Genomic DNA, 57171 nt, shown 5'->3' on the forward strand with positions numbered 1-57171 from the left:
GCGTTCTCGGCCGTCGAGCTGTTCCAGGAGCGGCGCCAGCGTGTGGAGGTCCTCCACCGTCTCGATGGCAGGATCGGGCTCGCCGAGTACGTCGGCGAACGTCCTCGAGGCGTCGGTCTGGCGCTCGCCGGGATCGCTCGGCATGTCGATGGACCCCGCGGTGTAACCGTTCGAGGCGACCATGCCCTCGATGACCTCGTCCTCGCTGAGCTCCAGGTGCTCGGCGAGCTCCTTGGGCGACGGCTCGTGGTCCAGGACCGTGGACAGCTCGTCCTTGCCCTTGGCCAGGTCGACGCGCAACTCCTGGAGGCGGCGCGGCACATGGACGGCCCAGCTGGTGTCACGGAAGAAGCGCTTGATCTCGCCGACGATGTAGGGGACGGCGAAGGAGGTGAACTGGACCTCGCGCGACAGGTCGAACCGGTCGATCGCCTTGATCAGGCCGATGGTCCCGACCTGCACGATGTCCTCCATCTCGCCACTGCCACGGTGGCGGAAGCGGGACGCCGCGAACTGGACCAGGGACAGGTTCATCTCGATGAGCGTGTTCCGGGCGTACTGGTAGTCCGCCGTCCCCTCTTCGAGTACCTGGAGCTGTTCGAAGAACACCATGGAGAGTTCACGCGCGTCCTTGGGCGCGACCTTGCCGGCGTCTTCGACCCACGGAAGCTCACCCGTGCCGATGGTCGCGTCGGCGATGTGCGCCGTCGTGGCCTGCGCCCGCGCCTCTTCATGAGTGTGCACCGAAGTTGCCGTCATGTCCCTGCCTTTCGTGTCGGCCCCGTCCAGAGCATGTGCCCCCGTCCGCTCCGGTCATGCCTCCCGCCGCGGGAAGCGGCAGGGACCTGCCGGGACTTGGCCTATCCCTGCCCCAGACAGGCGTGGGTCATCTGCTCGGTGAAGTAGTCGCCGTCCTTGGGTCGCCCAGGGGCCCTTCGATTCGGCTGGTGCGCGGGTTCCAGGTGGGGAATGTGCTTGGAGCAGTGGACGTAGGCCTCCTGGACGGTGATGTATATCCACATCTCGGCCTGCCGCCCCGGGGCCGAATCCCTCGGCAGTGTGGGGCAGATGGCCCGTAGCTCACGATCGCCCATCAGTTGGGCCGATCCGTTCACATGCAGCCCTATGTGGTCATGGGTGAAGTCGATGAAGAGCAGGCCCATATGGGGGTTTTCGGTGATGTTGCCCGCGCTGGCCATGACCCCGTTGCCCCGGTACTCCGGGTAGGCCAGGTGGAGGTCGTCCAGAACGGCGACGAACCCTGGTGGACCCGCCCGGAAGCTGGCATCGCAGTGGCCACGTGCGTCCGCCGTGGACAGGAACACCATGGTCTGCCGGGCGATGAACTCATTCATGGCCGGTGTCAGACGCGGCCGGACCTGACGGTCGTAGAAGTCATCGGCGCGCTCACTCGTACCCATGTGGGCTTGCAAGGCGCGTTCACCCTGGGAAGGCGCGGGGTGGGGGGTGCTGGGGCGGAGGTGCATGGAGTGATCACGTCGCAATCGCCGGGGGTGGGCAACGAGCGAGCGTGGCGCCCACTCGAACTGTGGGGCCACGCTAGGCCATTGACGATTCCCGGACGCGACGGTTCCGCCAGGAACAGGCGACGGCCGGGCTATGCGGCGATCACGGCGGCGCCGACCCGGCCTCCATCGACGTCCACGACCGTGCCGTGGACGAACGCCGACTCGTCCGAGGCCAGCCAGACCGCGGCGTGCGCGATGGCATCGGGCGTTCCGACCGCGCCGAACGGTGTGCCCTTCATCATGATTTCGCCCGGATGCGGCTCGCCGCCCTCGGTCGCTCGGGGGACGATCACGCCGGGCGAGATCGCGTTCACCCGCACCCCCTGCGGACCGAACTCCGCCGCCCACGCGCGCGTGAGCGTCTCCACGGCTCCCTTTGTGGAGCTGTACAGCGACCCCACAGGAATACCCAGGCGCGCGATCCACGAGCCGAGATTGATGATGGCTCCGCCACCGTCGCGCGCCATGTCGGGGGCGACCGTCGCGGTCAGGAAGAACGGCGCCTTCACGTTCACCGCGTAGACCTGGTCGAAGGTCTTCTCGTCCGTCGTGGTGGTGGTCCCGGGCGGGTAGATGCCCGCGTTGTTGACCAGGATGTCGAGGCGCCCGCCCAGCACCGCACGGGCCTGTTCGGCGAGGCGGCGGGAGGCATCCGCGCTGCCGTCGAGGTCGGCCTCGACGAAGTCGGCCCGTCCGCCGGCTGCACGAATGTCCTCGACCACGTGCCGGCCGCGCTCCCGATTGCGCCCCGATACGACGACGTGGGCCCCCTCGGCGGCGAACGCCTCGGCGATCGCCTTTCCGATGTTGCTGGTTGACCCAGTGACGAGTGCGGTCTTGTCCTGCAGTCGTCCACTCATGGCCGGCTCTCCTCAGTCTCGGTACTCCCGCTCACCGAGCCGGTCGGGAACACCGCCGCGACCCGGCCCGGCGGTCCGTTGATCCGGACCGCAAGACCGACTGTGCGCCGATGAAATTGGACCTGCAAGTCCAGTTTTCGCAGGGGCCCGGCCTACGCCTTGACCTCCGCGGGGGCGGCAGCCGGTTCCGTGCCCGCATCGACGGGCGTGGCGCGTACGGCCGGGATGACCGCCGCGATCAGCGCGGCCACGAGGGCGACGCCTCCACCGACCATCAGCGCCGTACGGAAACCGGCCTCGGAGCTGAAGCTGTAGCCGCCCATGGTGGTCGTCATCTGGGAAAGGATCACGCCGATCACCGCGGCGCCGACCGAGGTGCCTAGGGAGCGCATGAGCGTGTTGAAACCGTTGGCGGCAGCCGTCTCCGCGAGCGGCACCGAGCTCATGATGAGCGCGGGCATGGAACCGTAGGCGAGACCGACGCCGCTGTTGATGACCATGCACACCACCATGAGCCCCAGGCCGGACCCCATCAGTGCGAGCGACAGACCGTATCCGGCAGCGATCACCAGGACACCGCAGATGAGCGTGAACTTCGGGCCGCGGGCATCGGTGAGCTTCCCGCCGAGCGGGGAGACGATCATCATCATGATGCCGCCGGGCGCCATCCACAGGCCCGCCGCGAGCATCGACTGCCCCAGGCCGTAGCCGGTGGCCTCGGGGAACTGCAGCAGCTGCGGGATCACGAGCATGCTCGCGTACATACCGAAGCCGACGAAGACCGAGGCGACGTTCGTGAACAGCACGCGAGGCCGGGCGGTGGTGCGCAGGTCGATCAGCGGGTCCCGGGTGCGCGTCTCCCACCAGCCCCAGCCCAGCAGTACGAGGACGGCCGTGGCGAAGAGTACGAGCGTCGTCGCCGAGCCCCAGCCCCACTCCGCGCCCTTGGACACCGCGAGGAGGAGGCAGACCAGGCCGACGCCGAGGCCGAGCGCGCCGAGTGCGTCGAAGCGCTGACCCTTGGCGCTCGCCGGGACGTCGGGGATGAGGAACCAGATCAGCGCGGCGATCAGTACGGCAAGCACGGCCGAACCCCAGAACAGGACACGCCAGTTGGCGTACTGGGCCACCGCGGCGGCGATGGGCAGGCCGAGGCCGCCGCCGATGCCCATGGACGCGCTGACCAGGGCGATCGAGGAGCTGAGCTTCTCCTTCGCCACCACGTCCCGCAGGAGGGCGATACCCAGCGGCACCATCCCCATCCCCATGCCCTGCAGGCCGCGGCCGACGATCATCGGCACCACGGACGACGACAGCGCACAGACCACAGACCCCGCCATGAGCGGGACCGAGCATGCGAGCAGCATGCGGCGCTTGCCGACCAGGTCGCCGAGACGGCCGGTGACCGGCACGCATACGGCTCCCACCAGCAGCGTCACGGTGATGACCCAGGCGGCGTTCGACGAGGTGGTGTGAAGGATCTTGGGCAGCTCCGCGATGAGCGGCGTGACCAGGGTCTGCATGATCGCGGCGGTGGTGCCGGCGAAAGCCAGAGTGGCGACCACGCCGCCGGCGCGGGCCGTCGGCTGGGGGGCGTCCATCAGGGGACTCCTTGTGTGTCTGCGGGGTTCGGGAATCTGCGGGGCTTCGGCCGGGATACGGAGGGGATCGATGTGCATCGTACACATCGAATGTATGACGCACATTGTGTGGTGGCTACATCTGGCTGTGCGACGATTGGCGCGGGGGTGTGCACGGACGCGCGGTGCGACGCCGCGGGGAACGACAGCAGGAGGCGGCAGACGCATGGCCAGGCCCACGTACGAGCTCGAGTACGAGCAGATGCTCCTCAGTCGGCACGGACTCGTGCACCACAAAGGCGGGCGCCCCGAGAACGGCACTCTTGAGCGCAGCGCCTACATTCTGCTGAGCCGCATTCGCGTGCAGGGGCCCATGTCCATCGGTGAGCTCAGCGACGCCTTCGGGCTCGACGCCTCCACCCTGAACCGGCAGACCGCCGCCGCGATGCGCTCCGGGCTGGTGGAGCGCATCCCTGATCCCGACGGCGGCATGGCCCGCAAGTTCCGCATCACGGACAAGGGTGCGGCCGTCCTCGACGAGGAGCGCGATCACATCGTGGGCAGCCTGGACCGCGTCATGACCGACTGGGCGGACGAGGACATCGCGGCCTTCACCACCTACCTGAGGCGCTTCAACATGGACATCGAGCGACTGGGTGGCCGACCGTGGCCTCGGCCGTGAGATGTGCGCCGGCGATCCGGAGAAGCTGAGCCGGCGCGCGTGAGGCCGGGCGGGTGAGCTCGAGCCGCCGAGTTCGGCCGCTGAGTTCGGGCTCCCTGGGAAAGTGGGGCGTCGGGGGCGTCCCGGGAGACGTCTGCCGTTAGAATCCGCTCTCATGTCGAACCCTGACGAACTGCTCGTCGACATCGCCGTCATGGTGGAGTCCGGGCAGAGCAATCAGATGTCCCTGACTGTGGTCACCAGCGGCGCTGTGATCACCGGACGCCTCGCCCCCGAGGCCGTGTGGAGGCAACGCGTCTCGGAGGTCCTGACGGACTCGGACCACCTCGGCTCCTTCTCGGAGATCTTCACCTCCGACGGGAAGCCCGATGTGCGTAAGCGGGGCGAGACCGATGACGGCCCCGCACCCACTCATCTGCACTTCCATGTGGCCCGGATCCTCCAGGGCAGCGTCGGCATCCCCGAGACGGGCGGCATGTACCGCGTCGCGATCCAGGACGTGAGTGCCTGGACGGTGGGCGACTTCAGCTACTCCGACCACTGACGTTCAGCTGCCCGCAGCGCCGAGAACGCCCCGCACGCACCGTTCCACCTACCCCAAGAAGCCCGCTGTGGCCGTGACGAACCGGTACGCGTCGTCGAGCCACGGGTAGTGCCCGGCTCCGGGCTGGACGACGAGCTCGGCGTCCGGGAACAGGCGGGCGAACTCGGCCATGGTGCGCGGAGGCGCCCCGAGGTCGACCTCGCCGGCAAGCAGGAACACCGCAGACGTGAACCGCGCCAGCGCGGCGCGCGTCACATCCGGGTCGAATGCGCCGGGCGCGCCGTAGGCGGCCACGACCTCCACGTTCATCCGCTCGTCCCCGGCGGCCTGATGCGTCTGCGCCGTCTCGTCCCAACGGCCGTACGAGAAGGGGGCGATGGCCTTCCAGTGCTCGTCGGTCGCGTTGCCGGTGGCGACCCTCTCCAAGGCCTGGAACGCCGACAAGAACCACGGTTCGCCCCGGCGCAGTTGCGCGGTCTCGGTCCGCAGGTCGCCCGTGATCGTGAGGCCCACCGCCCGGACGCTCGGCGTGATCAGCGCGAGCTTGCCGACCCGTTCCGGATGGCGCCCCGCGTACAGGACGGCAAGATTCGCGCCACCGCAGTGCGCGAGCAGGTCCATCCGCTCCAGGCCGAGATGCTCGCGCAGGGCCTCGACGTCGTCGACGAGGCGGTCGCAGCGGTACGACGTCGGGTCCTCCGGTACGGCCGACAGGCCTGTGCCCCGAAGGTCGAGCCTGATCAACTGCCGGTGCGCGCTCAGGCCCCCGAGGTCGCCGAGGTATTCGGAGTCCGTCGGCCCACCTGGCAGGCAGATCAAGGGAGTTCCGTCACCGAGAGCACGGTACGCGAGCCGGGTGCCGTCGTGCGCGGTGAAGGTGGTGACGTCGTCGAGGTGGGGGAGTCGCATGGGTTCATAGCCTTTCGGGATGCCTGCGGGCACTCCCGGAGCCACCTGTGTCAGGTGAACCGCATCACCGCGCGGGAGGAGAGCACCCAGTCTGAAACAGCGTTGACGGGACTCACCTCCTCGATCGAAAACGTGCGTGCGACGCTATCAGTGGGCAGCTGCCTGCGGCGACCCATAAGGGCGACCCACAGAGACCCATAAGGCAGCCTTATGGGTCCATAGGTCCAACCCGACTACTAACTAAGGTTTGCCTTAGTTTAGGCTTCCCGTCGAGTGCCCATGCCACGAAGGGAACCTGATCATGCCTCGCCCTCTGCGGGTAGCCGTTGTGGGAGCCGGTCCTGCCGGTATCTACGCCGCTGACGCGCTGCTGAAATCCGCGGTGGCCGAAGACCCCGGTGTGTCCATCGACCTCTTCGAGCGGATGCCTGCGCCGTTCGGTCTGATCCGGTACGGCGTCGCACCGGACCACCCGCGGATCAAGGGCATCATCACGGCCCTGCACCAGGTCCTCGACAAGCCGCAGATCCGCCTGTTCGGCAACGTCGACTACCCGGGCGACATCAGCCTCGACGACCTGCGCTCGTTCTACGACGCGGTGATCTTCTCCACGGGCGCGACGGCCGACCGCGCGCTCGACATACCGGGCATCGACCTCGACGGCTCGTACGGCGCTGCCGACTTCGTCTCCTGGTACGACGGTCACCCGGACGTCCCGCGGACCTGGCCGCTCGAGGCGGAGAAGGTCGCGGTCCTGGGTGTCGGCAACGTCGCGCTCGACGTGGCCCGCATCCTGGCCAAGACGGCGGACGAGCTGCTGCCGACCGAGATCCCGCCGAACGTCTACGACGGCCTGAAGGCGAACAAGGCGCTGGAGGTCCACGTCTTCGGCCGCCGTGGTCCGGCGCAGGCGAAGTTCAGCCCGATGGAGCTGCGGGAGCTCGACCACTCCCCGAACATCGAGGTCATCGTCGACCCCGAGGACATCGACTACGACGACGGCTCGATCGCGACCCGGCGCGGCAACAAGCAGGCCGACATGGTGGCCAAGACGCTCGAGAACTGGGCCATCCGCGACGTCGGCACCCGGCCGCACAAGCTGTTCCTGCACTTCTTCGAGTCCCCGACCGAGATCCTCGGCGAGAACGGCGAGGTCACCGGCCTGCGCACCGAGCGGACCGCGCTCGACGGCACCGGCAACGTCAAGGGAACCGGCGAGTTCAAGGACTGGGACGTCAGGTCCGTGTACCGTGCTGTGGGCTACCTGTCCGACGAACTCCCCAAGCTGCCTTGGGACTTGGCTTCGGGCACCGTACCGGACAAGGGCGGCCGGGTGATCGAGGAGTCCGGCGAGCACCTTCAGTCGACGTACGTCACGGGCTGGATCCGGCGTGGTCCCGTGGGCCTGATCGGCCACACCAAGGGCGACGCCAACGAGACGGTCGCCAGCCTCCTGGACGACCGCGAGAACGGCCGTCTGAGCACGCCCTCCTCGCCCGACCCGGAGGCCGTGGACGCGTTCCTCGACGAGCGGAACGTGCGCTACACGACGTGGGACGGGTGGTACCGCCTTGACGCCGCGGAGAAGGCGCTGGGCGAGCCGGAAGGCCGTGAGCGCGTGAAGATCGTCGAGCGTGAGGACATGCTCAAGGCGAGCGGCGCGTAGCCCCTGGCGGCAGCGGTGCCTGCCGTCCTGGCAGGTGGTGGTCAGGAGTAGCTGCTCCAATGGCGTAGGGTGGTGTCTACCGACGCGGGGTGGAGCAGCTCGGTAGCTCGCTGGGCTCATAACCCAGAGGTCGCAGGTTCAAATCCTGTCCCCGCTACTGCCGACCAGGGCCCGGATCCAATGGATCCGGGCCCTGGTTCGTATCTGCGGCTCCTTGCGGCGCCGCCGCGGCGAGCGGGGGTCAGGGGTTCGAGGGCGCCGCCGCCGGGACGGGCTCCCCGATGATGCGGCTCGCCAGTTCGGCGGCCAGTTCGGGGACGCTGAGGCGCAGTTCGGCCTCCGCCGCGGCCCGTTCGGCCTCGATCACGGCCTGGCCGTCGGCGAGGAGCGCCTCGCGTTCGCGCAGTCCGTCCTCGCGGGCGGCGGCTATCAGCGCCGCACCCTCCTCGCGCGCCGCCTGCGTGACCCTGGCGGCGTCGCGACGGGCCTCGGCGAGCAGGGCCTGGGCGCCGACGTGCTCGGCGGAGGCTTCCGCATGGATCGCCTCGGCGCGCTCGAGGGCGCCTTCCGTACGGTCGGCGCGCTCGGCCAGCACCTGGTTGATGCGGGGAAGGAAGCGCTTGAACCAGAGGAAGACGACGGCGAAGAGGACGAGGGCCACTGCTAGGACTTCGATTTTTGCGTTGAGTGGTCCAAATTTCATCGGCAGAAGGTACATGTCCCCTGCCTACCTGCTCATGCGTGCCGGCCCAACGCTCATTTGCGTCAGATTTGGCGGGATGCCGTCTCTGGGACTCCGTGCGACACCGAATCGATGGCGTACCCGGTTCGTCAGCCGTGCCCGGTGCCGCGCGAACGGTCCGCTCCGGCCCGCGGACGCTGTGGTTCGCCCCGGCGCACGGAGCCGGGCGCCCGACGGGCCGGATGGTTGGCGTGCGCGGACGAGGTGAGCTGCCAGGGCACGCTCGTCACCATCACCCCGGGCGTGAACAGAAGGCGGCTTTTGAGCCAGAGCGCGGACTGATTGTGGAGCAGGTTCTCCCACCAGTGGCCGACCACGTACTCGGGGATGAAGACGGCGACGATGTCGCGAGGGCTGTCCCGGCGGATGGCGCGCACGTACTCGACGACGGGCCGCGTCACCTCGCGGTACGGGGAGTCGATGACCTTCAGCGGTACGTCGATGTCGTACTCGTCCCAGCTCTCGCGCAGGGCGGCGACTTCGTCGCGGTCGACCGACACGGTCAACGCCTCCAACTGGTCGGGGTGGGAGGCTCGCGCGTAGGCCAGGGCGCGCATCGTGGGTTTGTGCAGCCTGGAGACCAGGACGATCGCCAACACCCTTGAGGGGGAGGCGAGTTCTGCGTGCGGGTCCTCGACGGCCAGCTCGGCCGACGTCGCGTCGTAGTGACGGCGGATGCCGCGCATCATCAGCCACAGCACCGTAGCGGCGAGTACGGCCAGCCAGGCGCCCTCGGTGAACTTCGTGACGAGCACGATCACCAGGACGAGGCCGGTGACGCACGCGCCGACGGCGTTGATGGCCCGGGTCGAATGGTGGCGGCGGCGCACCACGGGGTCGTGCTCGGTGGCCAGCTCCTGGTTCCAGTGCCGGACCATGCCCAGCTGGGAAAGGGTGAACGAGGTGAACACACCCAGGATGTAGAGGTGGATGAGGCTGGTGACGCTGGCCTTGAAGCCCCAGAGCAGCGCTGCGGCGACGACGGCCAGCGCGAGGATGCCGTTGGAGAAGGCCAGCCGATCGCCCCGGTTGTGCAACTGGTGCGGCAGGTAACGGTCCTTGGCGAGGATCGAGGCCAGCATCGGGAAGCCGTTGAACGCGGTGTTCGCGGCCAGGATCAGGACCAGAGCGGTGGCGGCCTGGATGAAGAAGAAGCCGACGCTGTGCTCACCGCCGAACACGGCTGCCGCCACCTGCGCGATGACCGTGCGCTGCGTGTAGCTCCCGCAGTCCCCGTCGAGTCCCGTCAGCCGGCATGCGTCGTCCGTGACGTGCACCTTGGAGATCAGCGCGAGCGTCGTGACACCGACGAACATGGCGATGGCGATGCCCCCCATGGCCACCAACGTGGCGGCGGCGTTCTTCGACTTGGGTTTGCGGAAGGCCGGTACGCCGTTGGAGATCGCCTCCACACCGGTCAGTGCCGTACACCCCGAGGAGAAGGCGCGCAGGACGAGCATCACCAGGGCCAGGCCCGCGAGATGTGCGTCGGACTTCTGGGGAGCGATGCCGTACGCGGCGGTCTCGGCGACCGGCGCGTCCCCCAGGGCGTACCGGATCAGCCCGGTGATCACCATGATCAGTACGCCGCCGATGAAGAGGTACGTGGGTGCGGCGAAGGCGTGGCCGGACTCGCGGACGCCGCGCAGATTCATCGCGGTGAGAAGGGCGACGAAGCCGACGGCCAGCAGGACGCGGTAGTCGTTCAGCGCCGGGAGCGCCGAGATGATGTTGTCCACGCCGGAGGCGACGGACACCGCCACCGTCATCACGTAGTCGACGAGCAGCGAGGCGGCGACCACAAGGCCGGCCGACGGCCCGAGGTTGGTGGACGCGACCTCGTAGGAGCCGCCGCCGCTCGGATACGCGTACACGACCTGGCGGTACGAGAGCACGACCACCGTCATCAGCGCCACCACCGCCCCGGCGATCCAAGGCGTGAAATGCAGATAGGCGAGTCCGCCCAGGGTGAGGACGAGCAGGATCTCCTGGGTCGCGTACGCCACCGACGAGAGCGGGTCGGAGGCGAAGATCGGCAGGGCGAGGCGCTTGGGGAGCAGAGTCCCGCCCAGCTCCTCGCTGCGCATGGCGCGGCCGATCACCAGGCGTTTGACCAGAGCGGGCACGTTGAACACTGCGTGAGCGTATGGCGGACCGTGCCGCCGTTCGAGCCTGCGGACGTGTCGGCGGGCCGGGGTACACAAATGGTCCTACGGTCCGGGGGAGACCAGCCGGTCTCTTGGGCGTGGGTCTTCACCGTCGCCTCGCTGAGCGTCAGCACTTCGCGCTCGCGCGGTCTGAGGACGGCAAGGTCGCGGTGGACGGCGGGGGTTGAGGGGGAGGAATCCTCCGGCGGCGAGCGCCGCGTAGCCGTAGGGGCCGAGGTCGACGGTCCTCCTGCACATCCGCGAGCGGCGCCGCGGCGCGCCTGACCATCGCCAAGGTGCCGCACGACGAGTGGTTCGCCACGGGCGGCAAGGCGCTGTCAGGGGCTGGCGTGCCCCTGGAGCGCGTGTGCGAGGCCGTGCTCGGCGTCGTCGGTCAGGGCGCGGTGGTACGCGGTGTCGTACGCGCTGTCGCCGGCCGCCTTGCGGGCCTGCTGCTCCCACTGGTCGCGGATCTCGGACAGCTCCGGGGTGCCGCGATTCGGGTGGCCGAGCATGCGCCAGTAGGCGTGGCCTGTGCCGGAGGTGCGGGCGGCTTCGACTCCGTTGCCCTGGGCCGCGTTCGCGCCGGTGAGCAGGTCGAGGCCGAGGGCGATCCCGAGGTTGTCGTTGAGGTTGTGCTTGCTGGTGAGCATGGCTCGGGCGTGGATCTCGGCCTCGTGCGGGCGGCCCTGGAGGAGGTTGATGAAGGCGAGTTGGTGGTCCGCGTAGGACCGCGCCCAGTGTTCGCCGTACTCGTGGCTGAGCCGGCGCAGGCTGGTGGCCTTCTCGTGCGCCTCGTCGAGCCGGCCGAGCGCGGAGAGGGCGAAGGCCCTGATCACCAGGCAGCAGAGCTGCGGGGCGCCGGTCGGCGGGGTGCTGGCGTGGGTGTTCAGGGCGTGCTCACTCACGTCGTACGCGTCCTGCGGGTGCCCCGTCATGAGATGCGTGAGGCCGAGGGTGTGGGCGGCGAAGAGTACGGACTCAGGCGTGTCGTCCTCCTGCGCGGCGAGGGCGCACCGCTCGCCGACCCGCAGGGCGGTCTGGTGGTCGCCCTGCAGGGTGAGGGTGATGCCGAGCGCCCACAGGGCGCGGGTGCGGGACGGACCCCGGGGCGTGTCCAGCCTCAGGGCGCGTTCCAGATAGTCACGCGACTCGTGCAGGTGTCCGCAGCAGGGCCAGAACAGGCCCGTGCGCCCCGCCATTTCGACGGCCGTGTCGGCGTTCGTGGTGAACAGGTGGTCGAGCGCGGCGCGTACGTCGGCGTGACTGTCGGAGATCCGGGTGTACCAGGCGACCTGCCGGTCACTGAGCCAGCCGGCCTCGGCCTGCTCGACGATCCCGGCGAAATGCGCGGCGTGGCGCCCGGCCAGGGTGCGCTGCTCGCCGAGTTCGTCGAGCCACAGGGCGCCGTACTCGCGCACCGTGTCGAGCATCCGGAACCGGGTGCCGTCCCGTTGCAGGACCGACTGGTCGGCGAGCCGTTCAAGGATCTTGGGGATCTCGTCCGTGCCGAGGGGCCCGCCGGCGCAGACGGACCGGGCGTCCGCCTCGTCGACGGGGCCGTGGAAGACGGAGAGCCTGGCCCACACGAGGCGTTCGAGAGGGGCGCACAGCTCGTGGCTCCAGCCGATCGCGGTGCGCAGGGCGCGGTGGCGCTTGGGCCAGATCGTGTCGTCGACGAGGGTGTCCAGGCGTGAGGTCAGCCGCCCGGCGATCTCGTCGAGACTGTTCTCGCGCAGCCGCGCGCAGGCCAGCTCGACGGCCAGGGGGATGCCTTCGAGGCGGCGGCAGATACGGGCGATCGTCTCGGCGGCGCCGGGGGAGTCGAGCGGGACGTCGGGCGCGGCCGTGGCGCACCGATCGCGGAACAGGAGCTCCGCCTCGTCGCAGCCGCCCTCGTCGTCGCCCGTGGAGAGGGGGGCCACCTCGATGCAGTGCTCTTCCCGGACGGCGAGAGGCTTCCTGCTCGTGGCGAGGACAGTCAGGTTCGGGGCGGCGGTGAGGAGTTCGGTCACCAGCTCCCAGCAGGCGTCGAGGACGCGCTCGCAGCAGTCGAGGACGAGGAGGACGCGCCGCCCGGCCAGCCATTCGCTCAGCGCGTCGATGGGTGCGCGCGGATTGTGGTCCAGGAGACCGACGGCGTCGCAGACCGTGGCGGTGAACAGACGGTCGTCGTAGAGATGGGAGACGTCGGCCCACCAGGCCCCGTCCGCGTACGCGCCCCGTACCTCCTCGGCGGCGCGCAGCGCGAGGCGGCTCTTTCCGACACCGCCGCTGCCGGTGAGGGTGACCAGCCGGTGTTCTTTCAATGCCCGTCCGACAGCGGCCAGTTCGCTGTCGCGGCCGACGAAACTGGTCGTCATGACGGGAAGGTTGCCTACCACGCGCCCATCCTCCCGTGCGGCTGCTCCCGGCCGTACCCCCTCGCGAGAAACGGTCAAGAACGATCAGTTTCAGTCGCTGACCGGTCGGCCGGAGCCCGGGCCGGGCCCCGGGCCTGTGGGGCCGCGCCTGGCGCTCCAGGCCGACCGGTCGCCGCGGGCGCGGCCGGGGATCAGCCGCTGACGGACGCCGAGCCGGTCTCGATGTGGCCTGTGTAGCGGCGGGACCACGTCGTGTCCGTGCTGGACGTGATCGTGAAGTCGTACCAGCCCTTCTGGTTCGCCACGGCGTTGAAGAAGTCCTCCGTCGAGCCACCGGCGGGGACCGTGTAGTTCCACGGGCCGTCCGAGCGGTAGTTGTTCGACGTGATGGTGAACTGTGCCGACGCGGAGCCCGAGTTGGTCATCTTGAACCAGATGGCCGTCTTGCCGGTGCCGGACTCGACGGCGTACCGGGCGGCGACCTCGATCGCCTTGCCCGCCTTCGTGGCGTCGCCCTTGAAGCGGCGCAGGAAGCGGTTCGGCCCGGCCATCGTGATGTCGTACGCGCCCGACCCGGAGCCCGCGCCGATGTTGAAGAAGTCCGTGGCCGTGCCGCCCGCGTCGACCGTGTACTGCCACGGCGTCGTGTCGCGGTAGGCGTTCGGGTGGATGGAGAGGTGGGCGGCGCTGCGTGCCGGGGAGCCCTGGTTCGCCATGGAGAACCAGGCGAGGATCTTGCCGCCGGCGCCGAACTCGAAGTGGTTGAGGTTTCCGTTCGGCTGGTAGGGCAGGGCGCGCGCGGGGCGGGTGCCGGCCTCCTGCGTGGGCAGGGCGTTCGTCTGCGGCGCGGGGTTGGGCAGCGGGCCACAGGTGTTGTACCCGATGACCTTGGTGGCGGGCAGGCCGGACGGCATGCCGTACACGGGACTGGCGAAGTCGAACACACCGGTCAGGTCACCGGTGACCTTGCGGCGCCACGCGCTGATGTTGGGGCAGGTCGCCGGGGTGCCGAGGGCGGTCGTCCAGGTCTCCATGAACCGCAGCACGGAGGTGTGGTCGAAAACCTCCGACGAGACCCAACCACCCCTGGTCCAGGGAGACATGACCACCATCGGCACGCGGAAGCCGAGACCGAAGGGGGTTCCGTCGAGGAACTCGCCGGCCGTACCGGCGGGCGGCGACGGCGGCGGTACGTGGTCGAAGAAGCCGTCGTTCTCGTCGTAGTTGAGGAAGAGGACGGTCGAGTCGAAGACCTCGGGGGAGGCCGCCAGGGCGCGGTAGACCAGGTCCACGAAGTGGGCTCCGTCGCCGGGCGGGGCATACGGGTGCTCGGAGAACGCCTGGTTGGCGACGACCCAGGAGACCTGGGGAAGCTTGCCGGCCAGCGCGTCCGCCTTGATCGCGGCGGCGATGTCGTCGGGCGTGGAACCGGTCACGGCCGGGACGGAGCCCATGCCGCGGTCGTGCAGTGGGTCGCCAGGCTTGGCGGCGGCGAACTTCGAGAAGTACGCGAGACCGTTGTCGCCGTAGTTGTCATTGGCATTCTGGTAGACTTTCCAGCTCACGCCGGCCCGCTGGAGGGCCTCGGCGTACGTCTCCCAGCTCAGCCCCGACTCGTCGCCGCCGTCGTGGCTGGAGTCGTCGACCTTGCCGCTCCACAGGTAGGTGCGGTTGGGCCCGGTGGCGCTGAGAGTGGAGCTGAAGTAGGCGTCACAGACGGTGTAGTTGTCGGCCAGCGCGTAGTGGAACGGTATGTCGTCGCGGTCCAGGTAGCCGAGGCTGCGGACGTTGCCGACACCGGCGACCCAATGGTCGAGCCGGCCCTTGTTCCACGCGGAGTGCTGCGAGGACCAGCTGTGCGGCAGGTCGCCGTTGCACTGGGCGAGCGTCTCGCCGTCCACGCCGCCCGCGGCCGGGGTGGAGCTGAGTTTCCACGGGTACTGGCGGCCCAGCCCGCTCGGCTGGTTGAACACGGGCTGCCCGCCGGAGAGCGTGATGCCGCTGCGGTCGCCGAACCCGCGGACGCCCTTGAGGCGGCCGAAGTAGTGGTCGAAGCTGCGGTTCTCCTGCATGAGGATCACCACGTGCTTGACGTCCTTGACGGTGCCCGTGGCGGCTGCGTCCGCTCTGGTGGCGGGCAGCGCGGCGCCGGCCGCGATCCCGGCGCCCAGTGCGACAAAGCCTCTGCGGCTGATCGGTGTCATCGGTTCACCCTTGTCTCACGCGTACGTCCGAACACAACGGGCGCAAGAGTGCCGACATTTAATGGTCTGGGGCTAGACCTCTACATGGTCGAGTTTTTGAAACCTCCCCCAGCTAAGGGGGATTCCTAGCTCACGTCGCCTGATCCCCGGCGGGGATACAGGTCTTACACGATCAGCACTAGCCGGGACAGAGACCAGCCCGGACGAGCATCACACGAGCTGAGTTTTTATCCCGAGGTCGGGACACCCCGCACGTGGTGCACGTATACGTTCGTTCCCAGAGAGGCAGCGCGTGCTTGGTTCTCGCTCCGCAGTCTGCGCAGTCCATCGTGGTGTGCGCCGGGTGCACCAGGTGCACACACCGGCCGTGCTTACGGCCCATCTCGACCAGGGCTGTCTTCGTCGCGCCGATCGCCGCGTCAGCGGCCTTCTTGGCCATGGTGGACTTCGCGAGGAACTTCGGCCGGAAGTCCTCCACGGCCAGGGCGTCATGGTCGCGGACGACCTTTTTGGCCCACTTGCGGGCGGTGTCCTGACGCTGCCGGGCCACCTTCTTGTGCAGCTTCGCCGTCTGCCGCTTCGCCTCGCGGTAGCCCTTCGATCCGGCGTGTCCACGCTTCGGCTTACGCCGGGACATCATCCGCTGATAGTGCGCCAAGCGCTGGGCGGCGTTCTTCCCGTGCTGCGGGTGGGCAAGGTCGTGGTCATCGCTGGTGGTGGTCGCGGTCTCCTTCACACCCCAGTCGATCCCGATCACCCGGCCGGTTCCCGGCAGCGTCTCGGTCATGCTCGCCACGACGAACGACGCGTACCAAGCTCCGGTGCTGTCGCGGTAGACGCGGACGCTGGAGGGTGGCTTAGGGAGGGCACGCGACCACACGACCGTCACGGCGATGCCGCCTGCCAAGTGCAGGCGGCCGTCCTTGAGCCGAAAACCCCGCTGGGTGTAGTTCAACGACAAGTCGTCCTGGTGCTTCTTCTTGTACTTGGGCATCCCGGCCCGCTGCCGCATCGGCACAGCGGCCTTGATGTCCTTCAGCGCCTTCGCCCGCGACTTCGCGAAATCGCGTATCACCTGCTGCTGAACAACGCTGGAGCCTTCGCGCAGCCAGCCCATACAGGCACGCGCCTGGGTCAGCATCTTGTCCAGCCGGGCCGGACCGCACTTCTCGTTCTCGGCGTGCGCCCTCTTCGAGCGAGCGCAGCACTCATTCCACACCCACCGGCACCGCGCCCATTCCGCTTCGAGGGCGCCCGTCGCGGTGGACGACACACGAAGGCGGAGGGTGTATCGGGCATGCCCACACCTGCCGTCTCCTGCGCCGCGGTCGTCATGAACAGCAACCTATCCGGGAGGACTGACAATTGAGAGCTCAGATCCAATATGGGCTGCCCCACCACCACGGCGGGTGCACGCCGATCCGCCCTGCCGGCGAATCGGCTTCTCCTGCCCCGCTCCACAGGAGTCCGACTCCTCCCCGACCTGAGGCCCGGGGCGTCCTCGGAGGAATCCGGTGAACACCGGGTTCCGGTGGTCGCCGGCCGGACGCGGTCAGGGAGTGGAAGGGCTGTCGGACGCCGGTACCGCTATGACGAGGGCGTCGACCGCGAGGGCTCCTTCCGGTGAGACGCGGACCGGGTTGAGCTCGATCTCGCCGAGGTCGCCACGGTCGACGATCAGCTGGGAGACGGCTACGACGACTGCCGCCAGGGCGTCGACATCGACAGGACGGCTGCCGCGCCAGCCGGCCAGCAGCGGCCATGACCGGAGCCGGCGGATCATCTCGCGGGCGGTGTCGTGGGAGCACGGAGCCAGCTCGAGAGCGAGATCCTGGGTGAGCTCGGCCTGCACTCCGCCGGCGCCGACCACGACGACCGGGCCGAACGACGGGTCCCGCCGGGCGGCGACGATCACCTCGACCACATCCGTGCGCCGGTCCATCTCCTCGACCACATAGCCGTGAGACCCCAGCCGCGCCACCATGTCGTCGTAGGCGGCGCCGAGCGCGGCGGCATCGTGGAGTTCGGTCGCGACGCCGCCGTGCTCCGTCTTGTGCTCCAGCCAGTCGGCTTTGAGGACGACCGGAGCCGAGAGGGACCGCATCGCCGCACGGGGATCGGGCGTGCCCGGCGCGATGCCGACCGCGGCGGGGAACGGGACGCCCGCATCGGCCAACAGCTCTCGGGCGGCCGAATATCCGGCACCCGGCGCGACTCGATGCTTCGCGGCGGACGCATGCGGTACGCGCGGACGGGATGCCTGAGTGAAGCGGTGCGCGGTCTCCACCGCCCGCAGGGCCGCCTCGATGTCGGTGAAGGTCGGCACTCCGGCCGAGCGCAACTCGCTTACGGTATTGGTGTGTTCGGCCATCGAGTGGACGACGATGGGTAGCGCGCGCTCGGCGGCCAGTGAGCCGATGGCCCGCGCGACCTCCGACTCGGCCGCCTGATGTCCGGGGATGTCGCGGCCGTAGCTGCCGAAGTAGCCGGTCAGGACCACGGCGTCGGTGACCGAGGTATCGGCGAGTACCGCCGGAGTCGACGCGTACGTGGAGACGTCCTCCTCACCCGCACCGGCGAGGTCGACAGGGTTCGCGACCGCGGCGTGCGGCGGCAGCTGGGCCGCCAGGCGCTCCTGGACCTCCGGGGAGAACTCGACGACGGTCAGGCCGAGCCGGGACGCGGTGTCCGCGGCGACGGCCCCTTGTCCGCCACTGTCGGCCACGATCGCGACCCTGCGCCCTCGCACAGGCGCGGACCGGAGCAACAGCGTCGCTGTGTCGACGAGTTGGACCGGAGACTCGACGCGTACCGCACCGACCGTCCGGCAGGCGGCATCCACGACGTCGATGCCCGATGTCATGGAGCCGGTGTGCGAACGGGCCGCCTGCCGAGCGGCCTTGCTGGCGCCGACCGTCAGCAGGAGCACCGGCTTGCCCGCATCGCGCAGGCGGTCAAGGGCGTCCAGGAGCCGCTCGCCGTCGCCGAAACTCTCCAGATAGACCGCGACGACGCGGGTGGCTTCATGGTGGGCCAGGTCGGCGAGCAGTTCGGCGGCGCCCACGTCGAGCTGGCTGCCGACGGAGACGAACCTGGAGACGCCGATGCCGGCGCTCGCAGCCATCCCTGCGATCTCCAGGCCCAGCTGTCCGCTCTGCGACACGATCGCGAGGCTGCCGGGCGCGAACCGGCCCCAGGCCAGCTCCAGTTCGCCCGACGCGTCGTAGAGACCGAGGCAGTTCGGACCGAGCAGCCGGGTCGCGCTCGCCGCTATCACGTCAACGATCGCGGCCTCGTCCTCGACGCCCGCTGTGATCGCGAGCAGACCGGGCACGCCGAGAGCGACGGCATCTCGGACTCCGGAGGCGAGGGCGGAGGCGGGGACGGCGAAGGCGACCAGATCGGGGACCTCGGGCAGCGCGTCGAGGCTCGGGTGGCTGCGGCGGTCGAGGACCTCGCCGCCGCGCATGTTGACCAGGTGCACGCGGCGCCGGTGCGCGCCCGCGATGGCGCCGCGGGCGAGCCAGTGGCCCCACTTGGCCGGGTTGTCGGTGGCGCCGACGACGGCGACCGACTCCGGGGCGCGGAAGACGTCGAGAGTGGTCATGACTTCGCGAGCGCCCTGGAGATGACCAGCCGCTGGATGTCGGAGGTGCCTTCCTCGATCTCCTCGAGTTTCGCGTCGCGCATCCACTTCTCGGCCAGGAACTCCTGCGAGTAGCCCCAGCCGCCCAGCGTCTGCACGGCGGCCCACGTGTTGAACATGGCGTTCTCCGAGCCGGTCAGCTTCGCCATCGCCGACTCCGCGGTGACCTTCTCGCCCTGGTCGAAGAGGCGTGCCGCGCGCATCGTCACCAGGTGGGCGGTGTCGGCGCGGGTCGCCATGTCGGCGAGCCGGAACGCGACCGCCTGGTGCTCGATGATGGGCACGCCGAACTGCACGCGCTCCTGGGCGTACTCCACGGCCAGATCCAGCGCGGCCCGGCACAGGCCCGCGCAGGACGCACCGATCAGGATGCGTGAGGCGTCGAAGGTGCGCATCAGGCCCAGGAAGCCCTGTCCCTCGGCGCCGAGCCGGTCGGCCGCGGGGACCCGTACGTTGTCGAGGAACACCTCGGCGTTGACGATGGCGCGCTGCCCCATCTTGCGCATCGGCCTGCCCACGGTCAGTCCGGGCGTGTCCCGGTCGATGACGAACGCGGTCACGCCGCGCGCCCGGAGCGACGGGTCGACCGTGGCGAACACGACGAACCACTGTGCGTAGGGGGCGTTGGAGATCCAGGCCTTCTGGCCGCTGAGCACATAGTGATCGCCGTCGCGCACCGCGCGCGTGCGGATGCCGGCGGCGTCCGAACCGTGGTCGGGTTCGGTGACGGCGAGGGCGGTCAACGGGGGAGTGTCGGTGGTGAGCGGCCGCAGCCACCGCTCCTTCTGTGCCTGCGTGCCGAGTTCGAGAATGGGATCGGCGAAGAAGCCGCTGGAGGTGAGCAGATTGCCGATGGCGATGTCGCCGTGGCACAGCTCCTGCTGTACGAGCACCTGCGTGACCATGTCGGTCACTCCGCCGCCGCCGAACTCCGCCGGGATCATGAAAGCGGCCAGGCCTGTCCTTGCGGCCTTGTCCCACAGGTCCAGCGGTGACTCGGTCCGGGCGTCGTCGACGGCGCGGGCGCGGGGGCGGATCTCGGCGGCGGCGAAGTCGCGGGCGAGCCGGATGAAGTCGTGCTGCTCGGCGGAGAGGCCGAGCGCGTCGCGTACGGGGTAGGGCATGGCGAACTCCGTGGTGGGAGGGCTACTGAGGGGCTGTGACGTTCAGCGGGAGATGCGCTCGTGCGGGGGCCGGTGCTCGGCGACGGCGGCGGTCTCCTTCGGCGCCCCGGTGAAGAACCGCGGTGCGATGCGCCCGTAGGCCAGCATCAGCAGGTAGCCGAGGAGGAGCGTCCCGACGCCGATGATGAAGACTCCGCCGACGCGCCAGTGGGGTGCGAAGGGGAGGGTCCAGGACGTGTAGCTGTTCACCGGGTCCCAGTCGTTCTTCAGGCTCCACAGCCCGGCCGCGACGAGGGTCAGGCCGCCGATCGCGGGCAGGGTGAGGCGCAGCCAGAAGTCGGCGGCGCTGCGCCGCCATTGGGTGCGGTGGGCCCAGGCCGAGGTGAGGCCCGTGAGGCCGTAGTAGAACGCGATCATGAGCCCGCAGGAGGACACGGCGTCGCCGATGACCTGGCCGTGGCTCAGGAAGTTCATGACGACGTAGCAGACCGCTCCCGCGACTCCGGTGGCGATGGTGCTGAACTGCGGGATGGAGTAACGCGGGTGGACTTTGGCGAAGACGCGCGGCGCGGCTCCGCGGCCGCCCATCGCCAGGAGCGTGCGCCCCAGGGAGAGCACGGTCGTCTCGGTGGACGCGGCTGCGGAGGACAGCACCATCAGGACGAGCAGATGCCACAGGAAGGACCCGAAGCCGCTGTCGCCGAAGACGGCCTTGCCGATGGCGGAGAAGACGTCACCGAAGTTGTCGGGGTTGCCGAGCCCCGTGCCGGTCGTGCCGGTGCCGGCGAAGGCCAGGGTCGCCACGGTCGAGACGAGGTGGAGCACGAGCAGCATGACCGTGGAGGAGACGGCGGCGACGCCGGGTGTCCGGTGCCGGTCGGTGGTCTCTTCGTTGACGGTGAGCGCGGTCTCCCAGCCCCAGTAGATGAAGAGCATCAGGACGAGGCCGCTGACGAATGCGCTGGGTGAGGAGATTTCGAACGGGTTGAGCCAGGACCAGTGCGGATGCCGTGCGCCGGCACCGGCGTTCCCCGTGTAGACGCGTACGAGGGCGACCACCGAGAAGACCGCGAGCATCGCGAACTCGAGGAAGAGCAGGGCGCGTTGGACGGCGGCGGCCACTTCGATGCCGCGGTAGCAGACGGCCGTCATCAGGGCGATCCAGCCGAGTCCCGCCAGGAGGACCCAGGGGCTGGACGGGTCGGAGCCGATGCCTTTCGCGCCGAAGAGGATGAAGACGTACTGGCCGGCGACCTGGGCCAGGCTCGCCATCACCAGGGTGAACGAGGTGATGATGGCCCAGCCGCCCATGAAGCCGACGCGTGGGCCGAGGACACGGGTGGCCCAGGTGAAGATGGTTCCGCAGTCCGGCTCCTGGCGGTTGAGAGCGGCGTAGCCGAAGGAGACGAAGAGGATCGGGACGAACGCGAGCACGACGATCGACGGCGCCTGGAAGCCGACGAAGGCGACGATGAACGCGAGGGTCGCGGCGAGGCTGTAGGCGGGGGCGGCGGACGCCACCGAGAGGATCAGGCTCGTGGTCATGCCGAGCGCACCGGTGCGCAGGCCCTTTTCCCGCGAGCTGTCGGGTGCGGCATCCGAAGTGGTGTCAGGTGACGTTGCCATGGGCGGACCCCCTGTCCGGGGTGGGTGGCGAATCGCAAGATTGATGCGTGGGTCAATGATGCTGGCGGTGCAGGGCGTGTCAAGGCTTCCGGACGGATTCATCGCAACGATTGACTGATGGATCAGTCTTGCGACATGCTCTGCGGCCATGTGGGAACAGACCGAAATGGACCTGGTCGAATCCGAGGTGGTCGTCGTGGGCGGCGGCTACGCGGGACTGGCCGCAGCTCTTCAACTCCATGACCAGGGCGTCGACTTCACCCTCGTCGAGGCCGCCGACCGCGTGGGCGGCCGCGTGCTCACCGAGACCCGGCCCGCCGGCGTGACGCTCGATCACGGCGGCCAGTGGGTCGGCCCGACCCAGACACACCTGCTCGCCCTCGCGGACCGCTTCGGCTGCGCCACCTTCCCGACCTGGGAGACCGGCAAGCACGTCGAGGTGTGGCACGACGGCGGCACCGTCCCCTACATCGGCGCGGCACCGGCCGACGGCCCCGGCATCGCGGAGTACACCCGCGTCAGCGAAGTCCTCGACGAACTCGCCGGGACCGTGGACACCCGACAGCCCTGGCGCACACCCCGGTTCGCCGAGTGGGACGCCCAGACGGCCGAGTCGTTCTTCCGCGCGCAGACCGACGACGCGGACGCCCGGCGCCGCCTGGCACTCGCCGTGCAGGGTCTGTGGTGCGCGGAGCCGTACGAGATCTCCCTGTTCCATGTGCTGTTCTACATGGCCGCCGCCGGCGGGTACGAGCAGCTCATGGAGACGCGGGGCTGCGCCCAGGACAGCCGCTTCGTCACCGGAGCCGCCGGCCCGGCCCGCGCCGTCGCCGACCTCCTCGGCCGGCGCGTCCGGCCAGGTGAGCAGGTCCAGTCGATCGAGTACGACGAGGAAGGCGTCCGCGTCCGGACCGCGTCCACCGTGTTCGAGGCCCGCAGGGTCATCGTCGCGCTGCCCCCACAGGCGGTCCGCACCATCCGCTTCACCCCGGGGCTCCCCGTCAGCAGGGACGGCTGGCTGTCCCACAGCCCGATGGGGCGCGTCGCCAAGGTCCACGCGGTGTACGACTCCCCGTTCTGGCGGGCCGCCGGACTCTCGGGCGTCGCCACGCTCTACGACGACGGACCGGTGGGCGTCGTCTTCGACAACTCCCCCCACGACGCCTCCCGGGGCGTCCTCGTCGGATTCGTGTACGGCGACCGGGTCACCGACTGGAGCGACCTCGACGATGCCGGCCGCCGTGAGGCCGTACTGGCGAGCTTCACCACCGTCGTCGGGGAGGAGGCGGCACGTCCGCTCGACTACACGGAGAAGATCTGGTCGCGGGACACCTTCGCGAAGGGCGGCTACGAGGCGTACGTGACTCCCGGCGGCTGGACGGGATACGGGCGGCGCGGCTGGCGGAAACCCACCGGGACCGTGCACTGGGCCGGAACCGAGACGGCTAGTCTGTGGAACGGCTACATCGACGGTGCCATTTCGTCGGGCCTGCGAGCGGCCGACGAGGTCGTGTCGGCACTCTCATCGCAAGCGGAAGGCTGAACGGGCCCAGCGCAATGACGTCGATCCAAGGCGGGGCGGGGGACATCGCGGACGGCACCGCGACCCTGGCGGACCGGGCGCGGCTCGTGGTGCTCTCGGCGCCCATCAGCCAGCGGGAGTTCGCCGACCGAGTGGGCATGGATCCCACCGCCCTGTCCAAGGCCCTGCGCGGCAACCGCCGCCTCCAGGACCACGAGGTCGCCGCGATCGCGCAGGTCGGCAAGGTGTCGCAGCGGTATCTGCGCACCGGTGCGGGAAGGCCGCCCGCCACGGGTGGCGGGCAGGCCGTGCGCCGCCGCGCCGACGCCGTGGACGCCGACCTGCGCCGCGCCCAGATCCTGGAAGCCACCGCCCGCCTCATCGCCCGCCGCGGGTTCCACAAGGTACGGGTCGCCGACATCGCCCGCGCGTGCGGCACCAGCACCGGCACGGTCCACTACCACTTCCCGACGAAGGATCACGCCCTGCGGGCCGCGCTCGTCTTCTACGCCGACCGCTTCCACGCGCGCCTCGAAGAGGAGTTCAGGACGGCCGACACCACCGTGGAGAAGCTGCGCCGGCTGATCGAGGTGCAGCTGACGACCACCGAAGAGGACGCCGACGAATGGTCGGTGTGGGTGCAGTCGTGGAACGAGGCCATCCTCGACCCGACGCTCAGGGAAGGGCAGAAGGGCGTCCACGTCCGCTGGCGCGAGATCGTGCTCGACCTGCTGCGGACCTGCCAGCGGGAGGGGATGGCGCAGGGTGCGGACGCGGAGGCCATGGCCAGCCGCTTCACCAGCATGGTCGACGGCATGGCCATCCAGGTCCTCGCGGGGACGGGCGACATGGACGCGGCGCGGATGCGCGAGCTGTTGCTCGATGCCTTCGAGCCGTACATCACCCTGCGCCGGCGGTAGTTGACGCACCGCCCGCACCTCGGGCCTCATGCCCTCAACTGCCGTCGGCGGCCCGCTCGATCGCTGCGACGACCGCCTCCACCGCGGTGTCGTAGACAGCCTTCTGGCTGACAGATCTGAGCTGGTCGATATGGGCCCGCGTGGCAGCCTCGTAAGGTCCCTGTCTAGACCAGATCGAGGGACAGCTCGCACCACACCGTCTTGCCGTTGCCGCGGGGTTCGACGCCCCAGGCGGTGGCGAGTTCCTCGATGAGCATGATGCCGCGGCCGGAGGTGGCACGTTCGGGCGCGGCCCGGCGGCGGGGCGACGCGGTCGACGTGTCGCTGACGGCCAGACGCAGGCCCCGGCCACTGTGCAGTACCGGTCTGGCCGTCAGCGTGGCACTGCCGTCGGTGTGCACCAGGGCGTTGGTGGCGAGTTCGCAGGCGAGGAGTTCCGCCGTGTCACTGAGAGCCTCCAGCGACCAGCTCTGCAGCGCCTCGCGCAACGCGATCCGCGCGTTGCGCAGAGCGTCGGGATCGGTGGGGGAGATGACCGCCTCCATACGCGGTGCCGGGGTCGCCTTCCCCCGGGACCGGTGCAGCACCAGGAGGGCCACGTCGTCCTCCTCGCCCGTGAAGGGGGCCATGGCGTCCAGCAGATGGTCGGCGAGTGCGTCGGGCGGCCCCGGCCCCGCCTCCAGCGCGGCGAGGAGCCGCCCACGCCCCTGGTCGATGTCCTCGGCGCGCGACTCGATGAGCCCGTCCGTGCACAGCACCAGAGTCGAGCCGGGTTCGACGACCGTCTCGAAGACCGGGTACGCGGGCTGGCCACCGGGCGTGTTGAGACCGAGGGGCAGGCCGCCGGGGATGTCGAGCCAGGCACAGCTTCCGTCGGGGGCACGCAGAACGGGCTCCGGATGGCCCGCGCGCACCACCGAGGTCATCCCGGTGAGCGGATCGACGAGGGCCATGAGACAGGTGGCGAACCGGTCGGTGTCGAGTTCGGCGAGGAAGGCGGAGGCGCGCGCCATGGCCGTGGACGGCGGATGCCCCTCTGCGGCGTACGCGCGCAGAGCGATGCGCAACTGCCCCATCACGGCGGCGGCCGTCACATCGTGGCCCTGCACATCGCCGACGACGACGGCGATCCGCCCGTCGGGCAGCGTCAGCGCGTCGTACCAGTCGCCACCGATGCCGCCCCGGGCGCGCGTGGGCCGGTAACGGGTCGCGAGGTCCACGCCGGGCACGTGCGGCAGGATCCCGGGGAGCATCGCCGTCTGCAGCCCCGCGGCGAGCTCGTGCTCCTGGTCGTAGAGCAGCGCCCGCTGGAGCGACTGCGCGATGACCTTGCCGAGCGCCGTCAGCACGGTCCGCTCCTCCGGCGGGAAACTCGCCCGCCCTTCGTATGTCAGCCCGACGGCACCTATCGGGGTGTCCTGCGCGATCAGCGGCAGATACACCGCTGCCGCGGCGTCCGGGAACTGCGACAGGTACGGCGTCAGCGCCGGAAAGCGGGCGATGAAGTCCAGCCTGTTCGTCACGAACACCGCCTCGCGTTTGCGCGCCGCCTCCGTCAGCGGCAGCGGCTCACTGAGACGGGCCAGGTGGAAGTCCTGGATGAGGCCCTCGTGGACTCCGTTGGAGCCCACCAGCTCCATGCGGCCGTTGTCGATCAGGCCGAGGATGATGCTGGAGGCGCCTATCTGCTCCATCAGGCGCGAGTCGGTGAGGGCCTCCGCGACGTCTTCCACGGTGACGGTCGGCACGAGCGCGTCACTGACGTGGACGACGACGTCGGACGGCCGTCGCTGGTCCTCCCGGGCCTGCCGCAGCAGCTCGGTCTGGTCCACCGCCCGCAGCTCCTGGCTCGCGTCGCGGATGATCCCGATGACCCGCACCGGACGGTTGTGCTCGTCCCGGACGATGTGGCCCTGCGTGTGTGTCCACTGCAGCCGCCCGTCGGGGTGCCGCACCCGGAAGTAGAGGCTGAATCCGGAGCGCTCCCGCAGAGCCCTGTCCACCAGCTCCTGGATGGCAGGCAGCTCACTGGGCACGATCCGCTCACCCAGCGTGGCCAGCCGGCCGTCGAACTCGCCGGGCCGGAACCCGATGACGGCCAGGCCCCCGTCGTCGTACTGCATCAGTCCGGAGGCCACGTCCCACGAGAACGTGCCCATGCCGTTGACCGCCAGGGCGAGGTGGGCGTCGGCCTCGGGATCACTCTGCGTGTCGGGCACGCCCCTCGGTTCGAAGGAGTGATCCATGAAACCTCCTGGCCCGTACACCCTCGGTAACCGTGGGCGCGCCGATTCACGGCTGCGCTGGGCGTGGCCACGTTCTCATTCTGCGCGGAATCGCGGAGGGGCGCCTGTCCGGCGCCGGGCCCCGGTGCGCGCGGGCCGTCACCTGGTGGGGCGCCTGCGCCTGCGCCGGACAGCCTTGAGGATGAAGGGCACGCAGGCAAGACCGAGGAGGGCGACGGCCGCTCCCAGGTGACGGGTGAGGCCGGACGACGCGTCCTTGGACGTGGTGGAAGTCTGCGCGGCGACGGCACCGTGATGGGCCGGCTCGGAGCGATGTGAAGGGGCGTGCGAGGCCGGCCCTCGCTCCAGACTCGCCCTCACGGCGCCTGGAGCGGCCTCGAAACCCCAGTCCAGGAGTTCGCGGCTCTCTTCATAGACGGCGTTGGAAGACGTGTCCTGCGGGTTCATGACGGTGACCAGGATCGTGCGGTTGTCTTGGGTCGCGGCGGCGACAAGCGTGTTGCCGGCCTCGGACGTGTATCCGTTCTTCACGCCGATCAGCCCCGGATAGGGCTCCACGCCGTGGGATCCGACCAGGAGACGGTTGGTGTTCTGGATGCCGAAGGAGTCGGGGCCGCCCACGGCCGGGAACTGGGCCGACTTCGTGGAGCAGTAGCGACGGAAGTCCGGGTTCTGCAACCCCGCCTTCGCGAACAGCGACAGGTCGTACGCGGATGAGTACTGCCCCGGGGTGTCGAAGCCGTCGGGCGTGCGCACCGAGGTGTCGTGCGCGCCGAGCCGGTTCGCGGTGGCCTGCATCTGAGCGAGTGTGAGATCCAGTCCGCCGTTCAGTCTGGCGAGCGTCTGCACCGCGTCGTTGCCGGAGCTGAGGAACACACCGCGCCAGAGGTCGCCGACGGTGTAGCTGGTTCCTTCGTGCACGCCGACGAGACTGCTGCCGGGAGCCACGTCGGCGATGTCGGCGGTGACGGCCGTGTGCTCGGTGGCAGCGGGCAACTTCGGCAACAGAGCCAACGCGAACAGCGTCTTGAGGGTGCTGGCCGGCGGCAGGCGAAGGTGCGGCGCCTTGGCGGCCAGCAGCTTGCCGGTACCGATGTCGGTCACCGTCCAGGACAGGGCCGACAGCTCCGGCGCGTCCGACGTCCCCGGCGCGGTCTGGATCTGACCGCTCACGCCATCGGAGCGCGGCACCGCGGCCGCGACGCCGCCGACCGGGCCGACCACGATCGCCGCACCGGCGACGGAGGCGACAACTGACTTGGTAATACAGGGGTAAAAGCCTACGAATCGTGCCATGGCGGCAACTTAGGATCGTTGCTCTCCTGCTGCCATCGCACTTACGCCATCCGGCGGGGGCCGGAAGGCTCCATGTGACATCGAGTGGTTATCGCCTCGGTCTCCCAGCGCGGAGACCGTCGGCGTGTCATGAGAGCGCTGTCCCGAGGGTGTTGTGCAACATGCCTCGGCGACCTGCGAGACTTTCCCACGTGAGTCATTCCCGCCGCCCACTGGGCACCGGACCGAGCCGCGACCAGGTCTCCGAGCCTGCGCGCGCCGCACGAGGCCGCACGGCTGCGGAGCGAGCAGGCGCTGCCCCGCAACCACTCGACCCCTTCCCCGACCCGGACCTCGCCGACGACGCGGACCTCACGGACTCCGGCCGGCGCCGTCTCGGCGCCGGCCCGTGGTCGCGGCAGGACCACCCGGACGCGTAGACCGATCCGCCTCGGCTCCCGGACGTGCTTACGGCTTGCGGGCGAGGCCGCCGTGTTCGGCGACGAGTTCAGGGGCCGGAGAGGCCGACTCGGGGCGCCAGAACGGCACCGATACCACGCCGGGTTCCAGGAGTTCGAGGCCGTCGAAGAACGCCGTGATCTCGTCGACCGGGCGCAGGAAGTAGGGGACGGCGCCGGAGCTGTTGTAACCGTCCTGGGCCTGCTCGAAGCCGGCGTCGAAGCCGCGCGACCCGTCGTTGATGGAGAGGTAGCTGCCCGACGGCAGTCCGTCCATCAGCCGCTTGACGATGGTCCGCGCCTGCTCGTAGTCGCCCATGTGGCCGAGGATGTTGCTGAGGATCAGGGCCGTCGGGCGGGTGAAGTCCAGCGTTTCGGCGGCCGCCGCGAGGATGCGGTCGGGGTCGGACAGGTTCGCGTCGACGTAGGCGGTCGCACCTTCGGGGGTCGAGGTGAGGAGCGCGCGGGCGTGCGCGAGGACCATCGGGTCGTGGTCGACGTACACGATCTTGGTCTCGGGGGCGAGCCGCTGGGCGACTTCGTGGGTGTTGTCCCCGGTCGGCAGGCCGGTCCCGACGTCCAGGAACTGACGGATGCCGGCCTCGGTGACCAGGTACGAGATGTTGCGGCGGAGGAAGGCGCGGCTGCTTCGGGCGATGGTGGAGATCCCGGGGAACACGGCGCTGTACGCGTCGCCCGCCTCCTCGTCGACCGGGTAGTTGTCCTTTCCGCCCAGCCAGTAGTTCCAGATCCGGGCCGAATGCGGAACGGACGTGTCGATCTTCTGGTGAGCCGCAGCTCCGGGCGTCGTCGCGTCGTCCGTCATGGGTACCGTCCGTCTTCCAACCGAGGCGTGAACTGCTTCCACGGCATAACTTACGTCCCAACAATCGTGGCACGCACACCAGTTCACGCGATCGGTCACGAGAGTTGATGACACTCACAGTCGCCGGACGCGCAGCACGCCGGTCAGCATCGGGAGGGTGAACTCGCCGTGGGCGGTCTCCGGTCTGCTCGTAAGGAATGCGCGGATCGGATCGAGCGTGGTCTCCCGTTCCTGTTCCGGCATGACGAGCACTCCCGCCTTGGTCGCGAACGTCGCGACGAGGGAGTCGGCGGTCCGGCGCTGCCCGTGCGGGAACTCGGTCTGCTCAGGGGAGCCGAACCGGGCGACCAGGCCGGCCCTTGGAAGGTGTGCGCCGGCCGTCTCGGCGCGCCAACTGCTGCGTGTGTCCCGCGGCCCGATGGCCGCGCTCCCACTGACGCGCTCAAGTTGGGCAACCCAGTCGACCTGGTTGTCGAATACGTTCCACAAGCCCGCCAGCACGCCACCGGGTGCGAGGACTCTGGCAATCTCGGGTCCCGCGACGTCCATGTCGAACCAGTGCATGGCGTTGCCGGCCACGACGGCATCGACGGACGCGTCAGGCAGCGGTACGGCCTCAGCGCTACCCGGCAAGGCGCGGACAGTCGGCAGCGCGCGGCCCAACTCGGTCAGCATCGCCGGGTCGGGTTCGACCGCGATGACCTCGGCGCCCAGCGCGACCAGCGCGGCAGTCAGCTTGCCCGTTCCGGCGCCGAGGTCGAGCACTCGGAGGCCCGGCGCGGGCTCGAGCGCCCAACGCACCGCGGCCTGCGCGTAGTCCGGGCGGTGCTCGGCGTATGCGGGTGCCGCCGCACCGAACGACGAGCTGTGCAGTAGCCGTTCGTTCTGTTCCACATGGTGACCGTAGCTGTGCCGCGCTGTCCGTGTTCCCCCTTTTGGACTTGCGACGGCGGCGGACGCGCAGCGCCTTCGCGGACAACCTCGGCGGACGGCTTCAGCTGTCAGCGGTTGAAGTGGTGCAACGTGTCGTCGAGTTGCGCGGGAGTGAGCGCGGGGGAGGGGAGTGGAGGCGACGGCGGTGCGGCGCGGAGGCTGTCGCAGAGGAGCGCGAGGGGGCGGTGCCAGGCGTCGGCGGTGGTCGCTGTGGTGAGCGCGGGGACCGCGCGGCCGAGCGCGGCGAGGGCGAACAGGACGTCCTCGGTGGTGACATCGGGGCGGACGGTGCCCTGGTCGCGACCGCGTTCGAGGAGGAGTTCCACGGTGCGGTGGTTGTGGGCGTGTACGGCCTCCAGCGACTCGACGCCCTCCAGGTGGGTCGTCATGAGGTCGTTCGTACCGCGGTCGGTGGCCAGGACGGTGAAGACGGCCTGGAGGTAGCCGGTCAGCCCCGTCCAGGCGTCGTCGGTGGACCGGGCGCGTTCGCCGGCGTCCATCGTGCCGGCCAACTGGTCGCGGAAGACCGCGTCGACGAGTGCGGCGCGGTGGGGAAAGTGCCGGTAGAGGGTGGCGTTTCCCACGCCCGCGCGACGGGCGATCACGTCCAGCGGCGCGCTCAGGCCCTGTTCGGTGAACACCTCGTGGGCGGCGTCGATCAGAAGGTCCCTGTTGCGCCGGGCGTCTCGGCGGCGGACGGGTGCGCCTGCGCCCGCACCGCCCTTGCCGCTGCCGGTGCCGCTGCCGGTGTCCGCGGTCCCGTTCGGGTGGTCCGTTCTGTCTGTCATCCTCATCGCCCTTCACGGTACCGGGGAGTACTCCCCGGTACTGATGCTATCGTCGAAGCGAGAAACGGGGAGTACTCCCCATTTATGGCATCGAGGGGGTTGCGGCATGAGCGACAGAGGCGACAGGGGCGGCACGGCGCTGGTCCTCGGCGGTGGCGGACCCGTGGGCGGCGCCTGGATGACGGGCGTGCTGGCAGGGCTCGCCGACGCGGGGATCGACCTCCTGCGTGCCGACCTGGTCATCGGCACGTCGGCGGGCGCGATCTTCGGTGCCCGTATGGCCTGTGGCGAATCCGCTCGGGAGTTGTACGAGCGGCAGCTGGCCCGAGCCGATCAGATCGACCTGCCGGTCACCACCACCCAGACCCTGCGATTTCTCCGGGCTGCACTCGGCTCCCGTGACTCGCAGCGGTCCGTACAGCGGCTTGGGCGAGCCGCGCTCGCCGTTCGGACAGCACCCGAATCAGACGTCCGCCGCACCATCGCGGCCCTGCTGCGGGATGCCACCGGCTGGCCCGCGAACACCGACCTGCGGATCACGGCAATCGACGCGCACACCGGGTCACTCGGGACGTTCGATGCCGCCGGACAGGTCACGCTCGCGGAAGCGGTCGCGGCGAGTTGCGCTGTCCCCGTTGTCTGGCCACCGGCGTCGGCGGCCGGGCGCCGCTGGATCGACGGTGGCAGCCGCGCCACGGCCAACATCCATCTGGCCAGTGGCTACCGGCGGGTCCTGGCCGTCGCTCCGTTGGCCACCGCGCCGGGCCCGCACCCGAGCGCCCAGCAGCAGGCGGCCGAACTCGGGGCCGCGGGAGCCGACATCGTGTTGGTGTCCCCGGACCGTGCCGCCCGTCGCGCCATGGGACGCAACATGACCGCCGACACGCGCAGGCCCGCCGCCGCCCGCGCCGGCCATGCCCAGGCCACGGCGCTCGCGGAAACGGTGACCCGTCTGTGGAAGGGATGACGAGGATGCAGCAGCCACCCACCCTCGCCGACCATGCCCCGAAAGGCCACGACACGGCCGCAGACCCCTTCCCCGTATACGCGGCCCTACGGGCCAAGGGTCCCGTGCACCGTGTCCTCGTCCCGGGGAGCGGCGAGGCGTGGCTGGTCGTCACGCGTGACGCGGCGCGCGCCGCGTTGACCGATCCGCGCCTGCGCAACGACATCCGGCACTCGGCCTCCTGGCGCGACGACGGGGGACACGCCATCGGGCGCAACATGCTCCAGACCGATCCACCCCAGCACACCCGCCTCCGCCGCCTGGTCGCGGGCCACTTCACTCCGGGTCGCATCACCGCCCTGCGCCCGCGGATCGAAGCCATGGCCGCCGACCTGCTGGCCGAACTCCCGCGCCACGGGACCGCCGACCTGGTCAGCGCCTACGCACTGCCGCTGCCGGTCACCGTGATCTGCGACCTCCTCGGCATCCCGGCGTCCGACCACGCCGTGTTCCACGCCTGGTCCAACGCGCTGGTCATGCCGGCGAACCCCGAGCAGGCGGTCGCAGCAGCCACCGAACTGACCGTGTATCTGGCCGAGTTGATCGACCACAAGCGCCGTACACCGGACTCCGGCCTGCTCAGCGTCCTCGCCGCCACCGACACCGCGGCCGTTGACGCCCCGCCGGCCACCGAAGAACTGCTCGGCATGGCCTTCCTGCTCCTTGTCGCGGGCCACGAGACCACCGTCAATCTCATCTCCGGCACGCTCCACGCCCTGCTCACCCACCCGGACCAGCTCGACCTCCTCAGAGCCGAACCTGAGCTGACGGGTGCGGCCATCGAGGAATCGCTCCGCTACAACTCACCCGTACACGCAAGCGCGTTCCGCTTCGCCGCCGAACCACTCGACATCGCCGGAGCGCGCATCCCCGCGGGCGACGCCGTACTCGTCTCCCTCGCCGCCGCTTCCCGGGACCCACTGCACTTCCCCGACCCGGGCCGGTTCGACATCCGCCGGGCGCCCAACAGCCACCTCGGCTTCGGCCACGGCCTCCACCACTGCCTGGGCGCGCCCCTGGCCCGCACCGAAGCCACCATCGCCCTCAGCCTGCTCCTCCAGGACCGCCCCGCCCTCGCGTTCGCGACGGACCCGGCCACCCTCACGTGGCGCACCAGCACCCTGCTCAGAGGCCTGACCGAACTGCCCCTGCGCGTCGGCTGAGAACGGGGACGGCCGGTCACGACCCCACCGCCCCGCGACGTCCGCCGATCCTTCCCATGTCACAGACGGCCGCCCCGTCTCGTCTCAGGTGTGAGGGGTCGAATCGGAAGCGAGAGGGTGATGGTTGTGCGGGTATTCGTGGCAGGCGGGACCGGGGTCCTGGGGCGGCGGCTGGTGCCGCAGCTCGTGGCCCGGGGGCACCAGGTGACGGCTACGACGACGGGCGTGGCCAAACGGGGCCTGCTCGAGGAGCTGGGCGCCGAGGCTGTCGTGATGGACGGGCTGGACGCGGCGTCGGTCGGTGAGGCCGTGGCGAAGGCCCGGCCGGACGTGATCGTGCACCAGATGACCGCGATCGCCGGCAAGCCCGACATCAAGCACATGGACCGCTGGTTCGCGACCACCAACCGGTTGCGCACCGAGGGGACGGAGCACCTGCTGGCCGCCGCCGAAGCGACCGGCGTGGCCCACTTCGTAGCGCAGAGCTACGCCGCCTGGAACGGCGTCCGCGAGGGCGGCTGGGTGAAGACCGAGGAGGACGCGCTCGACCTGATGACGGGGACGGCGGCCGGCCCGGGCATGGAGGCGATCCGCCACGTCGAGGATGCCGTCCTCCGAGTCGGCGGCGCGGCCCTGCGCTACGGCGGGCTGTACGGACCTGGCGCGACCGACGACCAGGTCGAGCTGGTGCTCAAGCGGCAGTTCCCGCTCGTCGGTGGCGGCACCGGCTACAGCTCGTGGGTGCATCTCGACGACGCGGCGAGCGCCACCGTCCTGGCCGTGGAGCAGAAGGTGAGGGGTGTGTTCAACATCGTCGACGACGAACCCGCCCCAGCCGGCGAGTGGCTGCCGTACCTGGCCCAGTGCGCGGGCGCGAAGCCTCCCCTGCGGGTTCCCAAGTGGCTGGCCCGTCTCGTGGCCGGAGAGGTCGCGGTGCGGATGATGACCGAGGGGCGCGGCTTCTCCAACGCCAAGGCCAAGCGGGAACTCGGCTGGGAACTGCGCCATCCGTCCTGGCGGCAGGGCTTCCGGGAGAGCCTCGCGTGATCCGGACGGAGGAGGGTCCCCCGACGTGTCAGCGGCCCTAGGGTGAGGCCACCAGCATTTCGAAACCAGCCCGGTCGCAGTAGGCGGTCACCCTGACTGCGCTGTAGTGAATGTGGTGGACCACGGCCTCCTCGGTGTCACGCAGGATGTGACTGCCCTTCGTGTCCAGGTGCTCCCGGTCCAGTACCTTCGCCGCGTCGACAACCATCTGAGCCGATACGGAGTCGACGTCATGCGTGGCGTCGTCCTGCTGCCACTGGCCGAACTGGGCGCAGAACCGCTGTTGTTGGGCCGCCGCCTTTTTGGGATCCGTGCTGTCGCCGAACGAGCATCCGCCGGTCAGGCCCAAGCAGAGCGCCACCACCGCTGCCGCTGTCACAGCCGCCACCCGTCCGGAATGAGATCCACCCAGCCGTCCCCGCACCGTAAGCCCCCCAAGCCGTCCCACCGGCGTGGCTCGCCCTGGATGTGGGCTCCACGGACGGGATACTGATCTCTTCGACAGACCGGGCAGCATAATCGCACAGCGATCGCCCCGACCTACCTCGGACTCAGACCTGACCTGAGGGCTCAGACCTCAGACCTACCTCGGACCCGGACTGACCCCGGCTCACCCCAGACTCACAGGAGAGAACGCCCCGATGCCCATCTACGCTGTGACCTACACCTACACCGACGACTCCGCGGCCCGCGGCGAGCTCCACCCCGCCCACCGGGAGTTCCTCGGCACGCTCGTCGAGCAGGGGATCAACCTCGCCTCGGGCCCCATCGTCGCCGGGGACGTCCCCGGCGCGCTGCTCCTGTTCCGCGCCTCCGACAAGCAGGCAGCGCTGGCAGCCACGGACAAGGACCCGTTCCGCGTGCAGGGACTCGTCAGCGATGTCTCGGTCCAGGAGTGGAAGCCGGTACTCGGACCGCTCGCCGACCAGCTGGCCTGACGTCGTGCGTGGCCGCCACCGACTGGGGTGGCGGCTGGGCCACACTCACTGGCCCAGTGTGATCCGGGCGGCCACGGGCAGATGGTCGCTGCCGGTTTCGGGCAGCGTACGGATCTGGGTGACCGTCGCCGAGCGGGCCATCACCTGGTCGATCCGTGCCACCGGGAAGGCGGCAGGGAAGCTGAACGCGAATCCGCGCTCCGCCGTGTTCATGCTTGAGGTCAGCGGGGCCAACCCGCGGTCGTCGACCGTGCTGTTGAGGTCGCCCAGCAGGATCACCGGCTTCACCTTCTCGGCAGCGACGGCCTGTCCCAGCACGCAGGCGCTCTCGTCGCGCCACGTGGAGCCGAGGCCGCTCGCCCCGACGCGGACCGAGGGCAGATGCGCAACGTACACGGCGATCTCGCCGCGCGGCGCGTGGACCACGGCGCGCAGCCCACGCTCCCAACTCTCCCTAATCCCACGGGGTTTGATGTCCACCAGCCGGGCGTCGGTCAGTGGATGCTTCGACCAGAGTCCGACCGTACCCCGGACCGCGTGGTACGGATACCGCGGGGCCAGCGTCCTGTCGTAGACGGGCCGCGCCGCCGGGAGCAGCTCCTCCAACGCGATGAGGTCGGGCCCGGCGTCGGCCAGGGCGCGGGCTGTGCCCGCCGGGTCGGTGTTCACGTCACTGACGTTGTGCTGCACCACGACCAGGTCGTGTGCGCCAGGTGTCTTCCCCGGCAACAGCAGCCCGCCGCAGAGGTACGTCCATGCCGCCACGGGCAGGAGCAGGGCCACCAGCGCTGCGGCCGAACGGCGCACCAGCGCCAGGAGGAACAGCACCACGACCACCAGGCCGAGCCAGGGCAGGAACTGCTCCAGCAGACTGCCCAGGTGCCCCACGGAGTTGGGCACGGCCCGGTGGAACGCCAACAGTCCGGCCGTCACCACGGCGAGCGCAGCGAGCACACGCCCGCGTGCCCAGGCCGAACGATCCCACTTCACCCTGGGCGTCCCATCTGCTTCCCCGCACCGCTCACCCTGTTCCCCCGCACCACTCACGACCGTGTCGCGGTCCCGCACTCCGCATCGTCGGCGCCCTGCATGCGCGCCTCCATCGACGTGCTCCGGTCGTACGGGTCGACCTCGGGGCCGGATCCCGGGCCGGACGCCGCGCGCGCGGAGGGGAACTCCGGGACGTAGAAACCGGTGTCGTTGTCGCAGCCGCCGTTGGCGGTGTCCGACTTGTAGGAGACGAGGGAGAACGTCCCCGGCTCGGTGATCACCTTCGCCGGGTCGTCCCAGCTCATCACCACCTCGCGGCGCACGATCGTGCGCGCGACCTCGTCCCTTCCCTCCGCGGCGTGCGCGACCGGATAGACGTACGTGACGTCGGTGGTCACCTCGACAGCACCGCGCTTGCCCTCCCGGTACGTGATCCGCCCGCGCGTCTTGACCACGTCCCCGACGAGACGCACCTTCTCCGTCGCGAAACGGCTGAACAGCAGCAGAGGATCGTCGTCCTGGCTCGGCGCGCGGAACGCGGTCGCCAGGTAGTCCTGGACGTCCTTCTGATCCGGATTGATCAACGCGATCGCCTTCGCGGGCGGCCGTCCGAGAAGCACACCGGAATCCAGATTGGACGCGGCAAGAAAGTCCCGGGACTTGTCGAGCGCCTGCGAGACTTGCGCCTTGCTCATCCAGCCGGTCGCCCGGGCCTCGGGGACGGTGATCCCCGCCGTTCCGTCACCCCACTGCGCCGCGGGCGATCCCCTGAACGGCTCTTGGAGTGTGGGCTGTTGGGCCGCCGACTCGGTCGCGGGCGGCTGGTCGGGGCGTTCCGACTCCGCGGCGAGCGGGGTGTCGCCGCCTCCACGGCCGAACCAATCGGTCACGCGCCCGGGATCCAGCGCCACGAACAGCATGCCCGCGGCGACGAGCAGTCCGACCACGTACCAGCCCTTGCCCCGCCGCTGCCGGGCCGGTTCGTGCGTCCGCCACCCCTCGGGCCGGTCGGTCTCCTCCCGCAGTCGTCGCGTCACCATCCGGGCCCGGGCCGACGGTTCCTCGGGCGCGCCCTGGGTCCCGGCCTCGGCCTCCCTCTGGAAACGCTCCCACTCCTCGTCCGATATGGACGCCCCACCCTTGCTCACGATGTGCTCCCCGCCCCTTCCGCGGTACCTGACGCGGTGCTCCACCTTCACCGCGTCGAGTCGGCCGATGGCATGGTTGCCGCCTCGGCGTCGCTGATCTTAATCCGTGAGCAGGCGGGGTCGGGTGCCTCAAGGGCCCGGTGCCGGGGGTAGCCCGGCACCGGAACCAGGTCGCTACGGGCGTGGCTGCTGCTGCGTGACGCAGTGGATGCCGCCGCCGCCCGCGCCGAGGCTGTCGATGTTGAGCTGTTCGACGGTACGGCCCGGGAACAGCCGCTGGAGGAGCGCCTTGGCCCCTGCGTCCGCACGGGTGTCACCGAACTGGGCCGAGATCACCGCACCGTTGCACACGTAGTAATTGGCGTACGCCGCAACGAAGTTGGCATCACCCGACCGGATGCGGGAGTAGTCCGGGCCCTGCAGCTTGGTGACCGCGATCGGCGTGCCGTCGGCGTCGGTGGACGTGGAGAGGAGCTGGTACTGCTGACGGGCGTCCTTCGACCACGGGTCGGTGTCGGTGGCCAGGGGCATCTGGACGAGGCCGTCACCCGCGGCGAGGAAGCGGGAGGTGGCGTCCACGTGGTCGTCGGTGATGTCCCGCCCGGTCACTCCGTTGAACCAGATCACCTTCGACGCCCCGAAGGCGTCGCACATCGCGGCCTCGATCTGCGCGGTTGTCATGCCCGGGTTGCGGTTCTTGTTGACGAGGCTGCTCTTGGTGGCCATGAGCGTGCCGTTGCCGTCCGTCTCCACCGCGCCGCCCTCGCCGACGAAGTCGGCGCTGGTGAGCTGCACCCCGACCTCGGCCGCGATGCGCCCGGCGACCAGCGAGTCCTTCGCGTGGGTCTGCTTGTTGCCCCAGCCGTTGAAGTTCAGGTCCACGGCGTCGAGGCCACCGGCCCCGTCGGTGCGGAAGACCGGCCCGCTGTCACGTATCCAGCAGTCGTCGACCGGGATGGAACCGATCACGGTGACGGCCGATCCGCAGGCGCTCCGGGCCTGCGAGACGCCGGCGGAGTTGGCGCACATGGTGACCGGTTCGTACTTGGCGATCGTCTTCGCGATGAGGGCGATGTTCGCCTGGACGCCGGCCAGCTTGCGGCCCCAGATGGCGGTGCTGTCGGGCCACGCCATCCACGTCCGGGTGTGCGGGACGGTGTCGAGCGGCACGGCGAAGCCCGTGCCGGAGGCCGGAACCGGGGTGGCGAGTGCCTTGCCGCCGCCGGTCGCGGCCCAGGCGGCGCCGGCCGCCGCCAGCCCTGTCGCGGCGAGGAAGTTCCTCCTGCCGAGCAGGCGGTGGGACGGGCTCTGAGGTGCGCGGTGGTCGTTCACCTGTGGTCTCCGATCTGGTGTGTACGGATCTCTGGACGGTGGTCTCGGGGCCCGGGCTACAGAGCGCGGCGGGCCAGGGCGATGGCCTGCGGGTTCCATCCGGGGCGGGGAATCGACTCCAACAGCAGCCGCGTGTATGCGTGTTGGGGAGCGTCGAGGACTTGGGGGGTGGGTCCCGACTCGACGATCCGGCCCTGGCGCATGACGATCACGTCGTCGGTCACGCAGCGCACCACGCCGAGGTCGTGCGTGATGAAGAGGTAGGCGATGCCGGTCTGTTCGCGGATGTCGGCGAGCAGGTTGAGGATCTGCGCCTGAACCGACACGTCCAGGGCTGCTACGGCCTCGTCGAGTACGAGTACGGCCGGTTCGACCGCGAGGGCCCGCGCGATGGCCACCCTCTGGCGCTGTCCACCGGAGAGCTGCCGGGGCAGGGCGCCGGCCGCCCGGCTGCCGAGCCCTACCTGGTCGAGGAGTTCGCCGAGACGGTGCGAGTGGTCCCCGTCGGGAAAGTGGAGCCGCAGCGTTTCGCGCAGCGCCGCGTCGACGGTGATTCTCGGATCGAGGGAGAGGAACGGGTCCTGGAACACCATCTGGACCTCGCGGGCCCGGGCAAGCCGGGCCGCCCGGCCCCGCGCCCGAACCGTTCGAGAAACGCCGCGCACCAGGACCTCGCCCGCGTCGGCGCGCTCCAGGCCCACGACGATGCGGGCGGTCGTCGTCTTGCCCGAGCCGGACTCGCCGACGATGCCGAGCGATCCGCCCACGCCGAGCGTGAACGAGACGTCGTCCGCCGCCCGGACGCTGCGGTATGAGCGGGTCACTCCGGTGACCTGGAGGACGGTTTCACTCATGGCCGGACTTCCCTTCGAGCCGTTCACTGTGGTGGCACGCGACGCGATGCGGCAGCAGCCCGTCCTCGTCGCCGGCCGGCCGGTCGACGGGAGCCTCGTCCCGGCAGATGCCGGTGGCGTACGCGCACCGGGGCGCGAACGGGCAGCCGGTCAACTCCTGTCGCAGATCGGGTGGTTGACCGTCGATCGCGGCCAGTCGTCCCTGCGGTGCGTCGAGGCGCGGTGTGGCCTCCAGGAGGGCGGCCGTGTACGGGTGCCTCGGCCGGTCGAAGAGGGCTTCGGCGGGGCCGGTCTCGGCGATGCGTCCCGCGTACATCACGTAGACCCGGTCGCTGATGGTCGCGGCGAGACCGAGGTCGTGGGTGACGAAGAGCAGGCCGGTGCCGAATCGTTCGCGCAGTTCGCCGAGGAGGCCGACGACCTCGGCCTGAGTGGTGACATCGAGTGCCGTGGTGGCCTCGTCGGCGAGGAGGAGCGCCGGGTCGCCCATCAACGCGGCCGCGATCATGACGCGTTGGAGCATGCCGCCGGAGAGCTGGCCCGGATAGCGCCGCAGGGCGTCGGAGGAGAGGCCGACCGCGGCGAGCATCTCCGCGGCGCGCCGGGCTGCGTCCTCGGCGCGGCTTCCGGCGTTGAGGCGCAGGCTCTCGGTGAGGAAGTCCCCGATCCGGCGCAGCGGGTTGATGGCGGCGCGGGGGTCCTGGAAGATCATGGCGGCCGTGCCGGTGCGCAGCTCGCGCAGCCGCGCGGGCGTCATCGTGAGGACGTCGTCGCCCGAGACCCGTACGGTCCCCTCGGTCGTGGCCCCTGGCGGCAGCAGGCCCAGGACGCTGCGGGAGGTGAGGGACTTCCCGGAGCCGGACTCGCCGACGAGGGCGCCCGTCTCCCCGGCGGCGACGGTGAGGTCGACGCCGTCGAGTACCGGCCGTGCGGTGTCCGGGAGCTGGAGCCGCAGGCCTTGGATGTCGAGCACGGGTGGGGTGTCGTTCATCGGTCCCTCCTGGCGACCTGGTCGGCCCAGCGCTCGCCGACCACGTTGAACGCGACGACGGTCAGCACGATCGCGGCACACGGCAGGAACGCCGACAGGGGATAGCCCCGCTGGATGGCGGTCTGGCCGTCGAAGACCATCCGGCCCCAGTCGGGCGTCAGCGCGGGCACCCCGAGTCCGAGGAAGGACAGACCCGCCAGATCGATCAGCGCGTAGCCGAAGTTGATGGCGGACTGGGCGAGGACGACGGGCGCGATGTTGGGCAGGACGTGCCGCAGACAGACCTGGAGACCGGAGTGCCCCTGCACCGAACAGGCGCTGACGTACGGGCGTTCACGCTCGGCCAGCGCCAGGGAACGGGTGAGCCGGCTGACATACGGGAGGTAGGCGACGGCGAGCGCGACGACCGGGGCGAAGAGGCCCTCGCCGTACACGGAGACGATCAGGATCGCCAGGAGCATTCCGGGGAAGGCGAAGACCAGCTCGGTGCCGCGCGACAGCACGGAGTCGAGCCAGCCGCCCCGCCAGGCGGCGGCGATCCCGATGGCGACACCGGCGACGGTCGAGAAGGCGACCACGCCGAGCGGGCCGAGCAGTGAGGTCCGCGCGCCGACGACCAGGCGGGACAGCGTGTCGCGGCCGGAGGCGTCGACGCCGAAGGGGTGGGCGGTGGACGTGCCCGCCAGCGCGTTGCCGAGGTCGGCCGCGTTGGGGTCGGACGGGGCCAGCCAAGGGGCGAGCAGGGCCGTCAGGACAACCACGCAGACGAAACCGAGGCAGAGCACGTGGAGGAGCGGACGGTCGGTGCGGAGCCGGGCGAGGCCGGGGCGGCGCAGAACGGCGACTCTCATGCGGCGGACCTCCCCGGGCCGAGGGAAATGCGCGGGTCGACCAGGGGGTGGACGAGGTCGACGACGAGGTTGACCGCCATGAACAGCACGACCATGGTCAGCGAGATGGCCTGCACGGTGGGGAAGTCCTTGGTGGTGATGGACAGTTCGAGGAGCTGGCCGATGCCTCCGACACCGAACGCGGACTCCACGAGGACGGTGCACACCAGCAGGGTGGAGACGATCAGACCGCCGGTGGTGAGCACGGTGCCGAGCGCGTTACGGAACACATGCCTGCTGATGACGTGACGCTTCGGGACACCACGGCTGAGGGCCACAGTGACGTGCTCCTGGCCGAGGACATCGAGCATGGCGCTGCGCGTGACGCGGGCCAGCATGCCGATCAGATACAGCGAGAGGGCCACGGCCGGGAGGGTCAGATGCCAGAGCAACTGGCCGAACCCTTCGCCGGTGCCGCCGGCGGGAAACCAGTGCAGCCGCACCGCGAACACACCCTGGAGCACGACCGCGGCGACGAACGACGGAGTGCCGACGGCGAGGGTGGTGGTGACCAGGATCGTGGCGTCGGTGGCGCCGCCGCGGACCGCGCCGATCCGGCCGAGAGCGAGGCCGACGACCACGACGAGGACCAGAGCCATCGTGACCAGGAGCAGGGTGCTCGGCAGCCGGTCGGCCAGGAGCCGGGACACGTCGGTGCGGTAGGTGATCGAGCGGCCGAAGTCGCCGTGCAGCAGCTGGCCGAGCCAGCGGAAGTACCGTACGGCGAACGGGTCGTCGAGGTGGTACTGCTCATTGACCGCGCGCAGCGCGTCCGGCGAGGCGGACCGCCCGGACAGGAGGAAGCTCGCCGGGCTGCCGGGCGCCAGATACATCGCGCCGAAGATCACGAACGAGGCGCCGAGCAGGGTGGCGGCCATCTCGGCCAGCCTCCGCACCGTGAATTTGAGGAAGTTCATTGCGCGGCCCCGATGCCGGCGGCCCACGGGGAGTACAAGTAGGAGATGGTGGTGGGGGCGCCGGTGATCCGCTTGTTGAGGAACAGGGCGGTGGGCCACTCGGCGACCGGGATCCACAGCACCTGACCGGCCGCCTTCCGCTGGAGTTCGGCCTCTGTCGTCAGGCGCTCGACCGGGTCGTACGTGGCGCGGGCCCGGTCGACCAGGCGGTCGTACGAGCGGTCGCTGTAGCCGGCGAAGTTCTGGTACGCGCCCGTCCGGAAGTTGCTGAGCAGGTCCAGCGGATCGGTGATCGAGTCGTAGTACGTCTCGGGGAACATGTCGATGCCCTTGCGCGCCTGCGGGTCCGTGAACAGCGCGGTGAAGGCGTTGGGAGCGATGGTCTTGAGCTTGATGTCGAGCCCGATCTCGCTGCCCGCGGCCTGGACGGCGGTGGCGAGCAGCGACACGTCCTGACCGATCGAACTGGTGGCGACGGTGAGCGTCTTGCCGGTGGCGCCGGCTGCCTTGATCAGTTTCTTCGCCTTGCTCAGGTTCGGCTCGGCGGACGGGAGTCCGTCGAAGGCGGCCTTGCGTACCGATTCCGGGGCGGCGGCCCAAGCAGCCTTCGTCGTGAGGGAGTTGGTGACGGTTCCCGCGCCGCTCAGGCCGGTCTTGAGGAAGCCCCGGCGGTCCAGAGCCAGCGACAGCGCGCGCCGGACCCGGACATCACCGAGCGGTCCGCGCATGTTGGTGACATTGACGTTGACCGTGCTGAGCCCCTCACCGAAGGAGAGGGTCCCGACACCTGAGGAGCGCAGTGCGCCGTAGCTCTCGGTGGGGATGAGGTATCCGCCGTCCACCTCGCCGCTGAGCATGGCCTTGGTGCGCGCGGAGGAGTCACTGAGGAAGCGGAACACCGCTTTGGCGGACTTGGCCTTCGTTCCCCGGTAGCGGTCGAAGCGCCGCAGCTCGATCGACTGGCCCTTGTCCCACTTGCCCAGCTCGTACGGTCCCGAGCAGGCGAGTCCACCGGAGGTGCCGTAGTCCCGGCCCGCGGCCCTGACCCCGGACCGGCTTGCCACCACTCCGGCGGCGGTCGCCATGTACTGGGGGAACTGCGAATCGGGCCGCTTCAGTTTGACGGTGACCTGGAGCGGGCCGGTCTTGTCGAGCGAGGCGACGTTCTCGAAGACCTGCGCCCACGCCGCCCCGTTGTGCGGGTTCATCTGCCGCCCGAGGCTGAAGAGGACGTCGTCGGCGGTCAGGACGCGCCCGTCGTGGAAGCGCACGCCGTCGCGCAGGTCGTACACCCAGGTCAGCGGGTCGGGATTGGACGCCTTCCTGGCCAGACCCGGCGCCAGTCTCAGGTCGGGCGTCCACCGCATCAGGCTCTCGCACACATTGGAGAGGATCATGTTCTGCGGGTAGTCGAACGCCGAGATGTAGTCGAGCGTCGGGGGCTCCGCGTACAGCGCCCACGTGAACGAGTCGATCCGGCCCTTCGCCCGTGGCGTGTTCGCGGACAGCCGGAAGTCGGTACCCGCGCCCGAGGCGCCGGTGCCCGGCGGTCCCGCACACGCGGGGACCAGGAGAATGGCGGACAGGGCAGCGGCCAGCAGGGCGGGACGGCCGGCCCCGCGTCTTCCCGGCCGGGGTGGTGTGGTGTGCATCGGCGCGGTTCCTCTCCGTACGTACGTCGCCGAGGGTGAGGAACTGCTCAGGCGCGCGAACGCGCGGCGGGGACCTGCTGGGTGATGCAGTGGACACCGCCACCGCCGTGGGCGATCACGCGGGCGGTCACGCCGACGACTTTGCGCCCGGGACAGGCCTGCGCGATGACCTCCAGGGCCTGCGCGTCCTGAGGCAGCCCGGCGACGGGTACGACCACGCCGCCGTTGGCCACATAGAAGTTGAGGTATCCGACCTCGACGGGCTCTCCCTCGACCTCGACGAACGCGCTCTGCGGCAGATCGACGATCTCCAGCGTCCGCCCCGTCGCGTCGGGCGTGGCCTCAAGGACCGCCCGGTTGGCGCGCATCCGCGCGTAGTCGGGGTGCTCGGGATCATCCGGCAGCTGTACGACGACCTTGCCGGGGGCGACGAACGCGCAGACGCCGTCCACGTGACCGTCCGTCTCCGTGTCCAGAAGCCCGCCGTACGGCAGCCAGATCACCTTGGTGACACCGAGCCGGGCCTTCAGTTCCGCCTCGATCTCCGCCCTGGTCAGGCCCGGATTGCGGTTGGGGTGGAGCAGGCACTGCTCAGTGGTGATCAGCGTGCCCTCACCGTCCACGGTGATCGCCCCGCCCTCCAGGATCATCTCGGAGCGGTCGGCCGGGACACCGAGCCGTTCGAGCAGCAGAGCACTGATGCGGTCGTCGGCGTCGTACGGGTGGTGCTTGCCGCCCCAGGCGTTGAAACGGAAGTCCACGCCGGCCCGGCGGCCGTCGGGGCCGAGCACGAACAGCGGCGCGGAGTCGCGGAACCACGAGTCGTCCGTGGGCAGTTCGATCACCTCGACGTCTTCGCCGCACAGGTCACGGGCCTCGGCTGCGTGGCCGGGCGGCGCGACCATGGTCACGGACTCGAACTCGGCGATGGCGCGGGCCACTTCGGCGTACTCGCCCTTGACGGTCTCGAGGACGCCGCCCCACAGGTCGGGACGGGTCGGCCAGGCCATCAGGCAGCGCTCGTGCTCGGTCCATTCGGCGGGCATGCGGAACGTCATCGGGGTTCTCCCTCTCCGGATTCATCCGGGGTCGGTTCATGGAGTCCAGTTATGACTGAAAATTCAGTCAGGCTGATGGAGTCGAAGAGATCTCGGCGGCTTCCGTACTCGTGGAGTCTCGGTGCTCTACAGGAAGTACAGGCGGTTGAGGGGCACTTCGGACGCGGGCTCCGAGCGGACCGGCGATCCGTCGAGCGTGACGAGCCCGCTGTCGGCCTCGACCTGGACCTCGCCCAGGCGGGCGTTGTTCACCATGTCGGCCGGGCCGATCCCGCGGGTGCCGTGTACGGCCACCCGCCGGCGCCGGGTCGCCAGCGCGTCGTACGGCCGGCCGAAGGAGCCGGACTCGGCCGCTGCCCGGCTGACGAACGCCACCGACAGATCCGCCGCGGTCGCCCCTTGCGCGCCGAACAGCGGGCCGAGCACGAGCGGTTCGCAGCGGTCGTCGGCGGCATTGGGATCGCCGGTGACACCGTAGGCGGGGAAGCCTGCCTTCAGGACCATCTGCGGCTTGGCGCCGAACGAGTCGGGCCACCACAGCACGATGTCCGCCAGCTTCCCGCTCTCGATCGAGCCGACCTCATGGGACAGACCGTGGGCGATCGCCGGATTGATGGTCAGCTTGGCGATGTAGCGCAGCACCCGCGCGTTGTCGTCGTCGTGTCCGTCGCCCTCCATCGGGCCGAGCTCGGCCTTCATCTTCCCGGCCACGGCGAAGGTGCGGCGCACGGTCTCCCCGGCCCGGCCCATGCCCTGGGCGTCGGACGAGGTGATGCCGATGACCCCGAGGTCGTGCAGTACGTCCTCGGCGCCCATGGTTCCGGCCCGGATTCGGTCCCGCGCCATGGCCGTGTCGCCCGGGAGGTCGGGCTGCAGGGCGTGCGCGCTGAAGATCATCCCGTAGTGCTCGGCGACCGCGTCCCTGCCGAAGGGAAGGGTCGGATTGGTCGAGGAGCCGATGACATTGCGTACGCCCGCCATCTTCAGCACGTTGGGCACGTGCCCGCCGCCGCATCCCTCGATGTGGAAGGCGTGAATGGTGCGCCCTTCGAGGACAGCGAGCGTGTCCTCGACCGAGAGGCACTCGTTCAGGCCATCGGTGTGCAGGGCGACCTGGACGTCGTGTTCCTCGGCGACCCGCAGCGCGGTGTCGAGCGCCCTGGTGTGCGCGCCGAGGTCCTCGTGCACCTTGAAGCCGGACGCGCCGCCCTCGGCGAGGGCCTCGACCAGGGGCGCCGGGTCGGAGGACGAACCCCGGCCCAGGAAGCCGATGTTGACCGGCCAGGCGTCGAAGGCGTTGAACGCGTGCCGCAGCGCCCAGGGCGAGTTGACTCCGACGCCCCAACTGGGCCCGATCTCCTGGCCGATGATCGTGGTGACGCCGGAGGCGAGCGAGGCCTCCATGATGCGCGGCGACAGCAGGTGTACGTGCGTGTCGACGGCACCCGCCGTGGCGATCATGCCCTCTCCGGAGACGATCGTCGTCCCGGTGCCGACCACGACGTCCACGCCGGCCAGGGTGTCCGGGTTGCCCGCGCGGCCGACGGAGGCGATGCGCCCCTCCCGGATGCCGATCGACGTCTTGCGGATGCCCTGCGCCGCGTCGATCACGAGCACGTTGCTGATGACGACATCGCAGGTCTCACGGACGGCGGCGGCCTTCAGGTGCAGTCCGTCGCGGGCGGTCTTGCCGAAGCCGGCCAGGAACTCGTCCCCCGGGGCCTGCGAGTCGGACTCGACCCGTACGACGAGTCCGGTGTCGCCGAGGCGGACCCGGTCGCCGGCGCGCGGGCCGTGCACGGCGGCGTACTCCTGCGGATCGATGGTGGTGCTCACAGTGAAGCCTCCTGGTCGCAGTCCGGCCTGGCGCCGAGATGGCCGCAGGCGGCCGCGCGGCGCAGCGCGTCCCGGCGGGCGCCCGGCGCGTCGAGCGGACCGTCGACCAGGCCGGCGAACCCGATCACGACGCGGTCGCCGCCGATGGGGAGAAGCCCGACCTCGCTCTCCGTGCCCGGCGCGAACCGGGTGGACGCACCGGCCGGCATGGCCAGACGCATGCCGAAGGCGGCGGCCCGGTCGAAGTCCAGGCGGGGGTTGGCCTCGAAGAAGTGGAAGTGCGAGGTGACGCTGATCGGAACGGAGGCGGTGTTGTGGACGGTGACCGTCCGGACCGGAGCGGGCTGCCCGGCCGGTTCCTCCGCCGCGGGCAGGACCGCGCCCGGCGCCTGAGCCCCGAGGCTGCCGCCCCCGAACGGATCGCTGACCACGGCCAGCCGGGTGCCGTCGTCGAAGACCGCCTCGACGTGGATCTCGGTGACCACATCGGGCACGCCGGGCAGAACGTCATCGGGCCCCAGGGTTTTGCGTGCGGCGGCGACGGCCTCCGCGAGCCGGGCGCCGTCACGGGCCGCCTCGCACACCGTGTCGGCGATGAGGGCGGTCGCCTCGGGCACGTTGAGGCGGAGACCGCGGGCGTGGCGGGCGCGGGCCAGTTCGGCGGCCCCGAACAGCAGCAGTCGGTCGCGTTCCGTCGGGGTCAGCCGCATACCGGCGGCTCCGCGGATCTGCCCAGGACGGGCTCGTGGGTGGTGGAGGCGTCGAGGTGCATGGTGGTGAGTCGCTCTCTGTGGCGGTTCGTCTGGTGCTGACCTGAAGATGTCACTGACTGAAAATTCAGTCAAGGTATTCGACGGGACTTCTCCGAGCGTCCGCCGGGCGGGGCCGCCAGGAGGTCTCCGGCGGCCGTCCGTCAGGTGGTCTTGCGGTAGTGGCGGACGGAGACCGTTACGGACTCGTTTGCCGTGGGGGCGTCGATGAGATGCACGATCGCGATGTCCTTGCCGTTCGCGCTGCGGATGCAGAACGGACGCCATTCCTCCAGGTCGTCGAACTTCAGCGTGGTCACCGGCTCGCTGTCGATCCCTTCCTCGCAGCCACCGGGGGGCAACGTGTCGTCGTATGCGATGTACGCATCGCTGTCGTCGGGGAAGTCGAATTCGTCGGCGGTACGTGCCAGATACCAGGCGGCGGTGGACTCGGGGGCGACCGTGCCGTTGCGCAGGTCGAACTCGTAGCTCGGGTCGGGGGAGGTCAGCTCGGTGTCGGCGTACACCTGCTGGTATCCGGCACCTGGCGACGCGGTCGACTTCGAGGGCGGCGGCGAAGAGTGCGGCCGCGACGGTGGGGCCGAGCCCCGGTCGCGCCCGCTGGGGCCGTTCACCTTCGACGGGTCCCCATTGGAGTCGCTGAGGCGGTAGGCCGTCGCTCCGGCGACCAGGACGGCCACTGTCGCCGTCGGCACGATCCAGCGCCGGCGCCTCCTGCGTCCCCGTGGCGCGGGTGGTGGTGCGGGTGATGCGGTGACGGCGGTGTCCGCGCGGGCGGGTGCCCTGGGGGTAGCCGTCATCGTCGGCTGGGCGTGCGGCGGTTGGAGGGGTTCGGGCAGATCGCTGCGGCGGGCGATGTCGGCACGGACCGAGTGCGGCAGCCAGCCGTCGGTGAACCGCAGCTGGTCCCCCGTGGCCGGGTGGTGGCGCACGGCCTCGATCAGGGCGCCGGCGGTGGGCCGCTCCTCGGGGCTCTTCGCGAGGCACTGCCACAGCAGGTTCTGCAGCTCGGGCGGTACGTGCGTGAGGTCGGGCTGTTCGTGCACGACCCGGTACAGGGCCGCGGACTCGGGGCCGCTGCCGAAGGGCGGCGCGCCGCATACCGCGTACACCGCGAGGGCGCCGAGCGCGAAGACGTCCGTGGCGTCCGTGGCGGGTCTGCCCAGGGCCTGCTCGGGGGCCATGAAAGCGGGTGTGCCGATCTGCAGGCCCGCGCTGGTCAGCGCGACGGCGTCGGCGGCCCGGGCGATACCGAAGTCGATCACCCGCGGGCCGTCGGAGGCCAGCAGTACGTTGGCCGGCTTGAGGTCGCGATGAACCACGCCGGCGGCATGGATCGCCTGGAGCGCTTCGGCGATGCCGGCGATGAGCAGCAGCACCGTCGGAACGGGCAGCGGGCCGTGCCGGTGGACCACCTCGTGCAGTGAGGGCCCCGGCACATAGGCGGTGGCCAGCCACGGCGTCGCGGCGTCCGTGCCGGAGTCGATGACCGGGGCCGTGTACAGGCCGTGGACTCGCTGCGTGTTCGTCACTTCCTGGGCGAACCGGTGGCGGAAGGCGGCGTCCCCGGCGAGCTCCGGGCGCACCGCCTTGAGGGCGACCGGCCGGCCCCCGGGCGTGAAGGCCAGATAGACATGGCCCATGCCGCCCGAACCGAGCCGGGCACACAGCCGGTAGCCGCCGATCTCGTGCGGATCGTCCGCGGACAGGGCCTCGAATGAGGGTGGCGCTCCGCGCCGGTCGGAGGTCATGCGGTGGCTCTCTCGGGGGGTGGCGGACAGGGGGTTGCGTGCGGCACGCGTGGGATGGGGGAGGGGATTGGACTGCATGGTGCCCGTGACTGAAGTTTCAGTCAATATGAGGTGAGGTTCAGCCGGCGAAAGCGGTTAGGGTAGGAATCGTGGGCGACCGTAGAACAGCGATCATGGAGGCAGCCGCGCGGGTCATCGCCCGCCGCGGAGTGCGCGGGCTGCGGGTGGAGGAGCTGGCCGCCGAGGCCGGGGTGTCCACCGCGCTCATCTATTACCACTTCAAGGACCGCGCGGGGATCCTGCGCCGGACCCTGGAGTTCATCAATGACCGCGCCGAGCGCTACACCACGGAGCGCGACGCCGACGCCGAGCCCCTGACTCCACGTCAGGAGCTGGAGCGCACCCTTCTCCTGGAGCTCCAGGACGATCCGGTCGTCCGCGAGAACAGCACCGCGTGGGGCGAGCTGCGCGCCAGCGCCATCTTCGACCCCGATCTGCGGGAAGACCTGGCAAGGGCGACGCTGATCTGGGTGCAGGAAATCTCCGAACTGCTCGGCCAGGTACGGCCGATGGCCACCGTCACCGCCCTCGCGACCTCCGCGGAGCGGCTGACGCTTCTGGTGGAGGGCATCAGCATGCGCTGGCTCAGCGGCATCCTGCCGCTGGAGCACGCCCGCGAGCTGATGCTGGACGCCATCGACGCCGAACTGGGGCGGCTGGAGCGCAGGTAGGTGCTGCCCGGCCCTGCGGTGTACGTCGCGCCGGCGCCCTGACCTGCTGGTTACAGTACGGACGTGAGTACTCGACGCGCCAAACTACTGGAAGCCACCTGCCGAGTGATCGCCCTGCGGGGAGTGAGAGGGCTGCGGGTCGAGGAGGTCGCCGCCGAGGCGGGTGTGTCCAAGACCCTGATCTACTACCACTTCCGCGACCGGTCGGGCCTGGTCACGAGCGCGCTGGAGTACGTCAACGACCGTGCCGAAGGGTATGCGGGCGTTTCCGACGACGATGACGCCCCCGTCCGTGAGGTGCTGCTCCGGCTGCTGGTCGGAGAGTTCCAGGACGACCGGTCCGTGCGGGAGAACTCCGCGGTGTGGGGCGAGGTGCGAGCCGCGGCCACCTTCGACGAAGGGCTGCGGCCGGTCCTGGCGACACTGACCGAACGCTGGCTCGTCGAGCTGGCGGAGGTGATCGAGGACGGTCAGGACGAGGGTGACATCCCGGCCTCGGTGGACTCGCGCGCCGCCGCGGTCCGGCTGACCTCGCTGGTGGAAGGGCTGAGCGGGCGCTGGCTCGCCGGCCTGCTCACCACCGCCGAGGCCCGGGCCCATGTGGCCGCCGCTCTGGAGCGCGAGCTTCTTCCTGATCCGCAGGGCTGATCCGCGGAGCTGAGCTGTAGGGCCCATGGGCCGGGTGGGCCGAGCCCCACAGGCTCGCTGGACGCCCGGAGCCCGGCGCGGCTCTTTGACTGAAAATCCAGTCAGTGTCACAATGAGGGCGTGGTGACACCGAGCCGCCCGGCTCGCTCCCTGCCCGGTCGCGCCCTGCGGCCCAGGGGATACGGGTGAGTGCGGCAGCCGCGCAGGCGCCGCAGGCCGACGGCTCCCGTCACGGCGTGGGGCGAACGGTGAAGGCCGTAGAGGCGTCCGGCCCGTCCCACGCGAGGCCCGGCAGTGTCCCCGTCGCCGACGACCGCTCCCTGGCGATTCCGTGGCCTCAACAGCCGCTCAATACCCAGCACTTGATGTGGAGCCCTCCCATGAACGAACCTCCCCTGGGCAGGCGTCTGCTCGACACGCTCTTCGGGGCGAGCCCCTCGCGTCAGGCCGGCTGCGACAGCGCAGCCGATGACGGATGGCACGTGCCGGCGGACGACGTCCCGCACGTGCGGACATGGATGTCCTGGCCGGCGAGCAGATCCATCTGGGGCCGCCGGCTGTCCGGCGTCCAGCAGGACATCGCCCTCATCGCCCGCACGGTCGCCGCCTACGAGGCCGTCATCATGTGTGCCCCGGACGAGGACACCGCCGATGACGCCAGGGCTGCCTGCGGCCGGGACGTCACCGTCATCACGTCCATCCCCACGGACGACCTCTGGATGCGCGACACGTGCGCCGTCTTCCGGCGCGACGGCCGGGGAAACCGTGACGCCGTAGGCCTCAACTTCAACGGGTGGGGCCACAAGCAGACGCACCGGGATGACGCCGCCGTGGCCGAGTGGGTCGCCGAATTCAATGAACTCGAATTCGAATGGGCGGACTTCGTCGGAGAAGGCGGCTCGATCGAGACCGACGGTGACGGGACGGTGATGGCCACCGAGAGCAGCCTCGTCAACAAGAACCGCAATCGCGGAATGAGCCGGACGGAAATCGAGGAGGCCGTACTGCACGCATACGGCGCCGAAAAGATGATCTGGGTTCCCGGCGTCCGCGGCCGGGACATCACCGACAACCACATCGACGTCACGTCCCGCTTCATCCGCCCCGGCGTCGTCATGGTGCAGATGCCGCCCGGCGGCAGGGGAGACGTCTGGGCCCGCGACGCGCGTGAGCAGTTCGCGATCCTGTCCGGCGAGACCGACGCCAGGGGGAGAAGACTCCAGGTCATCCAGGTCGATGGCCCCGACACCGTCCGCTCACGCAGCTCGCAGTTCGTCGACTCGTACCTCAATTTCCATGTCGTCAACGGCGCCGTCATCACGGCACAGTTCGGGGACCGGACGAAGGACCATGCCGCCCGCCAGGCCCTCTCCGACGCGTTCCCCGGGCGCGAGGTGATCCAGCTCGATGTCGACCGCCTCATGGGCGGAGGCGGCGGCATTCACTGCTCCACCATGCACGAACCCGTGCCGTAGACCCCCACACGCACGCAGATGACCGAAAACGCATCCAGCCACCTGAGAAACACAGAACGCGCCCCGATAACCGAACAGGCAAAAGCCGTCGGATATTTCTGTCCCAGGGCTCCACGATTCAGGATCCAGGAATCCTGAAAGTAGCCCGTCAGCTGAATTCCGGAGTTCTCAGTGCCCCGTCCCCCCATGTCCCGTCGCAGTGCGCTGCGTTCCTTCGCCGGCATCGGCGCGCTGGCCCTCGGAGCCGCGGCCTGCGGCCCCGGAGACGAACCGACCTCCTCCGCGTCCTCGTCCACCGCGAGCGGGGTGAAGGCGTCGGGCCGCAGGTTCGGAGCGGAGTGGGACAGCCACACTCGTACGTTCATGTCCTGGCCCGCGCTGGAATCGGTGTGGTTCGAGGATCTGCCCGCCGTGCGCGGCGACATCGCTCGTGTGGCGCGGGCCGTGGCGGAGTACGAGGCAGTGGTGCTCATGGCCCGGCCGGAACAGGTCGACGCCGCCCAGCGTGCTTGCGGCTCCCAGGTCGAGGTCATCCCACTCGAAGTGGACGACCTGTGGGCGCGCGACATCGTCCCCGTGTTCGTGGAGGAGTCGGACGGCCGCCTGCTGGGCGTCGATTTCAACTTCAACGGCTGGGGCGACAAGCAGGAGCACCGCAATGACGCCCGGGTCGGCCGACTCCTGCTGGCCAAGTACGACATCGCCCGCTCGAAGGCCCCGCTCGTCGCCGAGGGCGGCTCCTTCGAGACCGACGGCGAGGGCACGCTCCTGCTCACCGAGAGTTCGGTGGTCAACAAGAACCGCAACCCCGGCAAGAGCCGCGACCAGATCGAGGCCGAGCTCAAGAGCACGCTGGGCGTCGAGAAGGTGCTCTGGCTGGCCGGAGTGCGGGGCCAGGACATCACGGACGCCCACGTCGACAGCCTCGTCAGGTTCACCGCGCCGGGCGTCGTCCTCGTGGACCAGGCGTATCCCGGCAGCCCGCCGGACGTGTGGTCGCGCTCGGCGGACCAGGCCAGGTCGGTCCTCAAGGAAGCCACGGATGCCCGCGGCAAGCGCCTGGAAGTCGTCGGCCTGCCTCAGCCGGACCTCGACAAGATCACCGGTCGCGGCGACGACTTCGTATCGACGTATGCGAACTTCTACGTCGCCAACGGCGCCGTGTTCATGCCGCGCTTCGGCGACGCCCGGGCCGACGACCGCGCGAAGGGGATCCTCCAGGACCACTTCCCGACGCGCGACATCGTGCCCGTGGAGATCGACACCATCGCGGGTGGCGGCGGCGGAATCCACTGCTCGACCCACGACCAGCCGGGCAAGCCGGCCGCGTAACCCCAGGCCACGCACGGGGCCGCCAGGTCAGGGACGAGCCGTCGCATGCCGAGCGGCAGAAATCGGCTCGTTTCCTGGCCGGCGGCTCTGGCGGCTCTGGTGGCTCTGGTAGCTCGGGCAGGTCTGGCAGCTCTCGCGCGCCTCCGTCGTCGCGGTCCGTGGTGGCCGTCGTCCTGGCGGGAGCAGGGCCGAGGCGCCCGTCGGGGGTCCGGCTGTCCTCCTGAACATGGCGCATCGACGGTGCGGCTTCCGTTGTACCGCGAACGTATTGCCGGTGAACCCTTGACGTCTCGCGACCCTCCGCTATTAGATCTCCTTTATTGGGCATGCGACCAATAGGGTCGCGGTCATGCCGTGACGCTTCATGGGAGGACGCGATGGCGACCAGAGACCTGACAGCCACCGTCGGCAGTGACGCGGCCAAGGCCGTGGAACAGGCCGGACAGCTGGAAGCGCACGGGATCGACTACATCCCCGAGGAGGAGCGGCACGGACGGCCGCGGGAGCTGTTCGCCGTTTGGGCGGCGCCCAATGTGAGCTACCTGAGCCTCGTCGTGGGTGCGGCGCTGGTCCTGATGGGCCTCACCCTCGGGCAGGCGCTTGCGGTGATCGTCGCCGGCAACCTGCTGTGGGCGCTCACGGGAGTCCTGGCCGTCAGCGGACCGGCCGCGGGCACCACGGGCTCGGTCATCTCCCGTGCCATGTACGGAATCCTCGGGAACAAGGCCGTCATCGTGCTCACCGGCTGGCTGATCTCCGCCGCCTATCTGGCGTTGAACTGGTCCGCCGCCTCGGTCGCCGCGTTCGGGCTCGCCCGACGGCTCGGCGCACCCGACAGCCCCGTGCTCGACGCCGTCGTCATCTGCGGGATCGCCGCGGTCACCCTCGTGGTCAGCGTGTACGGCCACGCCACGATCGTGCGGCTGTACTCCGTGCTGAGCGTCGCCCTCACCGTCGTGTTCGTCGTGGTGAGCGGCTACGTGCTGGCGCACACCGACTGGTCCTACCGGCCCGCCGAGTCACTGCACGGCGCCCAGCTCTGGGTGACGCTGGCCGGCGGCTTCGCGATCATCGCGTCCACCCCGCTCTCGTACAGCAACAGCCCCGACCTGGCGCGATACCTGCCGCGCGACAGCAAGCCGATGGCGGTGGCCGGGTGGACCGCGCTCGGGGCCTTTCTGCCGAGCGTGCTCTTCACCGGCGTCGGCGCCCTGGCCGCCACCACGCTCGACATGAGCGACCCGGAGGCGGCGCTCGAGGGGATCCTCCCGGGCTGGTTCATCCCGGTGTTCGTCATCGCCGTCGTCCTCAACACTGTCGCCAACAACGGCCTCACCGCGTACAGCGCGGGTCTGACGTTCCAGTCCATCGGCGTGCGGCTCGGCCGGATCTGGGCCGTCCTGATCATCGGCATCCTGGCCACGGCGATGACGCTGTACGCCCTCCTCGTCTTCGACTTCCTGACCAGCGTGAACACCATGCTCGAACTCGTCGTGGTGGTCACGGGACCGGCCGTCGGCGTGTACGTCGCCGACATCTGGATCTGCCGCAACCGCTACGACGGCCCCCAGCTCCTCGACGAGCGGCGCGGCAGCCCGTTCTGGTACGACGCGGGCGTGCACCGGGCGGGAGTGGCGGGTTTCCTCGCCGGTGCTCTCGCCGGAGTCCTGTGCGTGAGTACGAGCTTCTGGACCGGCCCCGTCTCGTCCTCGCTCGGCGGCGCGAACCTGTCCCTCGTCGCGGGACTCGTGGTCTCTGCAGTCGTGTACGGGGGGTTGGGACGCACCCGGCGCCGCGCGGTGACCCGTGAACCGGGCGCGTGACCGACGCGCCGCAGCCACCTCCCCACGCAATGCCCCGACATCCCCACACCGCCAAATCCCCACACCCTCCGAGGAGAAGGCAGTCATGATCGCCCGTCCCGCCGAACGCCTCCACGTCGCGGTCACCTCGTCCGACCCCTTCGCGCGCGGAGCCGCCCGCGGTGAGCGGCTGCGCGACACCCTCCCCGGAGGGATCGCCGGGTACGACCGCTTCTTTCGTCTCGGCGGCATCGGCCCGCAGCAGGTCCGCGACGACGCCGAGCGTGCTCTCGCCGCCATCGACGCGTTCCGCCCCCATGCGCGGGCCGAGATCGAAGGAATCGCACATGGCGCCGGCGTCGACGTCTGGCGCATTGCCGCGCTCAACGCCCGCACCGAGATACTCGCCCGCAGCGCCACCGTCCCACCCGGCGAGTGCTCGACGATCGTCCGCCGCACGGGTGGCACGGGTGGCGCCGCCGGCACCGTCGACACCTTCGGAATCCAGACCTGGGACTGGCATGTCGAGCTGAACCCCTACTGGCACACCCTGGAATCCCGCGGCGGCCCCCATGACGTGGTCGGCCTCACCGAGCATGGCATCCTCGGCAAGATCGGCATCAACAGCACAGGCCTCGCACTGCACTTCAACATCCTGGGCCACCGCCGAGACGGCGTCGGCGGCGTCCCCGTGCACGTCCTTGCCGCCGTCGTCCTGGAGGAAGCCGGGAGCGTGGCGGAGGCGGTCGAGATCGTGCGCGGCGCCCCGATCGCCTCGTCGGGATCGTTCGCCCTCTTCGACACCACCGAGGCCGTACTCCTCGACCTGAGTCCCGAGGGCGTGTTCGCGGTGGAGACCGACCGGGGCACGCTCGTGCGCACCAACCACTTCCTCTCGCCGACCCCTGCGGCCGGCGAGAAGACCTGGCTCTACCAGCCGGATTCCGGCGAGCGCTACGACCTCATCCGCAAGCGCCTGAGGCCCACCGCGCTGCCGCAGTCACCGGACGAACTCGTCGCCCTTCTCGTATCGGGGGAGGGCGAAGCGGCCCTCACCTGCCTGCCCGACATGAGCCTTCCTGAGGGACAGCGGTGGGCCAGCCTGGCGACGGTCGTCCTCGAACCGGCCACGAGCACGGCGCGCATCCTGGACGGCACACCGGCAGACGCCGGTTCACGGCCCTGGCGCCACCTCGCGGCACAGCGTGGCTCGGATGCCGGATCCGGTACGCGGTGAACTCTTCACAGCACCGGACCCTGCTTCTCAAGGTCTTCTGATTCCATGGAGGCCCCACGCGAGGGCCTCTGTGAGGGAAGGGACAGCAAGCATGGCGAAGGCGAACAGTGCTCTGCTCGTGATGGACGTCCAGCGGGACGTCGTCCGCATCGCCGACGACGGATCCGGTTGTCTGGCCCGCCTGAAAGGGGCGATCGCGGGCGCCCGCGCGGCGGGTGTCCCCGTGATCTACGTGGTCATGCGGCTACGGCCGGGTCAGCCTGAAGTCAGCCCGCGCAACAGGACGCTCGCCACCGTTCTGCAGGCGGGGCTGTTCACCGAAGGGGCTCCCGGCACCGAGATCCACGACGATGTGGCGCCCCGGCCGGGCGACATCGTGGTCACCAAGAGACGGGCGAGCGCGTTCTCGGGCAGCGACCTCGACCTGGTGCTCAGGGCTCGCGACATCAACAGCCTTGTGCTGGCGGGCATCGCGACCAGCGGTGTGGTGCTGCACACCCTGTGCCAGGCCAACGACCTGGACTTCGGCCTCACCGTCCTGTCGGACGCCTGCCTCGACCTCGACCCGGAGGTGCACCGGACCCTCATCGGGAAACTGTTCCCGCAGTGGGCGGAGGTCGTCACCGTCGAGGACTGGGTCGGTTCCCTCGCTCGGTGACGGGCGCCCATCACCTTCCTCATCGGCCACGAGCACCCGAATGTATGGTGATCACCCCACTCGGTTCGGGTGTGGGGTGACGACTCGGGGGAGTACGACCATGGCCAAGCCGGTACGCGCGTCGCTGGGGGAGATGTGGATCACCTGCCAGGTCTGCCGCAGCGAACTTTTCCGTGAGCGCGGCATCAAGCTCAACAGCACCGGCATGGAGTTCATGAAGCTGGCGTGGGCGGACGAGACGGCGACGGGTCTGATCTGCTGGAAGTGCGGATACGTGCACCTCTTCGTGAACCGTGAGATCCGGCTTCACCGGGCCGAGGACTGACCTGGCGCGGGAAGTCGTAGGCCTCCCCGG

General features: G+C 70.0%; 49 protein-coding genes and 1 tRNA gene (1 of these 50 running past the window's edge). 19 read left to right on the forward strand and 31 right to left on the reverse strand.

Going from position 1 to position 57171, the window contains the following annotated elements; genetic code table 11:
* The 4 genes from OG574_RS42925 to OG574_RS42940 all read right to left on the reverse strand — a co-directional run.
* On the reverse strand, window positions 1-759 hold the 5' portion of the coding sequence (locus OG574_RS42925; RefSeq protein WP_326777643.1) for an RNA polymerase sigma factor SigF. The gene continues 135 nt to the left of window position 1, outside the view; only the first 759 of its 894 coding nucleotides appear in the window; it begins with the start codon at window positions 757-759; its stop codon lies beyond the left edge, outside the window.
* A gap of 101 nt (window positions 760-860) precedes the next feature.
* Window positions 861-1421, reverse strand: a complete 561-nt coding sequence (locus OG574_RS42930) for a pyridoxamine 5'-phosphate oxidase family protein (RefSeq protein ID WP_326777644.1) — start codon at window positions 1419-1421, stop codon at window positions 861-863.
* A 197-nt stretch (window positions 1422-1618) separates the two neighbouring features.
* Window positions 1619-2389 (reverse strand): SDR family NAD(P)-dependent oxidoreductase, encoded by a 771-nt coding sequence (locus OG574_RS42935; RefSeq protein WP_326777645.1) that lies wholly within the window; start codon window positions 2387-2389, stop codon window positions 1619-1621.
* A gap of 152 nt (window positions 2390-2541) precedes the next feature.
* On the reverse strand, window positions 2542-3990 hold the full coding sequence (locus tag OG574_RS42940) for an MFS transporter (protein WP_326777646.1): 1449 nt from the start codon (window positions 3988-3990) through the stop codon (window positions 2542-2544).
* A 205-nt stretch (window positions 3991-4195) separates the two neighbouring features.
* On the opposite strand from OG574_RS42940, the gene OG574_RS42945 reads away from it, so the two are divergent.
* Window positions 4196-4651: a MarR family winged helix-turn-helix transcriptional regulator gene (locus OG574_RS42945; RefSeq protein ID WP_326777647.1), complete on the forward strand. Its 456-nt coding sequence runs from the start codon at window positions 4196-4198 to the stop codon at window positions 4649-4651.
* 154 nt (window positions 4652-4805) lie between these two features.
* Complete coding sequence (locus OG574_RS42950; RefSeq protein WP_326777648.1) at window positions 4806-5195, forward strand: hypothetical protein; 390 nt, start codon at window positions 4806-4808, stop codon at window positions 5193-5195.
* 48 nt (window positions 5196-5243) lie between these two features.
* On the opposite strand, the gene OG574_RS42955 is transcribed toward OG574_RS42950, so the two are convergent.
* Window positions 5244-6104 (reverse strand): alpha/beta fold hydrolase, encoded by an 861-nt coding sequence (locus OG574_RS42955; RefSeq protein WP_326777649.1) that lies wholly within the window; start codon window positions 6102-6104, stop codon window positions 5244-5246.
* Window positions 6105-6405: 301 nt separating this feature from the next.
* Here OG574_RS42955 and OG574_RS42960 point away from each other — a divergent pair, with 301 nt between their 5' ends.
* Window positions 6406-7770, forward strand: a complete 1365-nt coding sequence (locus OG574_RS42960; protein ID WP_100594461.1) for an FAD-dependent oxidoreductase — start codon at window positions 6406-6408, stop codon at window positions 7768-7770.
* Between the two features lie 83 nt (window positions 7771-7853).
* Window positions 7854-7927 (forward strand) — tRNA-Met (locus OG574_RS42965).
* An 84-nt stretch (window positions 7928-8011) separates the two neighbouring features.
* Here the strand turns inward: OG574_RS42965 and OG574_RS42970 are convergent.
* The 8 genes from OG574_RS42970 to OG574_RS43005 all read right to left on the reverse strand — a co-directional run bounded on the left by OG574_RS42970 (window position 8012) and on the right by OG574_RS43005 (window position 21622).
* Window positions 8012-8473 carry a F0F1 ATP synthase subunit B family protein gene (locus OG574_RS42970; RefSeq protein ID WP_326777650.1) on the reverse strand — a complete coding sequence of 154 codons (462 nt, stop codon included), beginning with the start codon at window positions 8471-8473 and terminating at the stop codon, window positions 8012-8014.
* Window positions 8474-8601: 128 nt separating this feature from the next.
* Window positions 8602-10599, reverse strand: coding sequence for an APC family permease (locus OG574_RS42975; RefSeq protein ID WP_326778793.1), 1998 nt, complete (start codon window positions 10597-10599; stop codon window positions 8602-8604).
* A gap of 398 nt (window positions 10600-10997) precedes the next feature.
* Window positions 10998-13022 carry an ATP-binding protein gene (locus OG574_RS42980; protein WP_326777651.1) on the reverse strand — a complete coding sequence of 675 codons (2025 nt, stop codon included), beginning with the start codon at window positions 13020-13022 and terminating at the stop codon, window positions 10998-11000.
* A 191-nt stretch (window positions 13023-13213) separates the two neighbouring features.
* Window positions 13214-15226, reverse strand: a complete 2013-nt coding sequence (locus OG574_RS42985) for a phosphocholine-specific phospholipase C (protein WP_326777652.1) — start codon at window positions 15224-15226, stop codon at window positions 13214-13216.
* Between the two features lie 178 nt (window positions 15227-15404).
* A complete protein-coding gene (locus OG574_RS42990) occupies window positions 15405-16499 on the reverse strand; it encodes an RNA-guided endonuclease InsQ/TnpB family protein (RefSeq protein WP_442816886.1) in 1095 nt (364 codons plus the stop codon).
* 279 nt (window positions 16500-16778) lie between these two features.
* On the reverse strand, window positions 16779-18833 hold the full coding sequence (locus OG574_RS42995) for an acetate--CoA ligase family protein (protein WP_326777653.1): 2055 nt from the start codon (window positions 18831-18833) through the stop codon (window positions 16779-16781).
* Window positions 18830-19996, reverse strand: coding sequence for an acyl-CoA dehydrogenase family protein (locus OG574_RS43000; protein WP_326777654.1), 1167 nt, complete (start codon window positions 19994-19996; stop codon window positions 18830-18832). Before OG574_RS43000 ends, OG574_RS42995 begins: the two co-directional genes overlap by 4 nt.
* A 42-nt stretch (window positions 19997-20038) precedes the next feature.
* Window positions 20039-21622, reverse strand: a complete 1584-nt coding sequence (locus tag OG574_RS43005; RefSeq protein WP_326777655.1) for an APC family permease — start codon at window positions 21620-21622, stop codon at window positions 20039-20041.
* A 148-nt stretch (window positions 21623-21770) separates the two neighbouring features.
* On the opposite strand from OG574_RS43005, the gene OG574_RS43010 reads away from it, so the two are divergent.
* Together OG574_RS43010 and OG574_RS43015 are read left to right on the forward strand one after the other, a co-directional pair.
* The gene (locus OG574_RS43010; RefSeq protein ID WP_326777656.1) at window positions 21771-23165 is read left to right on the forward strand and encodes a flavin monoamine oxidase family protein; all 1395 of its coding nucleotides are present in this window, start codon (window positions 21771-21773) and stop codon (window positions 23163-23165) included.
* A 14-nt stretch (window positions 23166-23179) separates the two neighbouring features.
* Window positions 23180-24064, forward strand: coding sequence for a TetR/AcrR family transcriptional regulator (locus OG574_RS43015; protein ID WP_326777657.1), 885 nt, complete (start codon window positions 23180-23182; stop codon window positions 24062-24064).
* Window positions 24065-24228: 164 nt separating this feature from the next.
* Here OG574_RS43015 and OG574_RS43020 read toward each other — a convergent pair whose 3' ends face one another.
* Window positions 24229-26310, reverse strand: coding sequence for a SpoIIE family protein phosphatase (locus OG574_RS43020; RefSeq protein ID WP_326777658.1), 2082 nt, complete (start codon window positions 26308-26310; stop codon window positions 24229-24231).
* A 138-nt stretch (window positions 26311-26448) separates the two neighbouring features.
* Entirely contained in the window at window positions 26449-27606 is a 1158-nt protein-coding gene (locus OG574_RS43025) for a D-alanyl-D-alanine carboxypeptidase family protein (protein WP_326777659.1), read from the reverse strand.
* A gap of 191 nt (window positions 27607-27797) precedes the next feature.
* Between OG574_RS43025 and OG574_RS43030 the strand changes: the two genes are divergently transcribed.
* Window positions 27798-28025, forward strand: a complete 228-nt coding sequence (locus OG574_RS43030; RefSeq protein WP_326777660.1) for a hypothetical protein — start codon at window positions 27798-27800, stop codon at window positions 28023-28025.
* Between the two features lie 28 nt (window positions 28026-28053).
* On the opposite strand, the gene OG574_RS43035 is transcribed toward OG574_RS43030, so the two are convergent.
* The 3 genes from OG574_RS43035 to OG574_RS43045 all read right to left on the reverse strand — a co-directional run bounded on the left by OG574_RS43035 (window position 28054) and on the right by OG574_RS43045 (window position 30590).
* The gene (locus OG574_RS43035; protein WP_326777661.1) at window positions 28054-28869 is read right to left on the reverse strand and encodes an SAM-dependent methyltransferase; all 816 of its coding nucleotides are present in this window, start codon (window positions 28867-28869) and stop codon (window positions 28054-28056) included.
* A gap of 114 nt (window positions 28870-28983) precedes the next feature.
* Entirely contained in the window at window positions 28984-29763 is a 780-nt protein-coding gene (locus OG574_RS43040; protein WP_326777662.1) for a class I SAM-dependent methyltransferase, read from the reverse strand.
* A gap of 107 nt (window positions 29764-29870) precedes the next feature.
* Window positions 29871-30590 carry a TetR/AcrR family transcriptional regulator gene (locus OG574_RS43045; RefSeq protein ID WP_326777663.1) on the reverse strand — a complete coding sequence of 240 codons (720 nt, stop codon included), beginning with the start codon at window positions 30588-30590 and terminating at the stop codon, window positions 29871-29873.
* Window positions 30591-30696: 106 nt separating this feature from the next.
* Here OG574_RS43045 and OG574_RS43050 point away from each other — a divergent pair, with 106 nt between their 5' ends.
* The 3 genes from OG574_RS43050 to OG574_RS43060 all read left to right on the forward strand — a co-directional run bounded on the left by OG574_RS43050 (window position 30697) and on the right by OG574_RS43060 (window position 33806).
* The gene (locus OG574_RS43050) at window positions 30697-31557 is read left to right on the forward strand and encodes a patatin-like phospholipase family protein (protein WP_326777664.1); all 861 of its coding nucleotides are present in this window, start codon (window positions 30697-30699) and stop codon (window positions 31555-31557) included.
* 5 nt (window positions 31558-31562) lie between these two features.
* On the forward strand, window positions 31563-32759 hold the full coding sequence (locus tag OG574_RS43055) for a cytochrome P450 family protein (RefSeq protein WP_442816887.1): 1197 nt from the start codon (window positions 31563-31565) through the stop codon (window positions 32757-32759).
* Between the two features lie 120 nt (window positions 32760-32879).
* Window positions 32880-33806 (forward strand): NAD-dependent epimerase/dehydratase family protein, encoded by a 927-nt coding sequence (locus OG574_RS43060; protein ID WP_326777666.1) that lies wholly within the window; start codon window positions 32880-32882, stop codon window positions 33804-33806.
* Window positions 33807-33843: 37 nt separating this feature from the next.
* Here the strand turns inward: OG574_RS43060 and OG574_RS43065 are convergent, their stop codons facing one another.
* Entirely contained in the window at window positions 33844-34185 is a 342-nt protein-coding gene (locus OG574_RS43065) for a hypothetical protein (protein ID WP_326777667.1), read from the reverse strand.
* A gap of 262 nt (window positions 34186-34447) precedes the next feature.
* Between OG574_RS43065 and OG574_RS43070 the strand changes: the two genes are divergently transcribed.
* Entirely contained in the window at window positions 34448-34744 is a 297-nt protein-coding gene (locus OG574_RS43070; protein ID WP_326777668.1) for a YciI family protein, read from the forward strand.
* Window positions 34745-34789: 45 nt separating this feature from the next.
* On the opposite strand, the gene OG574_RS43075 is transcribed toward OG574_RS43070, so the two are convergent.
* The 12 genes from OG574_RS43075 to OG574_RS43130 form a co-directional block, all read right to left on the reverse strand.
* A complete protein-coding gene (locus OG574_RS43075) occupies window positions 34790-35734 on the reverse strand; it encodes an endonuclease/exonuclease/phosphatase family protein (protein ID WP_442816888.1) in 945 nt (314 codons plus the stop codon).
* A 53-nt stretch (window positions 35735-35787) separates the two neighbouring features.
* Window positions 35788-36882: a hypothetical protein gene (locus OG574_RS43080; RefSeq protein ID WP_326777669.1), complete on the reverse strand. Its 1095-nt coding sequence runs from the start codon at window positions 36880-36882 to the stop codon at window positions 35788-35790.
* A gap of 174 nt (window positions 36883-37056) precedes the next feature.
* Window positions 37057-38214, reverse strand: coding sequence for an agmatine deiminase family protein (locus OG574_RS43085; protein WP_326777670.1), 1158 nt, complete (start codon window positions 38212-38214; stop codon window positions 37057-37059).
* A 56-nt stretch (window positions 38215-38270) separates the two neighbouring features.
* On the reverse strand, window positions 38271-39068 hold the full coding sequence (locus tag OG574_RS43090) for an ABC transporter ATP-binding protein (RefSeq protein WP_326777671.1): 798 nt from the start codon (window positions 39066-39068) through the stop codon (window positions 38271-38273).
* A complete protein-coding gene (locus tag OG574_RS43095) occupies window positions 39061-40059 on the reverse strand; it encodes an ABC transporter ATP-binding protein (RefSeq protein WP_326777672.1) in 999 nt (332 codons plus the stop codon). The genes OG574_RS43090 and OG574_RS43095 overlap by 8 nt, the downstream gene beginning before the upstream one ends.
* Window positions 40056-40910 carry an ABC transporter permease gene (locus OG574_RS43100; protein ID WP_326777673.1) on the reverse strand — a complete coding sequence of 285 codons (855 nt, stop codon included), beginning with the start codon at window positions 40908-40910 and terminating at the stop codon, window positions 40056-40058. The genes OG574_RS43095 and OG574_RS43100 overlap by 4 nt, the downstream gene beginning before the upstream one ends.
* Complete coding sequence (locus tag OG574_RS43105; protein ID WP_326777674.1) at window positions 40907-41866, reverse strand: ABC transporter permease; 960 nt, start codon at window positions 41864-41866, stop codon at window positions 40907-40909. Before OG574_RS43105 ends, OG574_RS43100 begins: the two co-directional genes overlap by 4 nt.
* Window positions 41863-43518, reverse strand: a complete 1656-nt coding sequence (locus OG574_RS43110) for an ABC transporter substrate-binding protein (protein ID WP_326777675.1) — start codon at window positions 43516-43518, stop codon at window positions 41863-41865. Before OG574_RS43110 ends, OG574_RS43105 begins: the two co-directional genes overlap by 4 nt.
* A gap of 47 nt (window positions 43519-43565) precedes the next feature.
* Window positions 43566-44576, reverse strand: coding sequence for an agmatine deiminase family protein (locus OG574_RS43115; protein WP_326777676.1), 1011 nt, complete (start codon window positions 44574-44576; stop codon window positions 43566-43568).
* Window positions 44577-44702: 126 nt separating this feature from the next.
* On the reverse strand, window positions 44703-46412 hold the full coding sequence (locus OG574_RS43120) for an urease subunit alpha (protein ID WP_326777677.1): 1710 nt from the start codon (window positions 46410-46412) through the stop codon (window positions 44703-44705).
* Window positions 46409-47122 (reverse strand): urease subunit gamma, encoded by a 714-nt coding sequence (gene ureA / locus OG574_RS43125; protein WP_326777678.1) that lies wholly within the window; start codon window positions 47120-47122, stop codon window positions 46409-46411. Before ureA ends, OG574_RS43120 begins: the two co-directional genes overlap by 4 nt.
* 203 nt (window positions 47123-47325) lie before the next feature.
* Window positions 47326-48933 (reverse strand): serine/threonine-protein kinase, encoded by a 1608-nt coding sequence (locus OG574_RS43130; protein WP_326777679.1) that lies wholly within the window; start codon window positions 48931-48933, stop codon window positions 47326-47328.
* 173 nt (window positions 48934-49106) lie between these two features.
* Between OG574_RS43130 and OG574_RS43135 the strand changes: the two genes are divergently transcribed.
* The 8 genes from OG574_RS43135 to OG574_RS43170 all read left to right on the forward strand — a co-directional run bounded on the left by OG574_RS43135 (window position 49107) and on the right by OG574_RS43170 (window position 57141).
* Window positions 49107-49664 (forward strand): TetR/AcrR family transcriptional regulator, encoded by a 558-nt coding sequence (locus OG574_RS43135; RefSeq protein WP_326778795.1) that lies wholly within the window; start codon window positions 49107-49109, stop codon window positions 49662-49664.
* 63 nt (window positions 49665-49727) lie between these two features.
* The gene (locus OG574_RS43140) at window positions 49728-50312 is read left to right on the forward strand and encodes a TetR/AcrR family transcriptional regulator (protein ID WP_326777680.1); all 585 of its coding nucleotides are present in this window, start codon (window positions 49728-49730) and stop codon (window positions 50310-50312) included.
* A gap of 380 nt (window positions 50313-50692) precedes the next feature.
* The gene (locus OG574_RS43145; protein WP_326777681.1) at window positions 50693-51787 is read left to right on the forward strand and encodes an agmatine deiminase family protein; all 1095 of its coding nucleotides are present in this window, start codon (window positions 50693-50695) and stop codon (window positions 51785-51787) included.
* Window positions 51788-51973: 186 nt separating this feature from the next.
* Entirely contained in the window at window positions 51974-53119 is a 1146-nt protein-coding gene (locus OG574_RS43150) for an agmatine deiminase family protein (protein ID WP_326777682.1), read from the forward strand.
* A gap of 377 nt (window positions 53120-53496) precedes the next feature.
* The gene (locus OG574_RS43155) at window positions 53497-54942 is read left to right on the forward strand and encodes a purine-cytosine permease family protein (RefSeq protein WP_326777683.1); all 1446 of its coding nucleotides are present in this window, start codon (window positions 53497-53499) and stop codon (window positions 54940-54942) included.
* Window positions 54943-55027: 85 nt separating this feature from the next.
* The gene (locus OG574_RS43160; RefSeq protein WP_326777684.1) at window positions 55028-56158 is read left to right on the forward strand and encodes a C45 family peptidase; all 1131 of its coding nucleotides are present in this window, start codon (window positions 55028-55030) and stop codon (window positions 56156-56158) included.
* Window positions 56159-56249: 91 nt separating this feature from the next.
* Window positions 56250-56816 (forward strand): cysteine hydrolase, encoded by a 567-nt coding sequence (locus OG574_RS43165; RefSeq protein WP_326777685.1) that lies wholly within the window; start codon window positions 56250-56252, stop codon window positions 56814-56816.
* A 100-nt stretch (window positions 56817-56916) separates the two neighbouring features.
* Window positions 56917-57141, forward strand: coding sequence for a hypothetical protein (locus tag OG574_RS43170; RefSeq protein ID WP_100594425.1), 225 nt, complete (start codon window positions 56917-56919; stop codon window positions 57139-57141).
* The last annotated feature ends 30 nt before the right edge of the window (window positions 57142-57171 follow it).

Source organism: Streptomyces sp. NBC_01445 (assembly GCF_035918235.1).
In the GTDB taxonomy this organism is placed as follows: Bacteria; Actinomycetota; Actinomycetes; order Streptomycetales; family Streptomycetaceae; genus Streptomyces.

What these genes read in the sequence shown, in the direction of transcription:
- OG574_RS43145 (WP_326777681.1), top strand. Translation starts at nt 50,693, where the DNA reads ATGAACGAACCTCCCCTGGGCAGGCGTCTGCTCGACACGCTCTTCGGG.
- OG574_RS43070 (WP_326777668.1), top strand. Translation starts at nt 34,448, where the DNA reads ATGCCCATCTACGCTGTGACCTACACCTACACCGACGACTCCGCGGCC.
- OG574_RS43165 (WP_326777685.1), top strand. Translation starts at nt 56,250, where the DNA reads ATGGCGAAGGCGAACAGTGCTCTGCTCGTGATGGACGTCCAGCGGGAC.
- OG574_RS43050 (WP_326777664.1), top strand. Translation starts at nt 30,697, where the DNA reads ATGAGCGACAGAGGCGACAGGGGCGGCACGGCGCTGGTCCTCGGCGGT.
- OG574_RS43025 (WP_326777659.1), bottom strand. Translation starts at nt 27,606, where the DNA reads ATGGCACGATTCGTAGGCTTTTACCCCTGTATTACCAAGTCAGTTGTC.
- OG574_RS43055 (WP_442816887.1), top strand. Translation starts at nt 31,563, where the DNA reads ATGCAGCAGCCACCCACCCTCGCCGACCATGCCCCGAAAGGCCACGAC.
- OG574_RS43095 (WP_326777672.1), bottom strand. Translation starts at nt 40,059, where the DNA reads ATGAACGACACCCCACCCGTGCTCGACATCCAAGGCCTGCGGCTCCAG.
- OG574_RS43170 (WP_100594425.1), top strand. Translation starts at nt 56,917, where the DNA reads ATGGCCAAGCCGGTACGCGCGTCGCTGGGGGAGATGTGGATCACCTGC.
- OG574_RS42975 (WP_326778793.1), bottom strand. Translation starts at nt 10,599, where the DNA reads ATGCGCAGCGAGGAGCTGGGCGGGACTCTGCTCCCCAAGCGCCTCGCC.
- OG574_RS42955 (WP_326777649.1), bottom strand. Translation starts at nt 6,104, where the DNA reads ATGCGACTCCCCCACCTCGACGACGTCACCACCTTCACCGCGCACGAC.
- OG574_RS43135 (WP_326778795.1), top strand. Translation starts at nt 49,107, where the DNA reads ATGGAGGCAGCCGCGCGGGTCATCGCCCGCCGCGGAGTGCGCGGGCTG.
- OG574_RS42950 (WP_326777648.1), top strand. Translation starts at nt 4,806, where the DNA reads ATGTCGAACCCTGACGAACTGCTCGTCGACATCGCCGTCATGGTGGAG.
- OG574_RS42995 (WP_326777653.1), bottom strand. Translation starts at nt 18,833, where the DNA reads ATGACCACTCTCGACGTCTTCCGCGCCCCGGAGTCGGTCGCCGTCGTC.
- OG574_RS43090 (WP_326777671.1), bottom strand. Translation starts at nt 39,068, where the DNA reads ATGAGTGAAACCGTCCTCCAGGTCACCGGAGTGACCCGCTCATACCGC.
- OG574_RS43060 (WP_326777666.1), top strand. Translation starts at nt 32,880, where the DNA reads ATGGTTGTGCGGGTATTCGTGGCAGGCGGGACCGGGGTCCTGGGGCGG.
- OG574_RS43010 (WP_326777656.1), top strand. Translation starts at nt 21,771, where the DNA reads ATGTGGGAACAGACCGAAATGGACCTGGTCGAATCCGAGGTGGTCGTC.
- OG574_RS42935 (WP_326777645.1), bottom strand. Translation starts at nt 2,389, where the DNA reads ATGAGTGGACGACTGCAGGACAAGACCGCACTCGTCACTGGGTCAACC.
- OG574_RS43115 (WP_326777676.1), bottom strand. Translation starts at nt 44,576, where the DNA reads ATGACGTTCCGCATGCCCGCCGAATGGACCGAGCACGAGCGCTGCCTG.
- OG574_RS43020 (WP_326777658.1), bottom strand. Translation starts at nt 26,310, where the DNA reads ATGGATCACTCCTTCGAACCGAGGGGCGTGCCCGACACGCAGAGTGAT.
- OG574_RS42980 (WP_326777651.1), bottom strand. Translation starts at nt 13,022, where the DNA reads ATGACGACCAGTTTCGTCGGCCGCGACAGCGAACTGGCCGCTGTCGGA.
- OG574_RS43130 (WP_326777679.1), bottom strand. Translation starts at nt 48,933, where the DNA reads ATGACCTCCGACCGGCGCGGAGCGCCACCCTCATTCGAGGCCCTGTCC.
- OG574_RS43110 (WP_326777675.1), bottom strand. Translation starts at nt 43,518, where the DNA reads ATGCACACCACACCACCCCGGCCGGGAAGACGCGGGGCCGGCCGTCCC.
- OG574_RS43155 (WP_326777683.1), top strand. Translation starts at nt 53,497, where the DNA reads ATGGCGACCAGAGACCTGACAGCCACCGTCGGCAGTGACGCGGCCAAG.
- ureA (WP_326777678.1), bottom strand. Translation starts at nt 47,122, where the DNA reads ATGCGGCTGACCCCGACGGAACGCGACCGACTGCTGCTGTTCGGGGCC.
- OG574_RS43045 (WP_326777663.1), bottom strand. Translation starts at nt 30,590, where the DNA reads ATGACAGACAGAACGGACCACCCGAACGGGACCGCGGACACCGGCAGC.
- OG574_RS43100 (WP_326777673.1), bottom strand. Translation starts at nt 40,910, where the DNA reads ATGAGAGTCGCCGTTCTGCGCCGCCCCGGCCTCGCCCGGCTCCGCACC.
- OG574_RS43015 (WP_326777657.1), top strand. Translation starts at nt 23,180, where the DNA reads ATGACGTCGATCCAAGGCGGGGCGGGGGACATCGCGGACGGCACCGCG.
- OG574_RS42930 (WP_326777644.1), bottom strand. Translation starts at nt 1,421, where the DNA reads ATGGGTACGAGTGAGCGCGCCGATGACTTCTACGACCGTCAGGTCCGG.
- OG574_RS42970 (WP_326777650.1), bottom strand. Translation starts at nt 8,473, where the DNA reads ATGAAATTTGGACCACTCAACGCAAAAATCGAAGTCCTAGCAGTGGCC.
- OG574_RS42960 (WP_100594461.1), top strand. Translation starts at nt 6,406, where the DNA reads ATGCCTCGCCCTCTGCGGGTAGCCGTTGTGGGAGCCGGTCCTGCCGGT.
- OG574_RS42945 (WP_326777647.1), top strand. Translation starts at nt 4,196, where the DNA reads ATGGCCAGGCCCACGTACGAGCTCGAGTACGAGCAGATGCTCCTCAGT.
- OG574_RS43005 (WP_326777655.1), bottom strand. Translation starts at nt 21,622, where the DNA reads ATGGCAACGTCACCTGACACCACTTCGGATGCCGCACCCGACAGCTCG.
- OG574_RS43160 (WP_326777684.1), top strand. Translation starts at nt 55,028, where the DNA reads ATGATCGCCCGTCCCGCCGAACGCCTCCACGTCGCGGTCACCTCGTCC.
- OG574_RS43105 (WP_326777674.1), bottom strand. Translation starts at nt 41,866, where the DNA reads ATGAACTTCCTCAAATTCACGGTGCGGAGGCTGGCCGAGATGGCCGCC.
- OG574_RS42940 (WP_326777646.1), bottom strand. Translation starts at nt 3,990, where the DNA reads ATGGACGCCCCCCAGCCGACGGCCCGCGCCGGCGGCGTGGTCGCCACT.
- OG574_RS42985 (WP_326777652.1), bottom strand. Translation starts at nt 15,226, where the DNA reads ATGACACCGATCAGCCGCAGAGGCTTTGTCGCACTGGGCGCCGGGATC.
- OG574_RS43035 (WP_326777661.1), bottom strand. Translation starts at nt 28,869, where the DNA reads ATGACGGACGACGCGACGACGCCCGGAGCTGCGGCTCACCAGAAGATC.
- OG574_RS43000 (WP_326777654.1), bottom strand. Translation starts at nt 19,996, where the DNA reads ATGCCCTACCCCGTACGCGACGCGCTCGGCCTCTCCGCCGAGCAGCAC.
- OG574_RS43150 (WP_326777682.1), top strand. Translation starts at nt 51,974, where the DNA reads ATGTCCCGTCGCAGTGCGCTGCGTTCCTTCGCCGGCATCGGCGCGCTG.